Below are 55,977 nucleotides of genomic sequence, written 5' to 3' on the forward strand. Positions count from 1 at the left end.
CGACGAACTGATCGACCTGGCCAGCCCCAACATCCTCACCTATCACCCCGCCACCCCCGTCACCCGCGCCCACGGAATGCACGACCGGCTCGACTACCACTCCCCGCGCATCGACAACCGGAAGCCGTACATCTATTTCGAGGAAGCCTTCCCCGATGTCGTGTCCGTCCTGCTGACCGAGGACGACATCTGGCACATCCATCACGAGACCCAGCACCGCTGGGGCGGCGCCCGCAACGACGCCGCACCGGTCGCCGTCGAGGCCGGCTCATGACGGCAGTCGAGGACCCCGCACCGCCGCACGGAACGACCGTCCCGCGTCTTGCGCACAGGAACGAGGAGAAGCCGATGCCCGCTCCGTATCCGTCCTCCGGTCAGCCGTTGCAGCAGCGCTCGGGCATGCCCACGGAGCGGTACACCGCCTACCCGCCACTCGACCTCCCGGACCGCTCCTGGCCGGCCAAGACCCTCACCCGGGCCCCGCAGTGGTGCGCGGTGGACCTGCGGGACGGCAATCAGGCGCTCGCCGTCCCCATGGACCTCGCACGCAAACGAAAACTGTTCGAACTCCAGGTCCGGATGGGATTCAAGGAGATCGAGGTCGGTTTCCCGGCGGCCAGCAGGACCGACTTCGATTTCATCCGGCTGCTCATCGAAGAGGACCTGATACCGGACGACGTGGCCATCCAGGTCATCATGCCGGCCCGCGAGGAACACATCCGCCGCACCTTCGACTCCCTGGCCGGGGCGCGCCACGCCGTCGCCCACCTCTACCACTCCACCTCGTGCCTCCAGCGCGAGGTCGTGTTCGGCATGGACCAGGCACAGATCAAGGACCTGGCGGTCCGCAGCACCCGGCTGTGCAAGAAACTCGCCGAGGAGAGCGGTAATCCCGGCATCCGGTACGAGTACTCACCGGAATCCTTCACCGGCACCGAACTGGACTTCGCCCTGGAGATCAGCAACGCGGTCGCCGACGTGTGGGACCCGGACCCCGAGCACAAGATGATTCTCAACCTCCCTGCCACCGTCGAACTGTCGACGCCCAACATCTACGCGGACCAGATCGAGTGGATGCACCGCCACCTCGACCGCCGGGACTCCCTCATCCTCTCCATCCACCCGCACAACGACCGCGGCACCGCCGTCGCCGCCGCCGAACTCGCCTGCCTGGCCGGGGCGGAACGCATCGAGGGCTGCCTCTTCGGAAACGGCGAACGCACCGGCAACGTCGACCTCGTCACCCTCGGACTCAACCTCTTCACCCAGGGCGTCGACCCGATGATCGACTACTCGGACCTCCCCGGCATCGCCGCCACCGTCGCCCACTGCAACCGGCTGCCGGTGCACCCGCGCCACCCCTACGGCGGCGAACTCGTCCACACCGCCTTCTCGGGCTCCCACCAGGACGCCATCAAGAAGGGCTTCGAGGCCCTGGAACGCACGGCCGCCACCACCGGCACGCCGCTGTCCCAGCTCCCGTGGGCCGTGCCCTATCTGCCGATCGACCCCAAGGACATCGGCCGCGACTACGAAGCAGTGATCCGCGTCAACTCCCAGTCGGGAAAAGCGGGTTCGTCCTACCTCCTGAAAACCGAGTACCACCTGGACCTGCCCCGCCCGCTCCAGGCGGAATTCGCGGGGATCATCCAGGAACACACCGACGGCGCCGACGGGGAACTGACCGCCCGCGAGGTGTGGTCGGTCTTCCGCACCACCTACCTGGAAGCCACCCGGCCGCTCCACCTCGTCGACCACACCCCGCAGCCGACCGACGACGGCACCCGCCACGCCCTCACCTGCACCCTGCTGGCCGACGGCGCCACGGTGACCCTGCACGGCACCGGCACCGGCCTCGCCGACGCGCTGCTCGCCGGCCTCCCGTCGCTCCCACCCACCGACGGCTTCGACTACGCCGGCCTCACCGTGGGTGACGTCCACCAGCACCCCCTCCCCGCCGAGGACGGCCGGAGCCCCCAAGCCGTCGCCTACGTCCGGATCGACCACCACCAGCGCTCCACCTGGGGCGCCGCGATCCGCGCCGACTCCGGCACGGCAACCCTGCACGCCGTCCTCAGCGCGGTGAACCGGCTCCACGCCCACAACTCCGCCGACTGACCGCCGCCCGCCACCGATCGGGGCTTTCCGCCCGGGCCGGAAACCAGACCCTCCGGTTTCCGCCCCGGCGGTGCCCCCGGTCCGACTGCCGGTGCTCACCGGTGCCGGTCGGGGTCAGTCCAGCGTGAAGCCATGGGTGTGTACCCACTGCGTTGCCTGCTGGACGAAGGCGTGGGTGGCGGCGCTCTGGTAGGTGCTTTCGCGGCGTAGGAGGGTGACGGTGCGGGAGGGGAGTGGGGGAGTGAGGGGGACGGGGGTGAGATGGGCGTGGTCGCGGGTGATGGCGTCGGGCAGGACGGTGGCCAGTGGGGTGCGGGTGACGATTTCGGTGAGGGCGTTGATGGAGTTGGCCTCGACCGCGATCCGGGGCTGGACGTGATGGACGGCGAAGTGCTCGTCGATGTGCCGACGGGTGGCGAAGTCCCCACTCAGCAACGCGAGATGACGCTCGCGCAGTTCCGCGACCGGTAGTGGGCCCGCCTGACCGGCCCGGGGGTGGTGAGGGCCGACGACGAGGCTGAGGGTTTCGGTGAACATCGGGGTGGATTCGATGCCAGGCAGGTGCGTGGCGCTGAAGGCGAAGCCGAGGTCCAGGCGGTCGTCCAGGAGGTCTGCTTCGAGACGGTCCTGCGTCATTTCGCGGACGTCCAGGGTGATGCCGGGATGGCGGTCGTAGAAGCCGGCGACGAGCGGGCCGATGAGGTAGGCGGTGAAGGTGGGGGTGACGGCGAGGCGGAGGTGGCCCCGGGACAGGTCCTGGACGTCCACCACGGCCCGCTCCCCGGCCGCCAGGTCCCGTAGGGCGCGCCGGGCGTAGTGGACATAGGCCGCGCCGGCGTCGGTCAGGCGTACGGTACGGCCGGTGCGGTCCAGCAATTGCACGCCAAGGGCTCTCTCCAGCTGCCTGACCTGCTGGGAAAGGGTGGGCTGGGCGATCCGCAGTTCTTCGGCGGCGCGGGTGAAGTTGGCGTGCTCGGCGACCGCGAGCAGGTAGCGCAGATGACGCAGTTCCGGCTTCATGAAGGAAGACTATAGATGTCATCGATGGCAGCTAGAGATATTGCGTCTTGGACACTATAGGAGCAGGTCATGCACAGTGAATGACGTCGGGCCCCACCGACAGCCCCGAACGAAAGGGACACCCGGGTCATGCGTCATCTCGCCGAGGGGATCCACCGCTTCCAGCGCGAGGTCTTCCCCGACAAGTCCGGGCTCTTCGCCCAGCTGGCCACCACCCACCAGCCCGGCACGCTCTTCATCAGCTGCTCCGACGCCCGCGTCGTGCCCGAGCTGATCACGCAGGCCGATCCCGGCGACCTGTTCGTCATCCGCACCGCCGGCAACCTGATCCCTGCCTACGCCCCCGGCTCGGACGGCGTGGTCGCCGGCATCGAGTACGCGGTGGCCGTGCTGGGCGTGAAGGACGTCATCGTCTGCGGGCACTCCTCCTGCGGCGCCATGACCGCCCTCGCCGAGGGCCACGATCTGACCGGAGCGCCGGCCGTCGCCGACTGGCTGCGCCACGCGGACGCCTCCCGGGCCCGCATCGCGGCCGACACGACGGACGAGGAGAAGGTGCCGGCGCTGGTACGGGCGAACGTCGCCGCGCAGGTGGCGAACCTGGCCACCCACCCGTCGGTGGCCCGCGCCCTGGCCGAGGGCAACGTACGGCTGCACGGCTGGGTCTTCGACATACCCACCGGCACCGTCGAAGAAGTCGACGACGCCACGCGCCCGGCCCCCGCGGCCTGACCAACCCCTCCCCTTTTCCTCACCCGCCCGGGCCTTCCCTGGTCCGACTTTCCCTGGTCCGACCTGCCCTGCCCCGCCCTGCCCTGATCCGGTGCCCGGTCTCCCGGGGCCGTCACGACGTCCTGCCTCCCTCCCCCGGGGGCGGGCCATCCGAAAGGAAGCATTCCCATGGTGCACGCCCAGTTCGACAACAGCGCCCGTCAGCAGCTCGCGATCGCCGCGGTCGAGGCCAAGACCCGCCGCGACGTGTCCTGGCAGCAGCTCGCCGACGCCGCCGGCCTGTCCGTCGCCTTCGTCACCGCCGCCGTCCTCGGCCAGCACGCCCTGCCGCAGCAGTCCGCCCAGGCCGTCGCCGAGCTGCTCGGCCTGGACGACGACGCGGTGATGCTGCTGCAGACCATCCCCACCCGCGGTTCCCTCGACGGCAGCATTCCGACCGACCCGACCATCTACCGCTTCTACGAGATGCTCCAGGTCTACGGCACCACCCTCAAGGCCCTGGTCCACGAGCAGTTCGGTGACGGCATCATCTCCGCGATCAACTTCAAGCTCGACGTGAAGAAGGTGGCCGACCCCGAGGGCGGCGAGCGCGCCGTCATCACGCTCGACGGCAAGTACCTGCCCACCAAGCCCTTCTGAGGCACCCCGGCAGAAACAGCACAACGCTCCCGGGGCGGGGCCCTTCGCCAACGCGCTTCCGGCCCCGCCCCTCTCTTTTGCTGGAGGACCCCATGGATTTCGTACAGCGCACCATCGACCTCGCCCGGCAGAACGTCGCCGAGGGCGGCCGGCCGTTCGCCACCGTCATCGTCAAGGACGGCGAGATCCTCGCCGAGTCCCCGAACAAGGTCGCCCAGACCAACGACCCCACCGCCCACGCCGAGATCCTCGCCATCCGTGAGGCGTGCGTGAAGCTGGGCACCGAGCACCTGACCGGCACCACCATCTACGTGCTCGCCCACCCGTGCCCGATGTGCCTGGGCTCGCTCTACTACTGCTCGCCGGACGAGGTCGTCTTCCTCACCACCCGCGACGCCTACGAGCCCCACTATGTCGACGACCGCAAGTACTTCGAACTCGACTCCTTCTACGGCGAGTTCGCCAAGGACTACACCGAGCGCCGCCTGCCGATGCGCCACGAGCCGCGCGAGGACGCCATCGAGGTGTACAAGTTCTGGCAGGCGAACAACGGCGGCGAACGCCGCGTGGCCGGCGCTCCCACCCTCTGACAGCCAACCGAGGGCGACCACCGAGGGATGCCGTGGGCCCGCTCAGCGGCGGGTCACGGCCTCTTCGCTTACGTGCCGCAGCTCCACGCGTCGACCGTCGCGGCGGCCCAGGCCCTGACGCGTTCCGCGAACTCCGAGGAGGGGAACGACCCGTCCACGGCGACGTCATGAATCGTGACGGAGAAACGGGATCGCGGCGCGTCCCGGGGCGGCTGGGCCGGGTCCCGGACGTCGTGTGAAGACCTGCCCTTCACGCGATGGGAGTTGCCACGGCGAGCCTGACCGACGAGCTGGTTCACTTCGTCGAGGCCGCCTGCGAGGTATGCCTGCAGGAGCGCCCAGGCCATCGCGCCGTCGTCGGCGGGAAGCCGACTGGGGTGCTGGAGCAGGAAGCAGGAAACTGAGACGCCGTGCAGCGGCCCCCACGGTGCCTGCCGCGCATGGTCCAACGCGAGCAATGCGTCGAACAGCTCGTCACAGGACCGCGGGCCCATCGGCGCACCGCACTCCGTGCAGGATTCCATGCCCCCTCCTTGACCCTCGGCGTACAGCGTAGCCAGGGCTCCAGCCGTAGAGATGCTCGGCCGACCACGAGACGCACGTCACACTCGGTCATGTCACATCGTGCCGAGCCACTTCCGTCCTAGGTGTGTAGCCACCGAAAACGGTAGAGGAGCACCTCATGGATGCCCGTTTGAACATGTTCGGCAGCCCGATCGCAGGCAAGGTCTGGAAGCACATCATCGCGGCGAACAAGGAGCTCGCGGACTCGTCGCTGCCGGCCGCGACGCAGGAGCTGGTGAAGATCCGCGCGAGTCAGATCAACGGGTGCGGCTTCTGCCTCGACATGCACACCAAGGACGCCGCGGCGGCGGGTGAGAGCGCGGGGCGCCTCAATCTGGTCGCGGCGTGGCGGGAGGCCACGGTCTTCACCGACGCCGAGCGCGCGGCGCTGGAGGTGACGGAGCAGGGGACCCGCCTTGCCGACGCGGCCGGTGGTGTCACCGACGAAGCCTGGGCGAACGCCGCCAAGCACTACGACGAGGAGCAACTCGCCGCCCTGGTGTCCCTCATAGCCCTCATCAACGCCTTCAACCGCGGGAACGTCATCACCCAGCAGCCCGCCGGCGACTACCAGCCCGGCCAGTTCGGATAACGAGGAGTGCCTGGGCCGGGCACGAGGACGCCTGGCCCAGGGGTCTCTCCTGCCCACCGGTCGAGGGCGACGACGCGGACGGACGTGTCCATGAAGGCGAGTGCCGCCCGGACCGGCCTCGGCCCGGCGACGGTCAGCGGGCAGGGCCTTCTTCGGGGGGTGGGCCCAGCAGAGCAGCCACGAGGCGTGTGAGCTGCGGCCGTGAGTCGGGTGTGCCCGGCCAGCTGGTCATCAAGAGGTGATGGGCCGTGCCGACGACGGCGAGAGCCACGGTGCCCGGGGCGACGGTTTCCGCCACCCGGCCGAGCTTGCGTTCGGCCTCCAGGTAGCCGGCGATCGCCTCCTGGATCGCGGTGAAGCCGGGCGCCCCGCCTTCCAGGGCCTCGCGGACGCGCAGGGCGGATGCGGGGCGCGTCATCGCGACGCCCGCGATGACCGGGCCGCCGGAGTCGAGCAGCGCGAGAGCCACGGCGGCGACGTTCGCCGTTACCGAGCCCTCCCCGGCGAGATCGGCGAGTGCCTGTGCCTTGGTGGCCGTACGCGCGAACCGGTCGAGGCAGAGTTCGGCCACGAACTCGTCGAGCCCGGCGAAGTGCGCGTGCAGCAGCCCCTTGGCGCAGCCGGCCTCGGTGGTGATCGCCCGGCTGGTCAGCGCGCCGGGACCGTCCTTCTCCAGGACGCGTTCGGCGGCGGCGAACAGCCGCTCACGTACGTCCGGCGTCGCCACTCCGCGCGGTGACATGGGCCTCTCCCGTGCTGCTGCGGGTCGTTGTCGGGGCGGATCCCCTCGTGGATCTTAACGGTGATTGCCAGTATGGGCGTGTGCCCATACTATTTGGGCGCATGCCCATTCTCGCCGTAGTCACAAGGAGGCACCCGTGCCGAACGTCGTCAACACCGAGCAGGCGCAGGCATGGAACGGACCCGAAGGCACTCACTGGGCCCGCAATCAGGACCGGTGGAACGCCGTGAACGAAGGCTTCAACGAACCGCTGCTCGCTGCCGCCGGGATCACCGGGGCGCACCGGACCCTCGACATCGGGTGCGGCTCCGGCCACACCACGCGGCTCGCCGCGCACCGGGCGCCGGGAGGACGCGCGCTGGGACTCGATCTGTCCGGCCCGATGCTGGCCGAGGCACGCGCCCGCGCGGATCGAGAGGGCATCTCCAACGTCGCCTTCGAGCAGGGGGACGCCCAGGTGTACCCCTTCGCGGCGGGCACGTTCGACTCGGCGGTCAGCCGCTACGGGGTGATGTTCTTCGGCGACCCCGTCGCGGCGTTCGGCAACATCGGCCGGGCGCTGCGGCCCGGCGGGCGCCTGGCGTTCGTCTGCCCGGCCGATGCCGCGCTCAACGGCTGGGTGGATGCCATGGCGGTTCTGCGCGATCTGCTCCCGCTCGGCGACTTCGGGCGGCCCGGGCTACCCGGCATGTTCTCCCTGGCCGCCCCGGACCGTATCCGCGACGTCCTCACCGCGGCCGGATTCACCGGCATCACCGTCAAGCAGGCCCAGAAGTACGGGACGTGGGGGAGCGGGGCCGCGGACGCGGCGGAATTCTTGCTGGCCACGGGCCCCGGCCGGCACCTCATGGGGCAGGTCGGCGCAACGACGCGAGGCCGCGCCCGCCAGGCACTGGAGGCCCATCTGCGCGCCCACGAGACGGCGGACGGCACGGTGCGGCTGCGCAGCACGTCGTGGCTGGTCACGGCGGACCGCCCGGCCTGAGTGCACGGCGCCGCCGAGGCTGCCGGGCCGGCCCCGGTGGTAGCGGTCGAATAACTTCTGCGTCCAGCGGATGTACCAGGGCGGAGGGACCCGGGTAGGTTCAGCCCCCATGGCAGAGGACGTCGTGAACATCGACCGGCAGCAGCTGATGGCGGAGGCGCTCCAGGAATTCGCGGCGCGCAGCGATGAGCAGCTGGACTGGATCCTGGGGCATGTCCGGCATCGCCTCGGCAACGCTCGCCGGATGGGGGTGCCCGTCCCGGCTGACCTGGCCAGCAGGGTCTCGCGACTGTGCGAGAAGCGCAGTTGGCCCCTCGACGAGCCGGAAGAGCGGGCCTGACCTCGTTCTTCGCGGGACCGTCGAGACTGTGAGCGGCTCTCGTGCGCGGCACCGGCGTCCTCGCCCTCACCCCAGAGGCGCTGTGGTTGCGCCCGGCGCCCGGGGGCTTCCGGTATCCGGGGGTCATGACACACCGGTGGGTGTTCGTCCCTCCAGGCGCAGCCAGGTGTTGCCTGCGCGGAGCCAGAGGGATCCGTCGCGGCCTTGGCGGCATCGGCCGACGACGCGGCCGGGCACCCGAAGCCTGCGGCGGCTGGTCACTTTCCAGGTGGTGTCGTCGAGCTCGGCGCGTATGAGCTCGACGGACCGCTTGTTGTGGTGCCGGCGGGTGAGCAGTGCCCGGTTGTCGCGGACGGCGAATCCGTCCGGATCGGGGACAGGGCTGCGATAGCTGGTCACGTCGCCGGTGGACGGAGTGATCCGTGTCAGGTAGGTGCCGCCTCTGCTGCTCCCGGAGTACCAAACGAGCCATACGTGTTCGTTCTGGGTCGCGGTGGTGCAGCCTTCCAGGGGGTGGTCGGGCAGCCGCCCGTCGGGAGCCCAGGACGCCTGGCCCCGGGTGTTCCAGCCGGCGAGGCCCGCGCCGGATTCCGGGTGGCCTCCGTAGATGCCTTCGTCTCCGTAAGCCGTCCAGACGCCTCCGCCGACGTCGGTGACCAGGGCGGGGATGTCGTCGCCGACGTAGAACTCGCGTTCAGGTGCACCCGATGCGGAGAACACCACAGCGTTGGGCCTCCAGACGCCGTCGGTCTCGTTCCGGAACGTACGGCCGCTCACCAGCAGGAATCGGGAATCCGGCAGCAAGGCCAAGTGGCTGGGCCGAATCGGGATGTCCTGCACCAGGATGCGCCGCTCCTCCTGGCCCGTGACGGTGACCAACTCACCGGTGAACGGGACGTCCGGCCCCCATCCGATCCACCCCTTGACGTAGCGGGTGTGATCAAGGTGCCGCCGGTGAACCAACAGCACCGCAAGTTCCCCGGCAGGCCCGACACTCCACCAAAGGGCCCGGCGCCCCCGGACGACATCGGCAGCGGGAAGCCGCCACACGTGGTGCATCGCGGCATCAGAACGGGCAGGCACGGGGCGGAGATTCCTCGGCAGTCGCCTCTGGGACTCCGGGAGCCGAGCTGCCCGAAGAGCGCTACCCTACCGTTCCTCGCCCAGGCCGTGCGCAGTTCCTCCCGGCTGGCCGTACTCCAGGAGCCCTGGCCCGAGCCTGCGGTCATCACTCGTGTCTCCATGGCCCACCGCCCACCCGGAACGTAGGAGTCCGATTTTTCCTGCCACATCCGCCTTGTTGGCTTGATTTCGCCTAGGTAGCCTGTCCGATGATCAACACACCCCCTGCAGGAAGAGGAATCTCCTCATGCGCAACCACACTCGGGCCGGCGTCATACTCGCCACCTCCCTTCTCGCCGCCGCGGGCCTGGCGGCTCCGGCTTCGGCCGGCGAGCGGGCCGGTGCGGTCCGCAACGCGGGCCCCTCCTGCACCTCGCTGTCCAACGGTTCGTTCTGCGTGGGCATCATCGACGGCGGCCACACCGTGAACCTCGTGTACGGGAAGACCGGCGGTTCCGCGGTGACCGTGAAGTTCGGTTACCGGAAGGGCAACACGAAGCACTTCAGCAACGCGTACACCGTCAAGAAGGGCGACACGAAGACGTTCAAGTTCAAGAACCTGAACCTGGGCTGCAGCACCATCTACGGGGTCCTGGCGGTCGACGGCCAGGGCGACTTCGAGACGCCGGGTCTGCACAACACCGGCTGCTGACCGGCATCCTCCTCGCCGCCCGGTGCCCACGGCGCCGGGCGGCGCGCGTGTCTCTACGGCCTGTCGTGTTCCGCTGTGCACGGCAACCCGGAGACCGTTCAGGGACAGCCTCGGTAGGTGTCATTTCGGCCGTGCAGGTGCCACATCCTCAAACGTCGATGCCCCTTGGCGTGGGGCGTTACTCGGACTCCGGATGCATCTGGACCCATCGCCCGTTGAGGCGCTTCATCTCCACCCCGTAGTAGGGCGGGGGAGCGTCGGTGCGGCTGTTGGCACGCACGGTTGCTTGCGGCCTGGGGCCGGGGCGCTTTCCGCTTTGCCCCTTCGCTACCTGAGGCTTCTTCTTCGCGTCGCGCTGCCGTAACTCCTCAATACGCCTCAGGAGTTCGGTGCGGCTCATTTGTTTCGTGTTCCGGGCCCGGCCGGGTGGGGCGGCGGAAGCGGGCGGCTCGCCGCCGGCGGGTGGGCGACATGCGCGGTGCGCCGGCCGCCCACCCTTGATGATGACGAGCTTCTTCTTGCCCACCGGCTTACCGCACAGGGCGCAGTGCTTGGGCCTGGAAGCATCAGACACGATCCCCCCGATCGCAAAGCCTCGATGAGAGGGAACGATAGTCGGTCAGGGGCGATTTCGGCCCCGGTGGCGTGTAGTCGTCGCGGAGGATCGCCTACGGCTACGGCTACGGCTACGGCCCGGGCCTTGGACGCTTGCGCTCAGTCGGCGCCATCAGGTTTTGTCGACGTGGCTTGGGCGAGCAGCCCGTCGACGAACGCGCGGAGGCCCTGCGGGTAGATGTCCCGCGCGGCCAGCGCGGCCCATTGGTCGCCGAGGGCGGCCAGGTGGGGCACCCGGGACGCGTCGAACGTCTCGCGAAAGGTGGGGAGTTCGCGGTCGGCCCGCCGGTGCGGGGACCGGGAGCGGACGAGGATCTCGCCGACGGTGTAGTACCAGATGCTGCGGAAGACATCGACGGTCTGCGGGGGCGTGCATCCGTAGTCGTCGGCCGCGGCCACGATGGCTTCGACCATCCACAGTGACGATTCGTCGAGGAGGCCGACGAAACCGTCGGCCGTGAGGACCTCCGCGGCCCACGGCCAGGCCGCGAGGGCATCGTGCATCGCGGTGGCGGCCGCCACGATGCGGTCCCGTGGGTCGCTGGGAAGTCGGGGGCGTTCGATCTCGCCGATGTAATGGTTGAGCAGGAGGACCAGTAGGTCGTCCTTGCCCTGGATGTGGTGGTACAGGGTCGTCGCCCCGATGCCCATCTCGGCGGCCAGCCGGCGGATGGTCAGTTTCTCCCAGCCGTCCTCGTCGATGAGCCGGCGGGCCGCCGCCAGGATCTGCGCGCGGGAGGTCACGCGCGGCCGGCCGGTACGGCCGTGCGGGGCGGAAGAGAGTGGCGGCGGGGGCGAGGGAGCCATGGATCCATCATGCCGTCCCGCTGCCTCACGTCGCGAAGCCGGTGCGGTTTCGCCCCTTTGGTATTCGACAGCGGCTGGTCCCGTGCTACTTTCGGAACATGTTCGGAAAGTCGGAAGGCAACGCCGAGGACGGAGTCCGCGATGACGCATAGTTCGGATGCTCGACCGGGGCTCACGCTCGCCACGGTGGCCGTCGTGCAGTTCATGGTGTCGCTCGACCTGTCGGTCGTGAACGTCGGACTCCCGCAGATAGCCGCCGGTCTCGGCTTCAGCGCGGTGGGCCTGACCTGGGTGATCCACGCGTACGCCCTCGCTTTCGGAGGGCTGCTCCTGCTGGGCGGCAAAGCCGCCGACCGATACGGCCGGGGGAGGGTCCTGCTGTTCGGGCTCGGCCTGTTCGGTCTCGCCTCGCTCGCCGGCGGTCTCGCCCAGGGACCTGGCCAGTTGGTCGCCGCACGAGCCGCCCAGGGCGTCGGGGCCGCCGCGCTGGCTCCGGCCGCACTGGCGCTGCTGACCGCGACGTTCCCCTCGGGAAGGGCCCGCGTACGGGCCTTCGGAGTGTGGAGCGCGATGAACGCCGCCGGAGGCGCCTTCGGCGTCCTGGTCGGTGGCCTGCTCACCGAGTACGCCAGCTGGCGCTGGGTGATGTTCGTGAACGTGCCGATGGCCGCATGCGCGCTGGCCCTGGCCCGACGCGGCGTCGCCGCCGGCCGGCCGACCGCTCGCGGTGGCCGCCCGGACGTACTCGGTGCCCTCCTGGCCACCGCGGGCATGACGCTGCTGGTGTTCGGCGTCGTCCGCACCGACCGGTATGCGTGGAGTTCGCCGGTCACCCTGACGACGCTGGCGGTCGCCGTCGCGCTCCTTGCCGCGTTCCTCCACGTCGAGCGGACCACCGCCCGCGAACCCCTGATCCGGCTCGGCCTGTTCGCCCACCGCTCGGTCGCCGGCGCGAACGCTTTCAACCTCCTGGTCGGTGCGGCCATGGCCTCGGCCTTCTACTTCGTCTCCCTCTACCTCCAACGCGTCCTCGGGACCGGGCCGGCGCTGACCGGGGTCATGTTCCTGCCGTTCTCCCTCGCAGTGATTGCCGGCTCCGTGCTCGCCGTGAAGCTCGGCTACCGTCTCGCTCCCCGCACCCTTGTGGTCATCGGCGGACTCCTGACCGGGGCCGGGCTCGCCTGGTTCGGCCTGATCAGCCCCAACGGCTCCTTCACCACCGATGTCCTCGGGCCCTCGATCGTCGCCGGCGGCGGATTCGGGCTCTGCCTCGCACCGGTCGTCTCCCTCGCCACCGCCGGTGTCGCACCCCGCGAGACCGGCACCGCCTCCGGCCTGCTCAACAGCTCACGCCAGATCGGCGCCTCCCTCGGACTCGCCGTCCTCGGCACCGCGGCCCACCAGCACACCGGCCGGGTCACCACACCCGGAACCCTCAACGACGGATACGCGCTCGGCCTGACCCTCGGCGCCGCGCTCCTGCTCGTCGCCGTCCTCATCGCGCTCACCGTCCTGCGGCCGGCCGCCTCGCCGACGCGGACCGCGCAGACCGAGGACCGCGACCTGCTTCCCGCCCGCGACTGAACCGGAGGGAGGGGAGGGAAGGGGTGAGGTTCAACGAGGTGTTCCAAGGGCGCGTCACCGGACACCTGGAGCCGAACGCGGAGCGACCCCGCACCCGCACCCGCACCCCGCACCGGCGCCCCGGACGGACCGGGTCACGCGCCACCGCCGGTACCCGGCCGCGACGAGATCAACGAAACGGGAGGACGATGAACGCCACCGACCTTGCCCAGGCGAGGAAACAGCCCGCACCACCACCGGATGCCGACTCCGCAGCGGAACTGCCGCATACCGATTCCGCGGCGGGACAGAGCGTGGCAGGGCTGCTGCGCCCCTATCTCCGGAGTTTCGCCGCCCTTGTCGTCCTGCAGGTCATGGGCGCTGTCGCGGGCCTGGCACCGCTCCTCGCGGTCGTCGAACTGGGCCGGACGCTGTTGTCGCCCGACCCGGTCGATCACGGTCATGTCCGGATGGTCGTGATCGCGGGGGCGGTCGGTCTGTTCGTCCGGCTGCTGTTCACGGCCGCGTCGTCCGGGATCGGCCATCTCCTCGACAACCACGTGCAATTGACGTTTCGCCGGCAACTGGCCGCGCAGCTGGGGCGCGTACCGCTCGGCTGGCTCTCGCAGCGCCGGACCGGCGAGCTGGCCAAGGTGGTGGGGGAGGACGTGAGCGCGGTGCACCCGTTCATCGCCCACACCCCCGGCGAACTCGTCTCCGCCTTCGTGGTTCCGCTGGTGTCGCTGATCTACCTGTTCACCATCGACTGGCGGCTCACGCTGATCACGCTGATACCGGTGGTGCTGGCGGTGGCGCTGGTCCCTCTGATGATGACCCCGGCCCGGCTGCGCGAGCAGGAGGAGTTCGACGAGGCCATGGGACGGATTTCGAGCTCCGTCGTCGAGTTCGTGCAGGGCATCTCGGTGGTCAAGGCGTTCGGCCGGTCGGGGCGCGCCCACCGGAGGTTCCGCACGGCTACGGACGAGTTCGTCGGCATCTTTCGCCGGTGGGTGCACGGCCTCTCCAGGATCGCCGCGGGGATGCAGTTCGTGCTGTCGCCGCCGTTCGTCCTCCTCGTCGTGCTCATCGGCGGTGCGGCTCTGATCACAAGCGGCGGCCTGGCCCCGGCCGACCTGCTGCCCTTCCTGCTGCTCGGCCTGGGCCTGACCGCTCCGGTGGCGGCCCTCGGCCACGGCTTCGACGACATGCAGGCCGCCCGGCGCGCGGTCGGCCGGATCCGGGACGTGCTGGCGGTGCCCTCGCTCCCGGAGCCTGCGCGGCCCGTCGCACCACACGGCCACCGGGTGGAACTGCGGGACGTTCGATTCGGCTACGAAGCCGACCACGAGGTGCTGCGCGGGATCGACCTGGCGCTTGAGCCGGGGACGGTGACCGCGCTCGTCGGAGCGTCAGGAAGCGGCAAATCGACACTGGTTCAGCTGTTGCCGCGGTTCTTCGACCCGACCCACGGTTCGGTCACCCTGGGCGGCGTCGATCTGCGCGAGCTCGGAAGCCGGGAGCTCCACCGGATGGTCTCCTTCGTCTTCCAGGACGTCTCCCTGCTGCGCGCCTCGGTCGCGGAGAACATCGCGCTGGCGGCACCGCAGGCCGGCTTCCACGACGTGGTGCGCGCCGCCCGGCTGGCGAACATTCACGAGCGCATTCTCGAGCTGCCCCGCGGATACGAAACGGTGCTCGGTGCGGACGCCGGACTGTCGGGTGGCGAGGCCCAGCGGATCTCGATCGCACGCGCACTGCTCGCCGCCGCGCCCGTTCTGGTGCTCGACGAGGCGACCGCCTTCGCCGACCCGCAGACCGAACAGGCGGTGCGCCGCGCCCTGGCGACGCCGGAGGGCGACCGGACGATCCTGGTCATCGCCCATCGCCTGGAGACGATCGTCGGCGCCGACACCGTCGCCGTTCTGGAGAACGGGTTGATCGTCGAGCGCGGTGGGCCCGCCGAGTTGCTGAAGCGGAACGGAAAGTTCGCCGAGTTCTGGCGGTCCCACCAGGCGGCGAGCACCGACGAGATCGATCCGGACCGGTCGGCCGAACGAATACGGGCGCAGTCGGCAGACGCTCGGGCGAGGCCGGCAGACGCGCGGGCGCTGTCGGCAGGCGGGCGTGTGAGGAGGGAGGAGCGACGGTGATGACGCACAGCCTGGTCGATCCGACGGAGATGTATCTCCGGACCATTTTCGAGCTGGAGGAGGACGGGGTGGTGCCGCTTCGGGCCCGGATCGCCGAAAGACTTCGGCAGAGCGGGCCGACCGTCTCCGGGACCGTGGCGCGGATGCAGCGAGACGGCCTGGTGCGGGTGGCTGAAGACCGGCGTCTGGTGCTGACGGAACAGGGCCGTCGACAGGCCGTGCGGGTGATGCGCAAGCATCGCCTCGCCGAGTGCCTCCTGGTGGACGTGATCGGCCTTCGCTGGGAGGACGTTCACGTCGAGGCATCCCGATGGCAGCACGTGATCTCCGACGCGGTGGAGAGCCGATTGACGGAGGTGCTCGGACACCCCGCCACCTGCCCGCACGGCAGCCCCATTCCCCGAGGGGAGGAGAGCGGCGCCGGCCGTGCCCCCGTCCTCACCCTGACGCATGCGGCCACCGCCGCGGAGAGCACGGTGACCGTCGTCCGGATCGGCGAGCTGCTCCAGAACGATCCCTGGGTCCTGCTGCGCCTCAAGCGCGCCGGGATTCGGCCCGGTCACACGGTCGCGGTCGCGGCCACCGAGAGCGGGGTGACGGTGACCGGCGGCGAGCAGGCGACGTTCCCCCACGCACTCAGCGATCACATCTTTGTGGCAACCCACGGTGGCCCACTGCAAGGAGACGAGCCCCGATGATTCGCATGCTGCTGCGCGTGCTGGGACACGAGTACGCCCGGCCGACGCGCCGCACCGTGGCCCTGATGACGACGACCGCGATCGCCGAGGGGTTGTCCTACGCACTGCTCGTTCCGGTACTGCGGGCACTGTTCGGTGGCACGCCCGCGGCCGCCTGGCCCCGGCTGATCGCGTTCGGGGCCGCGGTCGCCGCCTACGGTGTGCTGCGCTACCTCAGCGACCTGTCGGGTTTCCGCGTCGGGACCGCGCTGTTGCGCGGCACGTACCGCCGGCTCGGCGACCATCTGGCCCGCTTGCCCCTCGGCTGGTACGGCGCCGGCCGCGTCGGGGAGGTGTCCGTCCTGGCCAGCCGCGGCGTTCTGCAGGCGATGAGCGTGATCGCGCACCTTCTGGCACCGTTCATCTCGGCCTGCGTGACCCCCCTGACGATCGTGGCCGTGATGCTCGCCTTCCATTGGAAGATGGGGCTGACCGCGTTGGCTGCCGCACCGGTCGTGGCGGCTATCCAGCTCCGGACGGGACGCGCGACGGCCGCCGGCGATGCGGAGCGCGCCGCACGCGACCAGGAGGCCGGCGGGCGGGTCATCGAATATCTCCGGGCCCAGCCGGTGCTGCGCGCCGGCGGACGGACCGCCGAACGCTTCCCCTTGCTCGACGAGTCGCTGCGGGAAGTCCAGCGCGTGTCCCGCCGTTCCACCCTGTCGGCACTGCCCGGCGCATGGGCATTGACGCTCACGGTGCAGGCGATGTTCACCGTGTTGTTGGTCCTCGGCGCCTCCCTCGCGCTCGGCGGGAGCATCGGCGCGGCAGAGGTGCTGACGATTCTGGTGCTGGCCGCCCGCTGCGCGGATCCGCTGCTGTCGCTGACGGACATCGGCGGCAAACTCCGCGGCGCGCGTTCCGTCCTAGCGGGACTCGACGCGGTACTGCGCACCGAGCCGCTGCCGGAGGCTCCCGAGCCGGTCCAGCCGCGCCGCCACGACCTGGACTTCGCGTCCGTCACCTTCCGCCACGGCGACCGCCCGGTGATCGACGACGTGTCGTTGTCCGTACCGGAGGGACAGCGGCTTGCCGTGGTCGGGCCGTCGGGTGCGGGCAAGAGCACCCTGCTCCAGCTGCTCGCACGGTTCCACGACGTGGATGCGGGCCAGGTGCGCGTAGGGGGCGTGGACGTGCGCGCCATCAGCACCGAGGTACTGATGGCGCAGTTCGCCATCGTCTTCCAGGACGTCTGTCTCTTCGACGGCACCATCGAGGAGAACGTGCGTCTCGGGCGTCCCGACGCCGACGCATCCGAGGTGCGGGCGGCAGCGACTGCGGCGCGGCTGGACGAGGTGATCGAGCGCCTGCCCGGGGGCTGGGAAACGCATGTCGGCGAGGGCGGCGCACTGCTGTCGGGGGGCGAGCGCCAGCGCGTCTCCATCGCCCGAGCCCTGCTCAAGAACGCGCCGATCGTCCTCCTCGACGAGGTGACCTCCGCACTGGACCCGGTGAACGAGGCCGCCGTCCACGAAGGCATCGAACGCCTGATGGCGGGCCGGACGGTGGTGACGGTCGCGCACCGGCTGCGGACCGTCCGCCGCGCGGATCGCGTCGTCTTCCTGGACCGCGGCCGGATCGTCGAAGAAGGCAGCCACGACGAGCTGCTGCGCCGAGGTGGCCGCTACGCCGATTTCTGGAATCTGTCCCTGACCGCGGCAGAGGGTGCATGAGCCGGCTGCCCTCCGGTCCCAACGGGGGGCTGGCCCTCACGTAGCCCTCGCGGTGCCCCTCATCACCCGACGGGATCACCCGACGGCTACCACCCGCCACGCACCGTGTTCCTGGCCGGTGGCAACCGTAGCGATGCGTGTGCGTTCCGTCGGCGCTGCGTGAATACGGTCCCGACTGTGACGGGGCCAACAGCAGGTTTGCGCCTTTTGTGAGCATGCTTCCCCGGGGGTCAGCGAGAGAGCGAGAACGCCGATGTCCATACCCCGCACATCCATGGCCTTGTCCGCCGGTCTGCTGGCCGTCACCACGTTGGTGGTGACGGCCTCCGGTGCCGGTGGTGCCGCAGCGTCCCCGTCCGGCGACGCCAAGGGCGGGAAGGCTTCCGTCCCGGTGCTGCCCGCGCGCTTCACGCAGCAGAAGGTCCAGTGGACGGCTTGCGGCGCGGACGTCACCCCGAAGGCCGTGCCCGGCGCGGAGTGCGGCTGGGTGAAGGTGCCTGTCGACTACGCCGCCCCGGACGGGCAGACCGTCAAGCTGCGGGTGTCGCGGGTGCAGGCCAAGGACCACAGCCATCGGCTCGGGTCGCTGCTCTTCAACCCCGGCGGGCCCGGCGCCGGCGGCGCGGCCGACGTGGCCGACGGAAACTGGCAGGCCGGTGCGCAGGCGCGGGCCCGCTACGACCTGGTCGGCTTCGACCCGCGAGGCACAGCCGGTTCCGGGCAGATCAAGTGCCCCGACGGCGTGGCGCAGGAACCCGAGAACCCGCCGCGCACCGAGGCGGAAGCCAAGAAGGCGTTCGACGACGGGGCCAGGCGGGCCCGGGCCTGCCAACGGGCGAGCGGCGCTGTTCTCGGGCACATGGACAGCGTGAGCGTCGCGCGCGACATGGATGTGCTGCGTACGGTCCTGGGCGACGCCAAGCTGAACTACACGGGCTACTCCTACGGCACCTTCATAGGCCAGCAGTACATGAAGCTGTTCCCCGGCAAGGTGGGCCGGATGGTGCTCGACAGTGTCGTCAACCCCGCCGCCGACATGCGGCACGTCGCCCGGCTCGACGTCAAGACCTCCGATGACGCGGTGCGGCGCTACGCCCAGAACCTCGTCGCGCGCGAGGACCACCGGCTGGGAGCCACGACCGAGGAGATCCTGCAGAGGCTCACCACGTTCGCCAAGAAGCTGGACCGGAAGCCGCTGCAAGGGGCCGACGGCCAGGAATTCACCAACGCCACCTTGTCCACGTACCTGGGAATGGCGGTGTCGGGCGAAGCGAGCTGGAAGCGACTGACCCCGGCGCTGGCGTCCGCGCTGCACGGCGACGTGACCGCCCTCGATCGTCTTGATGCCGGGGCGCCCGGCGAGAGCGGCGGTGGCAAGAAGCCGACGCCGCAGGAGGAGCAGGCCGAGGAGAACGAGTCCTTGAGCATGTCGGCAGTGCTGTGCCTGGACTCCCCGTCGGCGCCGAAGTCCCCGAAGGAGATGCTCGACACCGCCGACGCGTTCGCCAAGCAGTCGCCGCTCTTCGGCCGTACCTACGCCTGGCAGATGATCGACTGCGCGACCTGGCCGATCGCCCCCACCGGTGCGGCCGCGCCGGTCAAGGCATCAGGCGCGGCGCCGGTGCTGCTGGTGTCGTACACCGACGACCAGCTCACTCCGCTGGCGAACGCGCGGGCGGTACACCGGCAGTTGGACCACAGCTCGCTCCTCGTACGCAGGGGCCAGGGGCACGCGGCGTACGCCTCGGAGCATCCGTCCCCGTGCACCGACCGTGCCGTCGACAGGTATCTCGTCGGGGGAAAGCTGCCGGACAAGACCGTCAACTGCTCGCGTTGAGCAAGCACAGCAACGGCGGAAACCCCGCGCCGTCAGTGCGATAGCGGCGCCCGGGGCGCATCCCTTGCAGAGATCACCGATCCACCCGCGCCACCCGCAGAAGGACGGCATCCTGTCTTACGTCCTCGACACCAACAGCGGTACCGAGGGCAGCTCTTGGCGCAGGTGAGTCGACTCTGGAAGGCATCGACAGGATGACGCGTTTACCGGACGAGCCGTACGCGACGGCCGGCGGGTACTCCCGCCGTAAGCTCCTCAAGATCGGCATCGGCGTCGCCCTGGGGGCGGGGGCCGTCGGTTCGGGCACCGGCGTAGCGGTGGCCGGCGGGCCGGGCGACCCCTCCAGCCCGACGTTCGCGACCAAGGTGAGGAACCTGAGCGGCCCGGCCGAGACCGGGCCGTTCGCCTCGCCGTGGACCGACCTCGGCATCCCCGCGCTGTGCCCGGACGGCACCATGCTGTTCGTCGGCGGCGACACCTTCAACGGCGACCACGTACCGCGGCCGGGCGAGCCCGCCGATGACTGGCGGGCCCCGATCGGCCTGCGCTCCGGCAGCGCCGACCTGAACAACCTGCGCATCGACGGCAGCGTCGGCGGCGGCCACGCCAACAGCCTGGTCGACGAGCCGCACAACCCGGTCGGCGACAAGGCCACGACGGCGATCCCGTCCGATGTGTTCGTCGTCGACGGCGTGATGTACATGCACCTCATGCGCGGCGTCATCTACGACACCCATCACACGGACTTCTGGCGCTCCACCGACAACGGTGAGACCTGGGAGTACCTGTGCCAGTGGCCGGGAGACCTGCACGGTGGCCAGTTCCAGCAGAAGACCTACGCCGTGGCCGAGGGCGACTACTGCTACGTCCTCTCCACGGTCTTCAACCGCGACGTGGAATCGGGGATGCTGCTGCACCGCGTACGGAAGGACAGCCTCGGCAACGCGGACGCCTACGAGCCGTGGGGCTACGTCGACGGCGACTGGCGGTGGAACGCGCCTGCCCCGACGACCGTCTTCGGCATCCGCAAGTGGGGCGAGATCTGCTTCCGCGCCATGGACGGCAAGTACGTCCTGACGTGGCTGAACATGAACCCGCTGTCGATCCGGGCGATGGTCTTCCCGCTCCCGACCTCGGACCTGACCAGGACGCTGGAGCAGACGATGATCCTGCCGGGTACCCCGGGGCAGGAGGCGGCCAACTTCGTCGCCAGTCCGTACGGTGGATTCGTCATCCCCGGCTCGACCTTCGGCAACTTCCACATCGTCGTCAGCCAGTGGTACGACGCGACGAACTACCGGTTCATGCAGTACAAGGTCAACATGCTGTCCTGAGCGAGTGCCTCGCGCCCGGCGCCGCCGTCGGAACGGCGCCGGGTACGCGGATCGGCGAACCGGCAGACCAGGCCGGCGACGTGGAGCCGATGGCGCCCGGTGCGTCCGTTCCGGTCCTTGGACGGAGCACGCAGGTCAGTCGGCGCGGCCGGTGGCGGCGACGGTCACCCCGAGGCCGATCATGGCGAAGCCGCCCGCTCCGCCGATCATCGACAGCCGGCGTTCGGAGCGGGCGAACCAGGTGCGCGCCGCCGAAGCGCTCAGGCCCCACACCGTGTCGGTGATCAGGCCGATGCAGATCGGTACCAGGCCCAGGACGAGCATCTGGGTGGGCAGCCCACCCGCCGAGTGGTTCACGAACTGGGGGAGCACCGCGGCGAAGAAGACCAGGCCCTTCGGGTTGGTGACGCCCACCGTGACGCCGTCCGCGATCGTCCGCAGATCACCGCGCGCCCCCTTCCCGCTGCTCTGCCCGGCATCGGCACCCACCTTCATGTCCTTGCGGTGCCGGAACGCCTGTACGCCGAGGACAACGAGGTACGCCGCACCCGCCAGCTTCACCGCCGTGAACACCGCCGCGGACCGTTCGACCAGCGAGCCGAGACCGAAGGCCACGGCGGCCACCAGCAGGTATGAGCCGAGTACGTTGCCCAGCACCGTCGCCAGCGCGGTCCGCCGGCCGTGGGCCAGGGCCCGGCCGATCACGAACAGCACACTCGGCCCCGGGATCACGATCACCAGCAGGGACATCGCCGCGAACGCGAGCAGACGATCGACAGACACCATGACTCTCACCTCGGCGGCCATTGAACCACGCACCCGGACAAGCGGTTTCGACGTGCTCTGCGGCCGAAAACGGTTGCCCTGGTTGCCGTGTCCTGCCCGCTATCGGTGCGAACATGATCCTCACGTATGGGGCGATGCAGACCACAGGGGCCCAATGTGGTCACCAGAGGATCGGTCATCCGGGGAATTCGGGATGGGGGGCGTGGGCGTTTGCCGGGCGGTGAGAGCGGTTTCAGGTGGACGGCACGTGGCACGTGTGCGGTGCGCGCGGGCGGGGAGGGAGTGACCAGTGGGGGCGGCTGAGGAAGCGGCTGGGGTGGCGGCGCTGCTGAAGGAGTGGAAGGACCGCTCCGGGTACAGCTACGGGGTGCTCGCGAAGCGACTGCACATGAGCACGTCGACGCTGCACCGTTATTGCAACGGCGACGCGGTTCCGACGGAGTACGCACCGCTTGAGCGCCTGGCACGGCTGTGCCGGGCGACGCCGGACGAGCTGGTGGAGCTGCACCGGCGGTGGATCCTGGCGGATGAGGCACGTCGGCGGGAGCGGGATCGCAGGCAAGGGGGCGGGAACGCGCCGGTCGTTGAGCGGGGCGGGGAGGGGATAGTCGGGTCCGGGGCCAACTCCGAGGCCGAGGCCGGGAGCAAGTCCGGGCCCGGGTGCGGGTCCAAGAGCGAGACCGAGGCTGATGCGGCCGGGACTGAGCCCGAGGGCGTGCCGCCGACGGTGCCCGTCGCCGCGCTCGCCGGTTCCGCCTTCGCTTCCGGCTCCGGTCGGGTCACCTCGATCATTCCCGAGGGGCGGTCCGTGCGCCAGGCGGCGCACGCGGGCGGCCGGCAGCGTCTCGCGCTGGTCGCCGGGGCAGTGGTGGCCGCCGTGGCCGCGTCCGCCGCGCTGGTCGCCGGACTGGTCTCCGGTGGCGGCGACGGCCGTAGGGCGGAAGCCGGGGCGGCCACGAGGGCGGAGCGCGGCAGCGAGCCGACGCAGACCGGGGGCGGCCGGTCGGCGTCTGCGAAACCGCCCGGCGCGGGTGCCGCGAGTCCCTCCCCGTCCTCGTCCCCGTCCCCGTCGCGCACGTTCGAAGGCAAGGCGGGCGAAGCCGGCGACGGGGTGCCCGGCCCGGGCGCGGCCGATCGTGCCGGGCTCCCGGTGAGTGTGGATGTCCGTCCGTACAGCTGGGAGGACCCGTGCAGTCAGCGCTACTTGGTCGATCGGGACCCGGGCGAGATGCCCCCGCCGCCCACCGAACAGGACGCCCGGGGCTGGATCTCGGCGCTGGGCGCGGTCTCGGCGGACAGCCAGCGGGTCCAGGTGTCGGTGCAGGGTGCCGGTGACGCGACGGTGGTAGTGCATGCCCTGCGGGTGCGCGTGGTGGGAAGTTCGGCGCCACCCGCCTGGGACGCCTACAGCATGGGCGTGGGCTGTGGCGGTGGCATCACGCCCAAGTCGTTCGGGGTTGCCCTGGACGCGGCGCGGCCACAGATCACGCCGCAGAACGGACAGCGGGACTTCCCCTACAAGGCGAGCGAGCGGGACCCCGAGGTCTTCACGATCCTCGCGCGGGCCGGTGCCCGCGACGTGCGCTGGTACATGGAGCTGGAGTGGTCCAGCGGGAACCGGCACGGCACGCTCCGGATCGACGACAACGGGGAGCCGTTCCGCACCAGCGGGATGGCGGGCCGGCCCCAGTACGACTACCCGCTGGGGGGCAGCAACAAGTGGGTCCCCGCCCCGAAGGAGAACGGCTGACCCCGGTTCCGGCGCGCACGCCGGAACCGGGACCCGACCGAGATCGGTGACGTCCCTTCACCAGGTCAGCGCGTCCTGGGCGGAGGTCTGCCAGTAGGTGACCCACGCCGAACTGTCGGTGGTGATACCGCCCTTGGGCAGCGTGAACCGCACGGACGGGCCGGTGGAACCGTTCCCCGCCCGGTTGGCGAACAGTACGCGCAGGCTGCGCGCGGTGTAGCCACCGCTGCCGGAGCCGTCCGCGGACCGGTACATGATCCCCGCGTACGCCGACTGGCCCGGTGCGAGGGTGATCACGGCCTGCGGCTTGGACCTCTCCAGGAACGCGGTGGCGGCCTGGCCCTCGTCCCAGCGGAGGTACGGGGCGTTGTAGGCGTAGCAGGGCACGGAGCCGGTGTTGGTGGCGGTGAGGAGCATGTGGTTGACGGGGCGATTGACCTTGATCGCGGTGACCTTCACCCGCGCATTGGTGCAGGCGACGGTCGCCGAGTGGCTCCCGGAACCCTGGCCGGCGGCCTGACCGGAGCCGTTCGTTCCATGGGGTCCGCTGCCGCCGGTGGCGCCCGACCCGGCCTTCGACGAGTGACCGTCCTTGGCCCGGCCCTTCGCATCCGCCGAGGACGGGGCGCCCTGGCCGCCGGTCTCGGGCGCGGAGGACGCGGCCGGTGCCTGGCTGCCGGTGTCCTTGGTGCCGTTCTCGCAGGCGGTCAGTGAGAGGGCGGCCGCCAGCACGGTGGCGGAGGCGGCGAGGCGGGTGGTGTGCCGGGCGATGCGCATGGTGAGTGGGTGCTTTCTCTTGCGGTGGGTCCGGTCGGCGGACGTGACGTCAGAGACGGCTGACGACCAGGAGGATGACGGTCGCTGCCGATGTGGCGAGCACCGCCAGGGCCACCGCGTCAGTGAGGACGTCGGGACGACGGAACCGGTGAATCCGGATGAGCGTCCGCATGGCGTTTCCCTTCGGCATGACCTCGTCGATGCTTGCCGTCCCGAGCTTGCGACGCCGTCCGTCCCAGCCGCCCCGGGCACCGCGAAAACCGGGACGCCGGAACGCTCATACTGCATCTGACCTGCGAGAACGGACCCTCCCTGGAACGCCGTGCAGGGACACGCCGGGCCGTCCGCCGAGCAGCGGCTGGCGTCCGCCGCGGCGCCGCAGTGCCGTCCGGGTCAGGACGGCCGCGCCCAGGGCGGCACCGAGCAGGCCGCCCGCCACCGGGGCGGGGTGGCGGGCCAGCGTCGTCAGGGGAGAGCCGGCGGCAGAGTGCTCGTCGAAGATGCCGTGGGTGCCGTAGTCGTGGCCGTCCTTGCCGTCGGCGGGTTCCCAGAGGTTGCTGGGCCGGTCCGCCGGCGACTCGCACGCCGGCACCGGTACGAGATCCAGCTCGGCCCGCAGCACGGTGACGAGCGTGCCCTCGCTGCCCACCAGGGCGCGGGCGAGGTCGAAGCCGTTCTCCGGCAGCAGCGAGTCGAGGTTGTAGCCCGACACCCGCCGCGGGATCTTCGGGAAGCCCCGGCGGACGTCCCCCCCCGGTAGCGGTCGATGAGCTCCCGCGCCCCCTTGTACAGCTCCGCCCGGCGGCCACCGGCCGCCACGGCCCGCTCGTACTCCTCGTCCGAGGTGGGCCCGCCCCACATCCGGGCACCGTCGTAGGTGAGAATCTCCAGCCGCCGCACATTGTCGACGGTCTTGCCGTACGCCTGCGCCGACGCCCCACACGAGTTGTTGCCGATCATCCCGCCCAGCGAACAATGGCTGTGCGTAGACGGCTTCGGCCCGAACTGCAGCTTCTGGTCGGCGAGTTGGCGATTGAGCTCATCCAGGACGATGCCCGGCTCGACCACACAGGTGCGCCGCTCGGCATCCACCGACACCAAGCGGTTGCAGTACTTCGTCCAGTCGATGACGACGGCGGTATTGGTGCACTGCCCACCCAGGCTGGTCCCGCCGCCGCGGGAGAGCACCGGCGCCCCGAACTCCGCACACACCGCGACCGCGACCGCCCCGGCCTCGACGCTCCGGGGCACCACCACCGCGATCGGCACCTGCCGGTAGTTCGAACCGTCGGTCGAGTAGGCGCCCCGGCTCCCCGCGTCGAAACGCACCTCCCCGTCCACCCGCGCCCGCAGGGCCCGCCGCAGAGCCTTCGTACGCAGCCCGGGCACCGTGCCCTCCACGTCCCCTGCGCCGCGCTCCATCGCCACACCTCCCACCACTCCACCTGCGGCCGTCGTCAGCCGACCACAGGACACGGGTTCCCCCGGGGAAAGAGAAAACGCGCGGGTCAGCACGGATTGCGTCAGATGCGCCAGATGCGCCAGATGCCCCGGGTGGGGGAGGGAGGAGAGCAAGGCGGCCCCCGGGACTTGAGTCCTCGGCTATCTGTCCCGGAACAACGGGGTGCGCGAGATGCGGACCGCGGGAGGGCGGCTACGTGTGGAGGATCTGAACGGCCACCCGGGGCACCAGCCGTTCCGTCGCAACCGGACCCCGGCAGTCAGCCCCATCCCGCCGACCGCCGAACTCATCGAGGATGTCCGTGACCGGCCGTCACGTATCGGCATCCGCACCGGGTGTGACGGCAGACCAGGCCCGAAGCGCATCGGCGTGCTCCTGGATCAACGACATCCGGGCTTCCCATTCCGGCCCAGTCTGGTGATCAGGATGCGTAGTGATCTGACCTCCGTGTTTCCGGTACAGAAGGCCGGTCTCGCCGAGGAACCATCCGTCTGCCAGAGCATCGAGTCCGAGCAGGAGACCCGTGTCACCGGAAGCCGGCAGGGCCATCCAACCGCCGAGTAGCGCCAGGAGGGGGCGGCGGACACACAGTGTGGCGGGGTGGATCTGGGGGCGACGGTTTTCGGCCCAGAACCCGTAGGCGCTCCCTCGTGGAAGCTGACCGGGCTCCGGATCACCGAGTTCGAAGGAAACGGTGCTGCCGTCCTCAAGGAGGTCAATCGCTCGAGAGGTGGTCCACCCCACCGCTGGATGCCTTTCCAACACAGCGATGTCGCGCGCAAGAGTTCCGGGAGTGAGCTGGTCGTCAGCGTCCAGGTTCTTTACGTACACACCCGTTGACCGGGCGAAGGCCATGGTCCGTGCCACGTGCGGGCCGCCACGGCGGGACGCCGAGATTCGGATGCGCGGATCGTCCGTCGGGAGCTGGGCCGAAGCATGGACGTCGGCTCCGTCTTCCTGCACACACCACTCCCATGACCAGCCGTCAGGAAGCTCTTGGGCGCGTAGAGACGCGTACGCCTCCGGGAGGAAGTGCACCCCCTCGCCATGGACCGGGGTAACGATCGAGATGAGCGTGTTCATGAAAACCGTCCTGTAAAGCCCTGCGAGGGACTCCAACGCCAGCCGAGGCTGCGGATTGCCTGCATTGCGCTCCCTTTCCGGGGTATTAACTCCAACGCTCCAGCTGTGTGGTGTAGATCAGCTCGATGCGCTCTGCGGGAAGTGGAATCTCGGTGACCTCGACGGGTTTGTCTTCCGTCGAATAGCTGACCTTGCGGATTCTTATGAGCGGCACACTGGGCGGAATATCAAAATCCCGTATCTCTTCAGGTGTGGGCATGCCGGCCGTTACATGATCTACGACCCTGTCCAGTTCCACTCCAATGGTGTAGAGCTGGTGCATGGTGCCCCCTGGCCACGGCTCGCGGTGGGGATCCAGCAGGTCTGGGTTGCCGCGCACCAAGTCGTACGGGAGGTAGCTGATCGAGCGGCTGGCGCCCGCCTTTTGGGCATGGCGCCTGGTGTAGGTGCGGCGTAGAACCCGTGTTCCTGGGGGCAGCGCCAGGGCATCGCGAATCTCTGGCGGCGCCTCGATGACTGCGTAATCTGCACGATCCTCATGCAGGTCCTGCAGAGGGATTCCTGAGTCGGCCTCGGACGCCCCCACAGCCGAGCGCTCGGATTCCGGCAGTTGAACCGCTGATTTCTCCATGTGATAGCGGGTGTTCTGCCGCTTTTTGTGCGGAGGCGGTACGCGCACCCAGGTGTTTCCGCCCGCCAGTCCTGACAGGACGCCCGTTGCTTTCAGGCTCACGACAGCCTTGCTGGCGGTGTTTTTGTTGACGCCGTACTCCTCGGCCAGGGCGGCAATGGTAGGCATCTGGTCGCCAGGGCGCAGAGCTCCGCTCTCGATCTGCGTCAGGAGCGCGGTGACAACTTTCTGCGCGCTGCCGGCGGCGCCCCGCGTGGGCTTGGTCATGGCCACACTTTCGCAGAGTGATCACATCGAAGCAAAACCTTCCTAGGAAGGTGCTGACCGGGTGCGGCAAACCATCGCGACCGACTACGGGAAATAACTTCGCCGTCGGAACCTGGTCCCGGCATGATTCCCAGCGTGCAGGAGGACGAGGACCACCGCGGGCGAACGCGGTACACGCTGACCGAGACAGAGCACGGGCATGCCTGGGGCGTTTGCGCCGAGGCGGAAGGGCTGTTCGGAGAACCCCCACGCGGGACCTACGAGCTGTTCGGCTGGGTTCCACAAGCAGAAGTGGGCGGCTGGATCGGCAACCGAGTGTGGCTGGTGCCGGATGACGAGACGCTCGACCCCTGGTTGCTGGAGGACGCGGAGAGCCCGGCGCAGCCCCTTGGGACAGACAGTCTCGTGCTCACCGGCCTGGACGACTACGAAGGTCCGCCCGAGGGACACAGGGGCCGCGTTCGCGTGCATGACGGGCACCGATGGCTCGGCTCCTGCCGGGAATTCACCCGCGTCCTGCCGCACAAGCAGTCGGCGCCCCCGCTCGTCCTGCGGGGGCTCGACGAGGGGGATCAGCTACGGGCGGCACTGGCGAAGGGCACCCGGCGGGCGCTGGACCTGGAGCAGGCCGCCCTGGAGATACGAGACGATCAAGGTGAGCCGCTCACCGAACGCCTGCTCTGGGCGAGAGTCAGCGCTTGGCGCCCCTCCTCCTACGGGACGGATCTGATCGACCTGGAACTCGATGGAGAGCTCTTCAGGCCCGTCCCGGAACACGCCAGGCCCGTCTGGGAGCGGTGGCTCGTTGGGCCGCCTGACACGGCGGCCGCCTGGGCCGGCCTTGATACCCGACGCCGCTGGGCCTGGCGCGATCTCGTCCGAGAGCGAGCTGCCTACCGTGCCCTCTGTGACCGGCCGGCCGGACACGCCTACGAACTCGATGGTCGGCATGTCACCGACGAACCGGGCCTCTACCTGGCGCTCGGCGAGGCGGTGAACGGGCCGGGTGGTTACTTCGGCGGCTGCCTTGCCGCCCTCGACGACTGCCTGCGTGGCACCTTCGGCTACACCGCCCCCGCAACTCTGCTCTGGCGGAACGCTGCGACCGCACGCGAGCACCTGTCCCAGGCCCTGTCACCGGATGGCCAGCGCTACGACCTGTTCGGGGTGGTCCTCGATGCCTTGGCCGAGGGCGGCATGCACGTCACCCTGGCGTGAGCTACGAAGTGGAAGATCTTTAGCGTGCCCCATCCGCGGTGCGCACCGAGTTTTGGGACATGTTTTACGCGACGCATGCAACTGCAGCCCGTCCTCTCTCCGTCTGACAGGGAGTCGGGCCCGTCAGGGCCGAAGAGCGAGAGAGTGGGGCAGGTCGTGGGGCGGCGCAAGGGCGGCATAGGGATCGCACTCGTGACGGGTGCGATGCTGGTGGGCGCGAGTGCCTGTGGCGGGGGCGGCGGTGACAAGGCCGGTGGGGACGACGCGAAGGCACCGGGCAAGCCGAGTGCGAGCGCCTCGCCTTCACCGACGAAGCCCGCGGGCCCGCCGATGCTTCTGGACACCATCACCCCGCAGACGGGCACCACCGCCGGCGTGGCCATGCCGATCTCGGTGGTCTTCACGAACCCGGTGGAGGCCAAGGCACGGGCCACGGTGGAGAAGCACATGAAGGTGAGCGCCTCGCATCCGGTGGCCGGTGCCTGGCACTGGTTCGGCGACAAGCGCGCCGACTGGCGGCCGAAGACGTACTGGCCCGCCGGCACGAGCGTGAAGATCGACGCCGACCTGAAGGGCGTCAGCAACGGCAACGGACGCTACGGCGTGCGCAGCTACACGCACACCTTCAAGATCGGCGACGATGTGCGCGCGGATGTCTCGGTGACCGGCCACACCATGAAGGTGTCCCGGAACGGCAAGCCGGTGCGCACCCTGTCGATCAACGCGGGCAGCGCTCAATACCCGACCTGGAACGGCACGATGGCCGTCATCGACAAGCAGGAGAAGGTCCACATGACCTCCTGCAGCGTCGGCATCAGCTGCAACAAGGGCAGCTCCAACTACTACGACCTGACGCTGCCCTGGGATGTCCACCTGACCCAGTCCGGCACGTACGTGCATTACTCGACCGGGGATCCCAATCCGGGCAGCGGCAGCGCCCGCGGCTCGCACGGCTGCGTCCACCTCTCCCTGCCGGACGCCAAGTGGTTCTACGGCCAGGTCAAGCAGGGGGATCCCATCACCATCACCGGCTCGCCCCGTGCCAAGGCATCGGCCGACAACGGCTACGCCGCCTTCAACCTGGGATGGGGGCAGTGGCTCGCGGGCAGCGCGTCCGGGCAGCGGACGACCGCGACGCTGTGATGCGCTGCGGTGGAGGCGGCGGTCAGTAGTCGTCAGCGGCAGGCCAGTGAAGCGAAACACGATGCAGGAATGCCTCTGGCTAGCGCTCCCGTGCCCACGGCCGTAGCTTCTGCGGGTTGCGGACTGCCCAGATCCGGGTGACGCGCCCGTCGGAGATGTCGAACGAGGCTACGGTCGTGACGACGCCGGCACGCCGGGCCACCAGGCCCGGCCCGCCATTGACCGACCGTTCCAGGAGTTCGAGCCCCGGAGCCTTGTCGGCAATGGCGACCATGTACTGGGCGATGCGCGCGCCGCCCTCGACCGGGCGCAGGACGGTGCCGACCATGCCGCCGCCGTCGGCGGTCATCACGGCGGCCGCGTTGAGGAGACCGACGAGGGTTGCGATGTCCCTGGTCTCCCATGCCTCTTTGACGTGCCTGATCACGTCTGCCCGGTCGGTCGTCGTCACCGGGGCGGGGGCGCGCGCGACGCTCACCCGCCGCCGGGCGGAGGCGGCCAGCTGCTTGCAGGCCGCAGTGGTCCGGCCGAGAACGACGGCGATCTCGGCGAACGGGTACCGGAAGACGTCGTGCAGGACGAACGCCACCCGCTCGGCGGGCGTCATCGACTCCAGGACGACGAGGAAGGCCATGGACACCGACTCGTCCAGGACGATCTGGTCGGCGGGGTCTGCAGGGCCGGTGGAGTCGGCGCCGCCCGCGTGGCCCCACTCGGTGCGGTCGGGCAGCGGCTCGGGCAGCCACGCGCCGACATAGCGTTCACGGCGGGCCCGCGCCGAGCCGAGCAGGTCCAGGCAGATGCGGCTGGTCACCGTCGTCAGCCAGGCGCCGGGGGACACGATCTCCTCCTGCCGGCTCCGCGGCAGCCCGTACCAGCGGGTGTAGGCATCCTGGACGGCGTCCTCGGCCTCGGTCAGCGAACCGAGCAACCGGTAAGCGACGTTGATCAGTTGGCGTCGCTCGCCGGCTGTTCCGTCTGCGCTGGTCCCGACAGTCCCCATCTTCCGGCCGCCCCCTCGCCTTACCTTTCGCAGGCCCGCGTCGTCGGGTCGGTGAGACCTTATCGACCACTGCCCGAGGGCGGAAAAGGGGACTGTGACATGACCACTCAGGTGACGGCGACGGCGAACGCACCGCGCAGCTCCTCGTTCCTGCGGATCGCGATCGCCCTGCAGACCCTGACCCTCTTCCTTGAGGCGGTCTCCGCCGGACTGCTGCTGACCTCGTCCTACGGAGAGACGCTGCACAGCGTCGGGGCCCGTGTGATGTACGGGGCGTCGATGCTGTACGTGCTCGCGGCGGTGCTGGCGTGGAGGCCGGGCGGTGGCTCGCCCCGGCCCGTCCGGCACGCGTCGGGTTTCCTCGTCTTGGCCTCGGTCCAGGTCGTGCTCGGTATCGCTCACGTCCCGTCGGTCCATCTTCCCCTGGGTGTCTTGATGTTCGGTCTGAGCGTGCTGGCGCTGTCCCGGCGCAACCTGTGAACCTGCAACAACGGCTGGGTGACGGGGGGATCACCTGCGCGTCAGTCCGTGGAACGGTCCGTCTCGGTGCGGGACTTGGCGGATGCGGGGCGCCACGGGCGGGTCAGGGCCGTGAGGGTGAGCGCGGCGACTCCTGCCAGGCAGAGCCAGGCGAAGAGGTCGCCGATCCGGTCGTAGAGGGTGGTGGCGCCGTGCGTGGGCACGTACGCCACCATGGTCTGTTGACCGGTCGTGAAGTAGTCGGTGGTGGCGAGTACCCGGCCCTTGTTGTCGTAAGCCGTCGAGACGCCTTCCGCGTCCTGACGCACCAGCGCGTAGCCTCCCTCGATGGCGCGCAGGCTCGCCTTCATGGTGTGCGCGCCGCCGTATTCCTTCCAGTCGTGAGAGGGAACGAGCATGATGTCGGCCCTGGTCCGCATCATGGCGGGGAAGTCGGCGTCGTAGCAGATGACATCGGCGATCCGGCCGTACGGGGTGTCGGCGACGGGCACACGGCCGTCACCGGGGGTGAACTTCTCCGAGCCGGGGATGGGATGCGCCTTCTGGTAGGTCCACAGCACCTTTCCGTGGGGGTCGATGAGGATCGCCTCGTCCCGGCCGTAGGCGGGGGCGGTGGTGCTGTAGACGCGGAGACCGATCTCCAGATAGATGCCTGACCTGCGGGCCTGCTCCTGTGCCGCCGCGATGGCGTCGGACCTGTGGGCCTCCTGGGTCTTGACGGCCTCCTCCGGCCAGACCACGATCTTCGCTCCGGCGGCGGCCTCGCGTCGGGTGGCGGCGAGCAGGTCGTTCTCGACGGCGGTCATCGCGGGCCGCACCGTCGATGCGGGAGCGGCAGCGATGCCGGCCGCTCCGCCGGTGATCCGGCGGAGCGTGGTCGCGAGTTCATCGGTCACGGCCCGGCCAGGGCTCACCCCGGCGATCCGCACGGTCGTGCTCGGGGCCGGGCTGAAGGCGAGCCGGGCGCCGCCCGCGAGCACGACGGCCAGCAGGACCGCCCCGTAGACCAGGCCGCCGCGCCATGAAGGCCGTTCCCAGATCCGGTTGACGGTACTGGCGAAGTACGCGATCAGGAATCCGATCCCGTACGAACCGGTGACCGAAATGATCTGCAGGAGTGGCAGGTCACCGTACTGGGTGACGGCCAGCGAACCGTAGGCCGTACCGAACGGCGACAGCACGGTGATCAGGAACTCGCCGCCCGCGACAGCGGCCGGAAAGACGCAAGCCGCCACCGCGGGGCGCAGCCGGCCGACCAGCAGCCGGTCGGCCAGGAACGGCAGCGTCTGCACGGCGGCGAGGGCAGCCGCGCCCGCCGCGGTCACGGGGTTGAGGCCGATCGCCGAGTCCTGGATCCAGAAGACGGCGGCGGCGACGTGCGCCAGCAAGATCCACAGTGCCCCGGTCCCCACGCCGCTGAGGCGGGTGAAACGCAGCAGGAGCACGGGGAAGATCCACGCCGCTGCGGCGATGTCCCATCGGCCGCCCACCGCGAACAGCATCGTGCCGGTGCCGAGCAGCAGGAGGAGTATCCGCACGGCGGGCGCCGCCCCTCTGTGATGCCTGGGAGGGTTACTCGCGTTCTTCGCGCCACGCTGAGGCCGCGCCGTCGGACCGGTCTGCCCGACAGGGGGTGTTGACACCGGGATGTTCGTCATGGAAAAGACGCTAGGAGGGGGCAGGTGCGCAGCGCCTCGGTCGCTGTGGCGATCTCCGGGGAGGCCGCGCAACTATCGATGCGCCCCTGACGGATGATCCGCCGAGCCCTCGTCTTCCTCTAGCCTGACGAACTGAAATGATCACTACGATGTGTGCCGCGCCGCGAGCCGTGCGGCGATGGATGGCCGACCGGCCGCGTCTGACGGATGCGGCCCTGGGCGGTGGCATCACGCTGTTCGATGTGGTCACGGTGCTGGACCGCTCACCGGAGCCGGGCGCCTGGGGAGTGGCGCTGTGGGGCATGCAGACCGTTCCGCTGCTGTGCAGGCGGACGCGTCCCTGCACAGTCCTGGCGGCGATGACCGGCCTCTACGTGGTCTTCCAGATACTCAGCCCGATCCACGGCCGGATACCCGGCCCCTTCCTGCTGGTGATCGGCGTGTACGGCGTTGCCCGTTACGCGACGGCCTCGGCGAGCGTGCCGGGGACGGTGCTGTGCCTCGCGTCCACCTCCGCTGCCGACGCCCTCACCGGGCACTGGCAGAGCCCCCGGCTCGGATCGCTGGAGCCGATCAGCGCCACGACGTTCGTCGTCTTCTTCACCCTTGCCTGGACCCTGGGGTACGGCCGGCGCAGGATCGACGCCCATGCCGCACGCCTGCGGGACCTCAATCGGCGTCTGCGGGCCGAGCAGGAGCGCAACGCCCGGCAAGCGGTGGTCACCGAACGGGCCCGCATCGCCCGGGACCTGCACGATGTGGTCGCCCACCACGTGAGCGCGATCGCCGTTCTGGCGCGAGCCACCGAGGAAGGCTTGGTGAGCGGCGTCCCACCCACGGTGGAGGCTGCAGAAGGCGCGGAGGCCAGGAAGAGTGTCGGGCTCATCGCGCGGACAGCCGACACCGCGCTCATCGAGATGCGGCGCCTCCTCGGACTGCTGTCCTTCCGGGACCAAGGGCTCGCGCCCGAACCGTCCTTGTCCTCGGAACACCTTGAGCCACTCATCGGCGCCGCGACATCTGCCGGTTGCCGGGTGACGTACGTGTCGGACCTCCAGGCACGGACCGATCCGTCCGCCGGCCTGCTGATCTCCGGCTACCGGATCATCCAGGAAGCACTGACGAACGTGATCAAGCACGCCGGGCCCGTCAGCGTGCGGGTCACCGTACGCGGAGACGACTCCCACCTCACGATCGCGGTCGAGAACGACCCGGCACCACCGGGCCACCGGCCCGTCCCCGGCAGCGGCCGGGGACTCGTCGGCATGCGCGAACGTGTGGCGGCCTTCGACGGCGTGCTGCGGGCCGGGCCACGCGAGGACGGCGGCTGGCGGCTGTACGCCGTCCTGTCCGCGCAGGCATCTCAACCGGCGGAGGAGAACGAGAGCGTATGACCGTACGCGTACTCCTTGCCGACGACCAGGAGATGGTCCGCACCGCGCTCCGGCTGGTCATCGACCGCCGCGAGGACCTGTCCGTCGTCGGCGAGTCGTCCGACGGGGAGCAGGCTGTCTCACACGCGATCGAACTCCAGCCGGACGTCGTGCTGATGGACGTCCGTATGCCCGGCATGACCGGCGTCGAAGCCACGCGGCGCATCACCACCAGCTGGCCTGGACCGGGGCCGGCTCCGCGTGTCCTTGTTCTCACCACATTCGATCTGGACGAATACGTGCACGCCGCGCTGCGAGCCGGAGCCGCCGGCTTCCTGCTGAAGAACAGCCCTCCCGACCAGCTCACCCATGCCCTTCGCACGGCAGCAGGCGGGGAGCCCGTCCTCGCACCGAGCGTCACGCGCCGCCTCATCGACACCGTCACCGCGCTGCCTGCCGCCCTGCTGCCCAACGCCCCCGTTCCCCCCGACCCGGCACCGCGTGAGGGCAGACAGGAAGACGGGCTGGACCGGCTGGACACCCCGGGCACGCTGAGCGCGCTGACCGAACGCGAACTCCACGTCCTCGTCCTGGTCGCCCGAGGCATGTCCAACGCCCGGATCGCCGCGGCCCTCGGCCTCAGCGAGGGGAACGTGAAGAGTCGCGTCAACCGCATCCTCACCCGCCTCGGACTGGAGAACCGTGTACAGGCCGCACTCCTCGCCCACCAGGCGGGTCTCACAGGAAGCACCCGGATGACGACCACGCCCGGCCCTCGGCAAGCCACGGCAGACAGCACCGGTGATCCCTCGTCTTCCTCTTGACCGCCAACTTCCGGTGTGCGGTGCTGCCGTGGAAGGGCTCTCTGCGTGCGTGCACCATGGTGGCGTCCAGGTCCCGCGGGCGCGGGCACGACTCCTCCGTGCGCTTACCGCCGGGCACGTTCACGGTAGTCGCGGAGCGTGATGTTCTCCGCGGCCTTGCGGGCGATCTTGGAGGCCATGTTCTTGCCCGGCAGGTACGGCATGACCTTGTAATAGCGGTTGAGGAGCGTGGCCAGGGCGCGGTTGCCGGGGACCATCAGCCTGGCGACGCCGTCACCCATCTTCTGGCAGCCCACGGCGTACTCGCGCATCTCCTCCTCGTACCGCTCGAACGCGACGCGGTGGTCGCCGCGCGCGGCGGCCAGCTCGCCCGCCAGGACGTACGCGCCGACCAGAGCGAGACCCGACCCCATGCCCGACAGGGAGGACGGGCAGTAGGCGGCGTCGCCGATCAAGGCGACCCGGCCGCGGGACCAGGTGTCCATGTGGACCTGGCCGACCGAGTCGAAGTAGAAGTCCGGCGCGTACCGCATGTCCTGGAGCAGCCGGTCGCTCTCCCAACCGTTGCCGGCGAAGGTCTCGGCGAGGAGGGCCTGTTGCCGCGCCACGTCACGGCGGTCCACATCCAGTTGCGGCGCGGCGAAGTAGAAGACGGCCCTGGCTTCGGCGTTGTGGCGGGCGCTGTGCAGCGCGACGAGCTTGCCCGCGGTGCGGTAGGCGTGCCCGGTGTGGTCGAGCCCGAGGTGGTTGGCGGTGGTGAAGATCGCGCAGTGCACGCCCAGGTGCTTCACGAACTCTTCCTCCGGACCGAACGCCAGGCGGCGGGTGGTGGAGTGCAGCCCGTCCGCGCCGATCACCAGGTCGAACCGGCGCGGCGCGCCGTGCTCGAAGGACACCGTCACGCCCTGGGCGTCCTCGGTGAGTGAGGTGATGGAGTCGCCGAAGACGTACTCGGTGTGCTGTCTGGTGGCGTCGTACAGGATCCGGGCCAGATCGCCCCGGAGGATCTCGATGTCCCCGGCGAACAGGTCCGCGGGCAGCTCGGCCTGCGGCTTGCCCGCGCTGTTGACGTAGGACATCGAGCCCGTGCCCGTCCGGACGCGCTCGAGGTCGGCCAGGATGCCCATGCGGCGCAGGACCGTCAGGTGGGCCTCGCCGCGGAAGTCGACGGCGTAGCCGCCGTCGCGGAGCGCGGGGGCGCGCTCCACGATGGTGGCCTGGAAGCCGTGCCGGTGGAGCCAGTAGGCGAGCGCGGGGCCGGCGACGGAGGCGCCGGAGATCAGTACCTTGAGGTTCGTCATGCCTCAGACCTTCTACGGGAGCGCTCACCGCGGGCTCACCGTGCGCTCACCGCGGAGGAGCGACCGCGGCTCACCGGTCCGCGGCCACCGCCTCAAGGACGGACTCCACGGCCCTCTCGGACAACCCCAGCATGCGCAGCACCTCCGGGGCGTGTGCCCCGACCGTGTCGGCGACCTCGGCGGCCTGCCGGTAGTACGTGCGCGCCTCCGTGTGGTGGCTCCGGGCCGCGGCGACGCGGCCGAGGCCGATGAGCGTACGCACCCGGGGCCCCAGACTCTTGATCCAGTGCGGATCGTTCCGCTCCAGCGCCTCGCTGTACAGCCGTTCCGCCTCCGCCAGGTCGCCCTCCTCCAGGGCGATGTCGCCGAGCCCGCGCAGCGCAGCCGCCAGGTAGGTGGAGCTGCCGGCGCGGCGGGCGAGCGCGGCGGCGTTCGCATAGGCGTTACGGGCACCCGCCGGGTCGTCCCCGGCCAGGTGATCGCCCCGGTTGACCAGCAGGTCGGCGCTGTCCTCCAGGGCGCCGAGCCGTTCGGTGAGCACCAGGGCCTCGTCGGTCAGCGCGACCGCACGCGTCCGGTCACCGCGCGCACCGGCCACGCCGGCCAGCGTGTCCAGGACCAGCGCGATGCCCCAGCGGTCGCCGAGCGAACGGAATTCCTCCAGGGCCTGACCGAAGGCGTCCTCGGCCGCCGCGGGATCCCGCCGGCCGAGGTGCCCGAACCCCGACACGTAGTGGGCGGCGGCCCGCGCCCACGGCTCGGGACAGTCGCGCTGGGACGAGACGAGCGCGAAGGCACTCTGCGGGTCCGGTCCGCCCGCGTTCCGCATCATCCACAGCAGCAGGACGACCGGGTAGCGGCCCGACCGGTCGCCGGGCCACGCGGCCGCCAGCGCCTTGCCGGCCGTCGCACGGTGCCGCTGCCACACCTGCTCCCCGGCTTCGCCAGTGGCCGACGCCGCGCCGGCGAGCAGCACGCACGTCGCGTACTCCTCGCCGAGCCCGTCGGGGGCCGCCTCGCCCACCGATGCGAGCAGCGCGATCGCCAGAGGCGCGACTGACGCGGACGCGCCCCGGATCCACAGGTAGTTGAACGCCGCGGCGAGCAGCTCGAAGGCCGTCTCCACCGCCGGCTCCTCGACTGCCCAGCGCAGCGCCGCCAGGAGGTCACCGTGCTCGGCGGCAACCACGGGCAGCCACTCCAGCTGCTCGGCCCGCCGCAGATGCGGGTCGGCCGTGCGCAGGAGCTCCAGCAGACGCTGGGCGTGGGCGCGCCGCACGGACTCGCGTTCGCCCGCCGCGTCGAGCCGTTCGGCACCGTACGCGCGGATCGTCTCCAGCATCCGGTAGCGGCCGCCCGCGACCTCCAGCAGCGACTTGTCGGCCAGCGCCTCCAGCGTCTCACCGTCGGTGCCGCACACCCGAAGCGCGGACCGGGCCGTCGCGCCCCCGGCGAAGACCGTGAACCGGCGCGCGGCCCGCTGCTCGGGCTCGGAGAGCAGGTCCCAGCTCCAGGCGACCACCGAGCGCAGCGTGCGGTGCCGCTCGTCCGCCGTGCGGTTGCCGCGGGCGCCGACGGCGAGCAGATCGTCCAGCCGCCCCGCCAGGTCGTCGATGTCCAGGGTGCGCGACCGCGCCGCCGCGAGCTCGATGGCCAGCGGCAGGTCGTCGAGCGCCGCGCAGATCCGCCGCACGACCTCGGGGTCGGCGGTGAAGCCGCGCCGCACGGCACCGGCCCGCTCGGTGAACAGCCGTACGGCCGCGTCCTCGTCGAGCGGCCGCACGGGGAAGAGGTGCTCGCCGATGATGCCGAGCGGCTCCCGGCTCGTCGCCAGCACCCGCAGCCGCGGGCAGGTCGCCAGCAGCCGCGCCGCCAGCCTGGCGACCTCGTCGACAAGGTGCTCGCAGTTGTCCAGGACGAGCAGCAGCACTTGGTCGGACAGCGCCGCGATCAGACGATCGACCGGTGCCTTCGCGCCGCCGTCCATCTGGAGCCCGTTCTCGCGCAGGCCGAGCGCGCCCAGCAGGGCATGCGGCAGGCCGGCGCCGTCGCGCAACGGTGCCAGCTCCACAAAGCACACCTGGTCCGGGGTGCCCCCGACGCCCGCGACCTCGACCGACAGCCGGGTCTTGCCGACGCCGCCGGGCCCGAGGAGGGTGACCAACCGGGCCACCCGCAACGTCTCGGCGACCTCGGTCACCTCATCGGCGCGACCCACGAAGCTCGTCAGCTGGGCGGGCGGCGCGGCGGGCGACGGCGTCGGATCGGTGCTCAGCAACTCCCGGTGCAGCGCCGTCAGTTCGGCCGAGGGGTCGGCGCCCAGCTCGTCGGCCAGGTGCCGCCGGGTCTCCTCGAACACCACCAGCGCCTCGGCCTGCCCGCCCTCGGCGAACAGCGCCCGCATCAGCAGCCCCGCCAGCCGTTCCCGTAGTGGATGGCGGCCGACCAATTCGCGCAGCTCAGGTACGACCGCCCGGTGCTCGCCGAGCCGCAGCCCCGCTTCGATACGGTCTTCGAGTGCCCCGAGCCGGCGCTCTTCCAGCCGCACGGCGGCGGCCCGGGCCGTCTCGCTCTCGGGCAGGTCGGCCAGTGCCGGTCCCCGCCACAGCTCCAGCGCCTCGCGCAACAGTACGACCGCCCGACCGGCGTCGCCGTCGGCGAGCGCCGCACGGCCCTCCCCGGCCAAGCGCTCGAACCGGGAGGTGTCCACGGCGTCCGGATCGACCACGATCCGGTACCCCGCGCCGGCCCGTTCGATCGCGGCCCCGGCGCCCAGTGAGGTACGGAGCCTGGACACCTGGGACTGCAGCGAATGTGCCGAGAGCGCCCCGGCGGGGTCGATCTCGTCGGCCAGCCGGTCCGTCGAGACGACTTCGCCGGGGCGCACCAGCAGCAGGGCCAGCAGTGCCCGCCGGGCCGGTCCGCCCAACGGGACCTCGTTGCCGTCGCCGTGCCATGCTCGGGTCTCGCCGAGGATTCCGAACTGCATGCCGGCGATTATTCATCGGCGCGAAGGATCATGGGGCAATCGGGCCGAGGAAGGTCCCGCCCGAGACGTCGACGGTCTGACCGGTCACCCAGCGGCCCTGCGGGCCGGCCAGGAACGCGACGACGTCCGCGACGTCCTCGGGCACGCCCAGCCGCCCCAGCGCGGTGATCGACTCCAGCCCGGCCACCACCTCGGGGATGGAGGTGTAGCCCGCGGTCATGTCGGTCCGCACGGCACCTGGCGCGACCGTGTTCACCGTGATGCCGCGGCGGCCGAGCTCGTTGGCGAGCGACGGCGCCATCGACTCCAGCGCCGCCTTGCTGATCGTGTAGCCGATCTGGGTGGAGACCGCGAACCGGCTGGCCGTGGAGCCCATGTTGATGATGCGTCCGCCGTCGTTCAGCAGCGCCATCGCGCGCTGGATCACGAAGAACGGGGTGGCGACGTTGATCGCCATCAGCCTGCCGAACTCCTCTTCGGTGACCTGCGAGATCGGGTTGCCCGAGCTGATGCCCGCATTGTTGACGAGGATGTCCAGCCCGGCCCCCGCCAGCCCCCCGGTCAGCTCCTTGAACAGCCGCTCCACCGCGCCGTCCGCGCCGAACCGGGCCCGGATCGCGAACGCCCGGCCGCCCGCTTCCTCGATCCGCCCCACCGTCTCCTCGGCCGCCTGGTCGTTGCCGCCGTAGTGGACGGCGACCAGCGCGCCCTCGGCCGCCAGCCGCAGCGCGACCGCCCGGCCGATTCCCCGCGAGCCGCCGGTCACCAGTGCCGTCTTGCCGGTCAGAACGTTCATCGTCGCTCCCTGTTGGGTGGCCGGTCCGCGGCGGATCCGGCGATGAGCCAACAGTCGCGGCGAGGGCTCACCGGGAGCTCACCGCGGGCTCACCGGGGCACGTCGGCGCCGGCAGCCGCAGAGAGCCGGGCATACGCCGAGGCGGACGCCCCACACGAGCCGTAGCCTGCCCCCACCCGCCCAAACCCGTGCGCCCACAGCCCTACATCCGAACGACCTCCGAACTACCTTCGAACTTCCTCCGAACTACCTCCGACTGCCGATCATCGACATCAGCAACTCGTGGGTCTCGGCGTCAGCGGCCACCACAAGTCCGCGGCCTGCCTGACCGATCGGGCCGCCGTCAATCCCGGTGACGACGCAGCCGGCGGCCCGGCACACAGCGATGCCAGCGGCGAAATGCACACTCTCGGACAGGCCCACGCCATCGGTGACGTACGCGGCACGCTTGCCGGCCGCGACCCAGGCCAACGCCAACGTCGTGGACACAACCCGCGGTCGGAACCGCTCGACGAACCTGGGGTGGGCGAGCAAGTCCACGGCCCGGAATCCGGGCGCGCTCGGAAACGGCGGATCCAGGTTGACGTCCACCAGCCGGGTGGCAGGCGTGGGCGCCAGCTCTGCATCAACCCCTCGGTGCCGCACCCAGGCGGCCTCACCATCGGTGCAGAAGACTTCGCCGCTGAACGGGTCGGCCACCGCAGCCGCCCCGTTGCGCAGCGCCACGTTGACGGCCACCAGCATGTTTCCGACGGCGTAGTTCAGCGTGCCGCACAAGGGATCCACCAACCACTGGCGCACAGCGGCGACCGCGCCCTGCTGCCCGCCTTCCTCGCCGAGCACCGCATCATGAGGCCGAGCAGCACGGATGACTCCGAGGATCGTCCTCTCGGCCTCCACATCGGCGGCGGTGGCGAAGTCCCCGGCACCCTTGTCGATGCGGGAGAGCTGCTGGCCGTACATGTTGCGCACCACCGCCGCGCCGGCATGTGCCGCAGCTATCGCAACCTCGGCATCGTCTGTGCTCGCGTACGAGTTGATCACGCCATGCAGGATATCGAGCCGCCCCGGCGTACCTGTACGGTCACCATTTCAGTGCGGTGCGCCCGTGGTCCGACGGCTATGGGCGCGCGCATCGAATTCCTGCTCGTGACCAGCCGTCGCCACCGTAGCCTGGCCTGTTCTGCCCGTACGCGTAAGGGAGTTGTGGAACATGAGCGAGGCCAGAGCTCCGTGGCGGCCGACGGAGCATGGCGCCAACATCGGCCGCTCGTCTGCCTTGGCGGCGCACCGGAAGGTGGCCCTCGACCTGCATCGGATGCTCAACGAGGGCGACCAGGATCGCGCGCTCATCGATGCCCCTACACGATCCCCGAAAGCCGGACGATGTGCTCTCTGAGAAGTACAACCATCGTTTCGACTGGGAACGGGACGGCGATGAACGCCGCCCCGTGTACATCGCCGGACCGTACGGAGTCGACCTCATCGCCGCGGAGGAAGCCGCCTTCCGTCTCGTCTGCGACGCATATGAGGCCCTGCGTCTCGACGAGGGCAATCCTGCCGCGCGGCTGGACGTACGAAGTCCAGCGGGGCACGCCACGGGGCTGAGCGGGGGCCTGGCCACCCACGTCCTGTGAGCCAGGGCGCACGGCCAAGCAGAATCAGCCCGGGCTGAAGATCGCGGTCAGGGCTAATGGATCTTCTGCTGCTGCAGCCTCTGTGATGCTCGGTCGTACGTGAGGGGCGGCCCTGGGGGTGAGGTGGACCCCCGAGCAGTCCCTGCCGATACCTGATGCCTCGTCAGGGATTTCGGCGTTCGGTCGGCGTGGGTCCGGTAACACCTTGGAACAGCTGACCGAACATGCGAAGCGTTGTAGTCTCCGAAGACCGCCCTTGACCTGCAGAAAGCAGGCAGGGAGCAGACAAACCGGGAGCTTCTTCATGCTGCGCACCATGTTCAAGTCCAAGATCCACCGGGCCACGGTGACCGAGGCCGATCTGCACTACGTGGGGTCGGTCACCATCGACGCCGCGCTGATGGAGGCCGCCGACCTGCTGCCCGGTGAGCTGGTCCATATCGTCGACATCGACAACGGGGCCCGTCTGGAGACGTATGTCATCGAGGGCGAGCGGGACTCGGGTGTCATCGGTATCAACGGGGCGGCGGCGCATCTGGTGCACCCGGGGGATCTGGTCATCCTGATCAGCTATGCCCAGGTGGACGACGCGGAGGCCCGTGCGCTGCGTCCGCAGGTCGTGCATGTCGACGCGGACAACCGGATCGTCGCCCTGGGCGCCGACGCCTCCGAGCCGGTGCCTGGCAGCGACACCTCACGCAGCCCGAGGGCGTCGAAGGTCTGAGGGCCTCGTCCCTGCTTGGTCTCCGCAAGATGCAGCTGACCCCGCCCGCTGAAGCCACCGCGCCCCCTCGACCAACGCCGGCACCGGCGAACGCCCCGGTGACCGGATCGGGGTCGAGGTGGTCCAGGTGTCCGGGTGCGTTCAGCGGGAGTACGTCGACGGTGCGATCCGGGCGGTCAAGGGCGGGGCGGGTGGGGAGCTCGCCGAGGGGTGGATCGCCTCGGCCGCCGAGGCGCTCAAGGGACAGGGGGCGCAGGTGGTCATCGCGGCCTGTACGGAGATTCCGCTGGTCAGCAGGGCGGCGGCGCGAGTGCTGCCGCTCGTGGACTCCACCGAGGCGCTGGTGGACGCGACCCTGTCCCGGTTGTCGGGGCCCGAGCCGGAAGACTTCGTTCCGGGGGACGGAGACGGTCGCCTATCCTCGTCCGCACGTACGAACCTCGCAGGCTGTGAGGGTCCTAACCTGCGGAGATGATCAGGCACATGTCGGCCGACCCCGCCAGAGGCTTGAGTCGGGTGCTCGAGGACTTCGGCCCCACACTCCTGGACCTGGTCCACGGTGACCCCGGTGCGGCGGGAGAGCTCGGCGGCGTCGGCATTCACGATCCGCACGATGAGCAGCACTACCCGCGGCACGCCGTCGTGCTCGGCGTCGGTGTCCATGGAGCCGGGGAGATCGCCCGGCTCCTGCGGAAACTCTCCGCCTACGGCGCCGCCGCTCTCGTGGTCCGCGGGCCCGTCGGCGACAGCGAGGAACTCGCCTCGGTCGTGGCCGAGACCGGAGTGGCCCTGCTCGCCCTGACCCGGGGGGCCTCCTGGGCCCAGCTGGCGGCGATGCTGCGCACCCTGCTCTCCGAGGGGGACATCGGCGAGGCCGGCGGGCAGACCCTGGGCGGGGTGCCGTCCGGGGACCTGTTCGCGCTGGCCAACGCGATCGCCACGCTGATGGACGCGCCGATCACCATCGAGGACCGTCGCTCCCGGATCCTGGCCTTCTCCGGCCGGCAGGACGAGGCGGACGCTCCGCGGGTGGCGAGCATCCTGGCCCGGCAGGTGCCCGAGCGCTATGTGCGTATCCACGAGGAGCACGGAGTCTTCCGCGAGCTGTACCGCAGCGAGGGCCCCGTGCACATTCCGCCGCCCACCGTCGACGGCGAGGTCGCGCTGCCGAGGGTCGCGATCGCGGTGCGTGCCGGTGACGAGATCCTGGGTTCGGTGTGGGCGGCCCTGCGGAAGCCCCTCACCCCGGAGCGGGAGCGGGCGTTCCAGGAGGCGGCGAAGCTCGTCGCGCTGCACATGCTGCGGTTCCGGGCGGGCGCCGACGCCGAGCACCGGCTCCGCACCGATCTCGTCACGACCGCGCTGGAAGGCGGCGTGGGGGCGGTCGAGGCGCTCGGCCGGCTGGGGCTGGTGAACCAACCCACGCTGGTCGTCGCCATGGGACTGCAAGCCGATCAGGGCGTGGACCACGCCCACGTCACCGCGGAGCGCCAGCGCCTCGCGAGCGCGCTGGCCGTGCATCTCACCGCGGTCCAGCCGCGGTCCGCGGTGGCGCTGCTCGGCGACGTGGCCTACGGGCTCTTCCCGGTGCCGGGCGACTCCGCCCACGCGCGGGAGCGCGCACTGCAGGTCGCGTCGAACTTTCTGCAGCGCACCGGAGACCGGGCGGGCCTCGTCATCGGCATCGGCTCGGTCGCCGAGGAGCCCTCCGCCCTCGCCCGCTCCCGCGCCAACGCGGACCGTGCGCTGCGCGTGCTGTTCAGCGGCCGGGCGGCCCAGCGCGTCGCCTCGATCGCCGATGTGTATGTCGACGCGCTCTTGATCGAAATGCGGGACCTCGCCGTCGCCAACCGCGACGAGCTCTCCGGCCCGCTCGCCCGGCTGGTGGCCTACGACGCCAAGCACAACGCCCACCTCGTGGAGACCCTGCGGGCGTGGCTGGACGCCTTCGGAGACGTGATCACCGCCTCCGCGAGCGTGTTCGTCCACCCCAACACCTTCCGCTACCGGATCCGCCGGGTGGCCGAGGTGGGGGAGTTCGACCTGCGGGATCCATCCGCACGGTTCGCTGCGATGGTGCAGCTGCGGCTGATGGGCATGGACGACGACGGCGACGGCGGGGCCGGGGCGCGTTCCGCGGGGACCGGTCCCACCGCCACCTCGTCCGGCTGACGGTCGGCGGACCCGGCAGGTCAGGCCCGCGGGATCAGCAGATACGAGCAACTCCCGGTCAGGGCAAGTGAGTTCATGGCGACGTACCGCCCCACCCCACCCCACCCTGATCCACCACGCGGTGCTCCTTGTTTGAAGACGGACCCCAGCGGAAATCCCAGGAGATTTCCTGCCCATGCGCCACTTCAGTGACGTGAGAGTGCAACCTTTTCGCGGTGCGAATCCTCATATATGAGGCGTAGGTGTGCGCATGCACGCATGTCTGCATGTGCACTCACGCGCACCACGAGACACGCACGGCCTGAACATGACGAACGTCAACCTGTGCCGTCCAGGCGGCACTTGGGATACGAAAGGTCTGCTGGATGAAGATTCGCCGCGCCCTGACGGCCGCCGCAGCGGCTGCCGTGATAGCGCCCGCCGCCGTACTGGCCGCGCCCGCCGCCGCGTTCGCAACGGCGCCGGTGTCCGAGGCCGGTCCCCGCATGCCCGCCTCTCCCGACTTACCCGATGCCGCAACACCGGCGGAGCGGTCAGCGGATTCCGCCACGAGCGGCGGCGGAGCGGGTAACCCGCACGAGCCGCGGCGCCCGGGCGAAGCCGCTGCCGGTGGCTCGGCATCCCAGGACCGCGACGGGGCCGCCCGTCCCGCCCCGGGGAAGCAGCCGAAAGCCGCCGGGACCGCCGAACAGACCACTGAGGGCGCCACCGGCGCGGGTGGTGCCACCGGGGGAGGCGAGGCCGCCGGTGATGCCGACGGTGCGGGTCAGTCCTGCGCGTTCGAGTCCGACCAGTTGCACGCAGCCGTCCACGGGCTGCCGCACCAGCTGGCTGCGGGCGGCGCCTGGACCCCCTTCTCCATGACGCTCACCAACACCACCGGCAAGCCCCTGGAGGAGGTCCAGCCCTTCCTGTTCGTGTCCTCCGCCGAAGATGTCGACCGGCCGTACTGGGAGCTGGAGACCGAGTACCGCGACGCCAAGACGGGGCGGTGGAAGACCTTCCACGACGCGGAGCCCGACGACCTGTTCGGCTTCTTTGCCGTCGGTCCGCGCAGCACCCTCACGCTCCAACTGCGCACCCGCGTGGTCAAGGACGCCAAACCCGACGCCGGGTACGCGCTCGCCGCCGGCGACTACCGCAACCGCGACGGTTCCTGCGGTTCGGCCAAGGAAGCCTGGTACGACTTCACCATCCTCCCCGCGGGCGCGAAGCCGACGCAGCCCCCGACCGCCAAGCCGAGCGAGCCGGGCAAGCCGGGTGCCACGGCCGAGCCCGGCCAGAGCGCCGCGGCCGGCGGTGGTACGGGTGGTTCCGATTCCACCGGTGGCCTCAGCCCGCAGGGCGGGGCCCACCTCGCCGCGACCGGCTCCTCGTCCGCGCTCCCGGCGATCGCTCTCGCCGGCGGAGCCGCGATGGTGGTCGGCGCGGGGGCGGTCATCGGCGTGCGCCGCCGCCAGGGCGTGGCCGGTCCGGGCGCCACGGACGTCACCGCGTAAGCCCAACCACTTCTCCAAGAACCTGACAACCCAAGAATCCACGGCCTTGGAACTCAATGGCACTAATGGCACTGGAAACAAAGGTTCCAAGGGTCCGAAGAACCGGGAAATGAGATCCTCATGAAACTGCGCCGCGCCCTGTCGGCCACGGCCGCGACGGCCGCCCTGCTCCCCGTGGCGATGGCCGCCGCGCCCGCCTCCCAAGCGGCCCCTGCCGCGGACCTCCCGACATGCTCCGACGTCGGGCAGCCCCACAACAACACCTTCGTGGGCCGCTCGTTCGGCATACCCAAGTCGATCACTCTCGGCACGCACTGGACGACCTACACCGCCACGCTCACCAACGCCTCGGCGAAGGAGCTGAAGTCGTTCGAACTCAGCGCCAAGTTAGGCAGTTATGTCTATAACGAGGGCGAGCGCGACCTGAGCCCGTACGGCGATCTGCAGTACTGGGACACCTCGCAGCGCGCCTGGAAGACGCTGCGCCAAGGTGGAAACGCCCGCGGCGCCATCCCCGGCCCGAAGACGCTGAGGCCCCGCGAGTCCGTCCACGTGCAGCTGCGATTCAGGGTGGGCAAGGACCTGCCCATGGACCAGACGTACGACGCGTTCACCGGCCTCACCGGCACCTTCGTGGACAGCTACCACGACACGGCCTGCACGTCCCACGGCGACGCCGTCGGCAGTTTCTACCCCCGCAAGGGCTGAAACCTGAGGGGAGGGCTGCCGACTTCGCGCCCCGACGGCGGCAGCCCCTCCTGAGGACCCCACCGGCAGCCGGCTGACGGCCCCCGGCATCGAGGCCCTGCGGGAGATGGAACGCCTCGGCATCCTCTTCGACGAACTTCGTACCGGACTTCCTCACCGACGACCAGGCGAAGGTGAGCGTCGACCGGGTCGTCGACCACATCGAGCACATCGTTTCGGTCGCCGGAATCGACCATGTCGGCCTCGGATCGGACTTCGTCCGCGAGGTCATGGTCGATGTCACGCCACCCTGCTGCGAATCGCCGGACGACGAGGACCGCTGTTCGACTTCCCCGAACTGGCGGGCCCGGCAGGCATGCCCCTGGTCACCGACGCACTGGTCCGCCGGGGCCGGACCGAAGCGGAGATCCTCAAGATCCTCGGCGGGAACACCAGGCGGCTGATGAGCGCACACATGGGCTGACGCCAGCTGCCCCGGACAGGTGCCCGGCCGGTCGGACGCCAGGCCGGGCACCGCGGCGGGTGCGGTTTGGGACCGCCGTACGAATCGGCCGCTCACGTTGTGACGCAGCCACCAACCCGGCCCCGTCCACCCTGCCTAGCGTGGCGGTCATCCCACGTCGTCCCAGGTCATCCCCCGATGGAGGACTCACCCGTGCCGGTTGACCACGAAAGCCAATCCACGCGAGCGCACCACCCGTACGACCTCGACGCCATGCTCGCCGACCTCGAAGAACTCGTCACGTGCGAGTCGTACTCCGCCGACCACGCGGCCGTCGCCCGCAGCGCGCAGGTCGTCGCCGCACAGGGGGAGCGACTGCTCGGCGCCGCGCCCCGGACGCTGGTGATCGACGGCGTCACCCACCTCCGGTGGAGCTTCGGCACCCCGCGCATCCTGCTCCTGGGGCACCACGACACCGTCTGGCCGATCGGCTCCCTCACCACGCACCCCTGGTCCGTGAAACAGGGCATCGCCCGCGGCCCCGGCGTCTTCGACATGAAAGCCGGACTGGTTCAGATGTTCCACGCCCTGGCCTCCCTGCCCTCCCTCGACGGCATCTGCGTCCTGGTCACGGGCGACGAGGAGGTCGGCTCGGCCACCTCCCGCCCGCTCATCGAGGAGACCGCGCGTCAGTGCGCGGCGACCTTCGTCCTGGAGCCCTCCGCGGCAGGCGGAGCGCTGAAGACCAGCCGCAAGGGCGTCTCCGCCTACGACCTCACCGTGCACGGCCGCGCCGCCCACTCCGGACTGGAACCCGAGAAGGGCATCAACGCGGCGACCGAACTCGCCCACCAGATCCTCGCCCTCCAGCAGCTGGCCGACACCGTCACCACACGCACCGGGCCCGGCACCACGATCACCCCCACCGTGATGTCGGCCGGCACCGCGAACAACACCGTGCCCGCCCGGGCCGAACTGAGCGTGGACGTCCGCGTCCCCAACGCGGCGGCCCAGCAGACGGTCGACGCCCTCATCAGGAACCTCCCGCCGCAGCTCCCCGGTGCCCGCCTGGAGATCGGGGGCGGCCCCAACCGCCCGCCCCTGGACCCCGACGCGTCCCGCGAACTGTTCGCCCTGGCCACCGAAGCGGCCGCACACCTCGGCCTCGACGCCCCGCGGCAGGCGGCCGTCGGCGGAGCCTCCGACGGCAACTACACCGCCGGAGTGGGCTGCCCCACCCTCGACGGCCTCGGCGCGGTCGGCGACGGCGCCCACGCCGACCACGAACACGTCGTCACCGCCACCATGCCGATCCGCGCCCGGCTGCTGGCCCACCTCGTCGGAGCGATGCAATGAGCGGGCCGGCAAGCGGACTGGAACTCCGCGAACTCCACGGCATGGCGGAGTTCGACAGCGCCAGCCTGCTCTACGCCGAGATCTGGGGCACCGGCCCGGCCGGCGCACCCGTCTCCGCCGAGGTCATGCGGGCCCTGGCCCACGCCGGAAACTACGTGGCCGGAGCGTATGAGGACGGCCGGCTGGTGGGCGCGTCCGTCGCCTTCTTCGGCACACCCACGGGCACCACCCTGCACTCCCACATCACCGGCGCCGCCAAGGGCCGAGGCATCGGGCTGGCTCTCAAGCTCCACCAGCGGCAGTGGGCGCTCACCCGCGGACTGAAGCGCATCACCTGGACATACGACCCCCTCATCCGCCGCAACGCCTACTTCAACCTCGTCAAACTCGGCGCCCGCCCCGAGGAGTACCTGCGGTCCTTCTACGGGACCATGGACGACGCCATCAACGGCGGCGACGAAACCGACCGGGTCCTGGCCGCCTGGGACCTCTCCGCCTCCCCGACGACGCCCGAGACCCCGGACGTCGACGTGCCGGCGAATGCCGCGCACGGCGTCCGCGATCACTGCGGCCTGCCCCAACTCGGCGCCACCGACGCGGAGGTCGTACTCATCGACCTCCCCGACGACATCGAAAGCCTCCGCCGCGCGGACGCCGGCGCCGCCCGTGCCTGGCGGCTGGCCGTCCGGCAGACCCTGGGCGGCCTGCTCTCCGACGGAGCCCGAGTCGTCGGCTTCCACAACCGCCGCAGCTACGTGGTCCACCGCGCCACCCCCTCCCTCACCCACCCGGCACACCGCACCAGGAGCCACCCGTAATGAAGCTGAAGATCTCCGGCATCGAACTGCGCCGGATCGCGATGCCCCTCGTCGCCCCGTTCCGCACCTCCTTCGGCGTGGAGACCAGCCGCGACGTGCTGCTCGTCCGCGTCGTCACCTCCGAAGGAGAGGGCTGGGCCGAATGCGCGGCCATGTCCGAGCCCCGCTACTGCTCGGAGTACGTGGACGGCGCACAGGACGTCCTGCGCAAGTTCCTCATACCCGCCCTGCCGAAGGACGGCGTCGACGCCGCGACGGTGGGCCGGGCCCTGGAACCCTTCACCGGCCACCACATGGCGAAGTCCGCTCTGGAGACGGCGGTCCTCGACGCCCAACTCCGTGTCACCGGCGAGTCCTTCGGCTCCTACCTCGGCGCCGCCCGCGACCGCGTCCCCTGCGGCGTCTCGGTCGGCATCATGGACACCGTCCCCGAACTCCTCGACGCCGTCGAGCGCTATGTCGCCGAGGGCTACGTCCGGATCAAGCTGAAGATCGAACCCGGCTGGGATCTCGAACCCGTCCGCGCGGTCCGCGAACGCTTCGGCGACGACCTGCTCCTCCAGGTCGACGCCAACGCGGCGTACACCCTCGTCGACGCCCAACACCTGGCCAAACTGGACGCGTTCGACCTCCTCCTGATCGAACAACCCCTCGCCAACGACGACCTGGTGCAGCACGCCCAGCTCGCGAAGCTCCTGCGCACCCCGATCTGCCTCGACGAGTCCATCGAGTCGGCCGCCCACGCCGCGGCGGCCATCTCCCTCGGCGCCTGCTCCGTCATCAACGTCAAGCCGGCGCGAGTCGGCGGCTACCTCGAAGCCCGCCGCATCCACGACCTGGCCCGCGCCCACGGCATCCCCGTCTGGTGCGGCGGCATGCTCGAAACCGGCATCGGGCGCGCCGCCAACGTAGCCCTCGCCGCCCTCCCCGGCTTCACCCTCCCCGGCGACACCTCCGGCTCCCACCGCTACTTCGCCACCGACATCACACCGCCGTTCGTCCTCGCCGACGGTCACCTCGAAGTCCCCACCGGCCCGGGAATCGGCACCGAGCCACTCGCCGACGTCCTCGACGAGGTCACCACCGCCAGCGAGTGGATCGCGTTTTAACCGCGTTCCCGGCAGCATCTGCCCCGGGCTCCCCGAACCACAGCGCGACCGGGGAGCCCGGCCGCATACGCGCCGGGCCCACCTCCCGGGTTCAGCGTGAGGGCAGGACCAACGGCCTGCGGGCCGATCCCCGGTCGGGCAAACCCGAAAGGCCGGGCCCACCGGTACGTCCGCTCGGTCATCAGGCGCGGCAGCGCAGCATCTCCATAGGCGGGTTGGCGAGGTAGTCCGCCCAGAAGTCCGCACCGAACTTGCGCACGCCGGCGTCGGACACCTTCAGTGGGACCCAGGCCACGTCACTGAATCCGGCCGCCTGCAGACACTTCTCGTAGACCTCGCGGCGCGGGCGGGTGGTGACGAACTCGATCGGCGGGTCGAGCAGCGCCGTGACCCGGACTCGCGGTCCGGTCTCGGCCTCCTCGCCGGTCGGCTCGCAGAGAAAGCCGTACTTGCCCAGGGACGGCCCGTCGAAGCGGTAGTCGGGCGATTGGTTGAGAATGAAGAACTCGCCGCCTGGCACCAGACTTTGGTGCACGTTGCGGCACATCTGCTCCATGACGGCGACGTCCTCCGCGTAGTTGAGCAGCTGGACCCCCGTGGCGATATCGAAGCCTCGCCCGAGGGGCCGCAGCGCGGACACATCGCCCACCTCGTAGCGCACACCCAGCGGATCGTGCTTCTCCAACTTCTCCGCAACGGCGATCATCTCGCCGGAGATATCGATTCCGAGCACCTCCGTGGCGCCGCGCCGCTTGAACTCCCTGCTGTAGAAGCCGGTGCCGGAGGCCAGATCGAGGACCGACCTGCCGCGCACCTCCCCGACCATGGCCAGGAAGCCCGGCACCAACGCGTAGTGCTCCAACGGCAGGGACTTGAAGCCCTCGTACGCCTCACCGATCTCGTCATACTGCTGCGCGCTCACCGCACTGTCCTCCCCGCTTCGTCATGTCCTCGGCCTCGGCTTCCCGCACTCGGGGCACGCCGCGGCCTCTGGCGGGCAGTCTCTCCGCATCCCGGCAGCCGGTCGTACCGGCAGAAGCCACAAAGATGCAGACGTCGTCCCGGCCACTTGTACGGGCGGGGGCACGGGTGTGCCGTCGTCGGGGAAGTGAGCAAACCCAGGCTAGGTTGCGTCTCTCCGCCGGCGGTCGGAGCCGGATGAGAGCTGCGGCAGCGGTGACGGTGCCCGAGGTGCCGTAGCCGTCAAGCGCATGGCCCACGAGTGAGTCTCCGACGTCGCGGAAGGCGTGGCACGCCTTCAGCTCCGGGAGGCTCGCCCTTCTCGCCGGACTCCCGGGCTGCGAAGTTCTCTTCCCCGCGGCGGCGCGGATGGCTTCCACGGCCGGCGGAGCCAAGGCGTCCAGGAGATGTGGGTCGAGCGAGGGCGAGAAGGGGAGCATCCGTTCGGGGCTTGTCGATGCTTGTCGGGCTTGTCAGGGCTTGGCGGTGCTTGAGCGGCTCACCGGGTCTGGTCGTGTCCGGTGAACATGTCGACCAGGCGCTGGGGTGCGTCCTCGCTGAGCAGGGCCTCCAGGAGCTCGGCACCCTCGGCGGCGGTTTCGGCGGTGCGAGGGAACATGGCCCGCTCGTACTCGGTGAGGGCGGCCTCGATGTCATCAGGGTGCGCGGCGAGGGAGTCGCCGAGTTCGGCGCCGTCGAGCATGGCCAGGTTGGCTCCTTCGCCGTTCGGGGCCGTGAGGTGGGCGGCGTCGCCGACCAGGGTCACCCCCGGCACCCGGTCCCACCGGTGCCCGTTCGGCAGCGCGTAGTGGTGGCGCAGAACCGGCGCGGTGTCGCCGTCGGTGATCAGCGAGGTGAGTTCCGGTGCCCAGTCGCCGAACTCCTGCGCGATCAGCGCCCTGGCTGCGGCGGCATTGGTGAAATCGATGGCGGCGAACCAGTCCAGCGGCCTGGCAAGCCCCACGTAGGTGTGCAGGGTGTCGCCGGTCTCCCGGTGAGCGAAGATTTCCTTGCCCTGGGCGGGCACCATCAGCGCCCCGCCGCCGACCGTCTTCGCGGCGGCCGGGTGCCGGGTGTCGGCCTCGAACAGGTAGGTCTCGACGACTGAGTGGCCGGTGTACTCGGGAGTCGCGCTGGAGAGCAGCGGCCGGACCCGTGACCACGCGCCGTCCGCACCGACCAGCAGGCTCGTGACGACGGTGCTGCCGTCGGCGAACGTCACCTCGTGGCGGCCGTCGCCGAGGGCACGGGTATCACTGACCTTGTGGCCCCACCGGACGGTGCCGGCCGGGAGCGAGTCGAGCAGGATCTGTCGCAGTTCGCCGCGTTGCACCTCGGGGCGTCCCCCCGTGCCGTCGTCGGCTTTGTCGAACAGGACGGTTCCGTCCGAGTCGAGGACCCGCATGGCCTGGCGGCCCTCCAGGATGAGGCCGCGGAACTCTTCCATCAAGTCCGCAGCTTTGAGGGCGAGTTGACCGTTGTAGTCGTGGATGTCGAGCATGCCGCCCTGCGAACGCGCCGTCGGCGAAGGCTCCGCCTCGTAGACGGTGGCCGGTATCCCGTGGACGTGCAGGACGCGGGCGAGGGTGAGGCCGCCGAGTCCGGCGCCGATGATCGTGACGTGAGTGGTCATGGCGATTCCTTATGTGTGGCACGCCTGCCGGGTAGGGCACCCGGCAGGTTCACTGGAAACGTGCCAGCCCCCGCCGACAAGCCGCCGACATCGGACCGAGAGCCCCGACAGGTGATCGACAACCGACTCACTCAGATGTGGCAGCTTGGACGGTGGTCAGGAAGTCGCCCAGGGCGGTGGCGACCGTTTCGGGAGCTTCCAGAGGCAGCAGGTGCCCGACGCCGGGAACGGTGGTCATGGTCGCGTGCGGAACGTAGGGCAGCAAGCACTCGCGCAGCACGGTGGGCGGCTCGACCTTGTCGTGCTCGCCGGCGAGCACAGCCACAGGGGTTTCGATGCGACGGGCTTCCTTGGTGATGTCCTGGGCGATTCCCCGCAACGGCCACTCCGTACGGGCGTCGCCCGAGGTGGCAAGGCTGTCTCGGACGACTGCGTCCCGTACTGCTTGCGGCATGGCGACAGCAGTCAGGACATGGTCCAGGGCATGGTCTACGGACGCGGGCGAGTCGTAGGCGTGGGACAAGTCCTGCCGGTACTGCTCCGTCACGGCCGCGGCCGGCAGGGCGGGAGCGGGCGCGAGGAGGACCGCGCCGAGCAGTCCGGCGGGACGCCGGGCCGCGACCAGTTGGCTGACCTTGCCGCCCATCGAGTGACCGACGAGAACGAAGGGTCCCGCGACGCATTCCTCGACCACTCGCAGGAGGTCGTCGGCGAGTTGGTCGAGGTGATACGGCCCCGGTAGCTCACGCGAGGTGCTCCAGCCGCGCTGATCGAAACGGACCGTCGCCTGCTCGGGCGGCAGGCGCCGGACGACCTCGTCCCACGTACGGGCGGAGCCGCCCCAGTAGTGCGCGAACACCAGCGTGTGCCCGCCGCGTTCGCCCTCGATCCGGGCCTCCAGGGACCCGCCCGCCACGGCCACGGTCTTTGTAGTATTCGACACCTCTACGCCTCTCCTCAACGTCACAGCAGGCAGCAAACCGGTGGAACCACTCGCCCCTCCGTGCTGTCCATCTGCCTCAGATACGGGAATGACGCTATGCCGGTGAAGCCCTTCTCCTTGGTGAAAAGAGACCGACCCCTTGTGGAAAACGGACACCTTGCCGTGCGGCAGCTGCGGTACCTGCCCGCCGTCGGAGCCCCCTACGGCGTGGAGGTCCTCAGCTTCGCCGCGCTGCGCGAGACAGACACGGAGCGGCGTCGCACACGACTGCAACGCCCCGACTTCCACGTGCTCGCCCTGGTCACCAAGGGCAGCGGTGCCCATGAAGCGGACTTCCAGCCCTACCAACTGCACGAGGGCAGCGTCGTGTGGATCAGGCCCGGTGTGGTGCATCGATGGAGCGACGTCGATGGTCTCGACGGCCCCCTGATCCTCTTCCAGCCCTGCTTCCTGCCCGATCCCGGCCTCGAAACCATGGACGCCACCGCGCCCGCCTGCTGGCGCCTGCCGTCCCAGGCCCTTCCGCTCGCAGTGCTGGCCGCCGAGCACCTCGATCGCGAGCACCGTGCGGCAGTGCAATCGCCACGTCTGGCGTCCTCCGCGCTGCTCTCCCACCTGCTGGCGGCACTGGTGTTGCGCGTACGGCCCGGGACATCCACACCGCCTGCCCGCGGCGCGACCGGGAGCGGGCAGCTTGAGATCTTCCACGCCTACCGCACCGCGATGGAGGAACACTTCACCCACTGGCACCGCGTGGCCGACTACGCGCAGGCACTCGGCTACGACGTACGGACACTCACCCGTGCGACCCGCACCGCCACAGGAACCGGCGCCAAGGCATTCCTCGACCAGCGCATCTTGCTCGAAGCAAAACGGCTGCTCGCCCACACCGACCTACCGGTCGGCAGCTGTGCACACCGCCTCGGATTCCGCGACACCGGCAACTTCACCACCTTCTTCCGACGCCAGACCGGCCTGGCCCCCACCTCATGGACGGCCACCCTCCGTCCCGATCGGTAACCGGAGTACGCACGGGTTCCGGTCTGATGGGGGAGGGGCTTGACCTTGACCGTGCGTCAGGGTTGGAGCCTCGTCGCATGACGAACAACAGCACTTCCCCGGACCGGCTCGCTCCGCCGGTCGGAGGGTTTCAGGAGATCGACGGCCGCCGTGTTTTCGTGCACCGGTCGGGCAGCGGCGGACCGGCCGTCGTGTTCCTGCCGGGCGCCAGCGCGGTCGGCCTGGACTACTTCGGTGTCCAGCAAGGGGTTTCGCAGTTCACCACCGCCGTGGTGTACGACCGCGGCGGCACGGGCTACAGCGATCACCTTCCACTCCCGCGCACCGCCGCCGCGGTCGCCACGGAACTGCACGACCTGCTGCACGCCCAGGGCATTCCCGCCCCGTACGTTCTGGTGGCGCACTCTCTCGGCGGCCTCTATGCGCACCGGTTCGCGCAGCTGTACCCGCAGGAGGTGGCCGGGCTGGTCTGGTTGGACGCCTTCCACCGCGACTGGGACGCCTTCATGCCTCCCGAAGCCAGTCTGGTCGCGGTCGAGCAGATGGCACCTGATCTGGAACAGCTGGAACAGATGCGCCCGGTCTTGCGCGAGATGTTTGCCG

The 55,977-nt window shown here is 70.3% G+C and carries 52 protein-coding genes and 1 pseudogene (2 of these 53 running past the window's edge); 32 read left to right on the forward strand and 21 right to left on the reverse strand.

Annotation, left to right across the window (positions count from 1 at the left end):
• Both OO62_RS00725 and leuA read left to right on the forward strand, forming a co-directional pair.
• Positions 1 to 274, forward strand: the 3' end of a protein-coding gene (locus OO62_RS00725) for a B12-binding domain-containing radical SAM protein (protein WP_206738458.1). It extends 1,661 nt beyond the left edge of the window; only the last 274 of its 1,935 coding nucleotides appear in the window; the start codon falls outside the window, past its left edge; the stop codon is at positions 272 to 274.
• Positions 271 to 2,118: a 2-isopropylmalate synthase gene (leuA, locus tag OO62_RS00730; protein WP_206738457.1), complete on the forward strand. Its 1,848-nt coding sequence runs from the start codon at positions 271 to 273 to the stop codon at positions 2,116 to 2,118. Before OO62_RS00725 ends, leuA begins: the two co-directional genes overlap by 4 nt.
• A 114-nt stretch (positions 2,119 to 2,232) precedes the next feature.
• Here leuA and cynR read toward each other — a convergent pair whose 3' ends face one another.
• Entirely contained in the window at positions 2,233 to 3,138 is a 906-nt protein-coding gene (cynR, locus tag OO62_RS00735; RefSeq protein ID WP_033265099.1) for a transcriptional regulator CynR, read from the reverse strand.
• 129 nt (positions 3,139 to 3,267) lie between these two features.
• On the opposite strand from cynR, the gene OO62_RS00740 reads away from it, so the two are divergent.
• The 3 genes from OO62_RS00740 to OO62_RS00750 all read left to right on the forward strand — a co-directional run bounded on the left by OO62_RS00740 (position 3,268) and on the right by OO62_RS00750 (position 5,099).
• A complete protein-coding gene (locus OO62_RS00740; protein WP_033265100.1) occupies positions 3,268 to 3,870 on the forward strand; it encodes a carbonic anhydrase in 603 nt (200 codons plus the stop codon).
• Between the two features lie 168 nt (positions 3,871 to 4,038).
• Positions 4,039 to 4,509: a cyanase gene (gene cynS, locus OO62_RS00745; RefSeq protein WP_033265101.1), complete on the forward strand. Its 471-nt coding sequence runs from the start codon at positions 4,039 to 4,041 to the stop codon at positions 4,507 to 4,509.
• A gap of 92 nt (positions 4,510 to 4,601) precedes the next feature.
• The gene (locus tag OO62_RS00750; protein WP_033265102.1) at positions 4,602 to 5,099 is read left to right on the forward strand and encodes a nucleoside deaminase; all 498 of its coding nucleotides are present in this window, start codon (positions 4,602 to 4,604) and stop codon (positions 5,097 to 5,099) included.
• Positions 5,100 to 5,167: 68 nt separating this feature from the next.
• On the opposite strand, the gene OO62_RS00755 is transcribed toward OO62_RS00750, so the two are convergent.
• The gene (locus OO62_RS00755) at positions 5,168 to 5,623 is read right to left on the reverse strand and encodes a DUF5946 family protein (RefSeq protein WP_033265103.1); all 456 of its coding nucleotides are present in this window, start codon (positions 5,621 to 5,623) and stop codon (positions 5,168 to 5,170) included.
• 158 nt (positions 5,624 to 5,781) lie between these two features.
• On the opposite strand from OO62_RS00755, the gene OO62_RS00760 reads away from it, so the two are divergent.
• The gene (locus OO62_RS00760; protein WP_033265104.1) at positions 5,782 to 6,255 is read left to right on the forward strand and encodes a carboxymuconolactone decarboxylase family protein; all 474 of its coding nucleotides are present in this window, start codon (positions 5,782 to 5,784) and stop codon (positions 6,253 to 6,255) included.
• A 133-nt stretch (positions 6,256 to 6,388) separates the two neighbouring features.
• Here the strand turns inward: OO62_RS00760 and OO62_RS00765 are convergent, their stop codons facing one another.
• Positions 6,389 to 6,997: a TetR family transcriptional regulator gene (locus OO62_RS00765; protein ID WP_033265105.1), complete on the reverse strand. Its 609-nt coding sequence runs from the start codon at positions 6,995 to 6,997 to the stop codon at positions 6,389 to 6,391.
• A gap of 136 nt (positions 6,998 to 7,133) precedes the next feature.
• On the opposite strand from OO62_RS00765, the gene OO62_RS00770 reads away from it, so the two are divergent.
• Positions 7,134 to 7,982 (forward strand): class I SAM-dependent methyltransferase, encoded by an 849-nt coding sequence (locus OO62_RS00770; RefSeq protein WP_033265106.1) that lies wholly within the window; start codon positions 7,134 to 7,136, stop codon positions 7,980 to 7,982.
• A gap of 109 nt (positions 7,983 to 8,091) precedes the next feature.
• Complete coding sequence (locus tag OO62_RS00775; RefSeq protein ID WP_033265107.1) at positions 8,092 to 8,322, forward strand: hypothetical protein; 231 nt, start codon at positions 8,092 to 8,094, stop codon at positions 8,320 to 8,322.
• A 123-nt stretch (positions 8,323 to 8,445) separates the two neighbouring features.
• Here the strand turns inward: OO62_RS00775 and OO62_RS00780 are convergent, their stop codons facing one another.
• A complete protein-coding gene (locus tag OO62_RS00780; RefSeq protein WP_241691863.1) occupies positions 8,446 to 9,291 on the reverse strand; it encodes a hypothetical protein in 846 nt (281 codons plus the stop codon).
• A gap of 400 nt (positions 9,292 to 9,691) precedes the next feature.
• Between OO62_RS00780 and OO62_RS00785 the strand changes: the two genes are divergently transcribed.
• Entirely contained in the window at positions 9,692 to 10,096 is a 405-nt protein-coding gene (locus OO62_RS00785; RefSeq protein WP_033265108.1) for a hypothetical protein, read from the forward strand.
• Positions 10,097 to 10,274: 178 nt separating this feature from the next.
• Here OO62_RS00785 and OO62_RS39400 read toward each other — a convergent pair whose 3' ends face one another.
• Together OO62_RS39400 and OO62_RS00790 are read right to left on the reverse strand one after the other, a co-directional pair.
• Entirely contained in the window at positions 10,275 to 10,622 is a 348-nt protein-coding gene (locus OO62_RS39400) for a hypothetical protein (RefSeq protein WP_129322934.1), read from the reverse strand.
• A gap of 188 nt (positions 10,623 to 10,810) precedes the next feature.
• Positions 10,811 to 11,518, reverse strand: a complete 708-nt coding sequence (locus OO62_RS00790) for a TetR/AcrR family transcriptional regulator (RefSeq protein ID WP_164993246.1) — start codon at positions 11,516 to 11,518, stop codon at positions 10,811 to 10,813.
• Positions 11,519 to 11,659: 141 nt separating this feature from the next.
• Here OO62_RS00790 and OO62_RS00795 point away from each other — a divergent pair, with 141 nt between their 5' ends.
• The 6 genes from OO62_RS00795 (at position 11,660) to OO62_RS00820 (ending at position 20,812) form a co-directional block, all read left to right on the forward strand.
• Positions 11,660 to 13,102, forward strand: a complete 1,443-nt coding sequence (locus OO62_RS00795) for an MFS transporter (protein ID WP_033265109.1) — start codon at positions 11,660 to 11,662, stop codon at positions 13,100 to 13,102.
• A 353-nt stretch (positions 13,103 to 13,455) separates the two neighbouring features.
• Positions 13,456 to 15,231 carry an ABC transporter ATP-binding protein gene (locus OO62_RS00800; RefSeq protein ID WP_398742071.1) on the forward strand — a complete coding sequence of 592 codons (1,776 nt, stop codon included), beginning with the start codon at positions 13,456 to 13,458 and terminating at the stop codon, positions 15,229 to 15,231.
• Positions 15,231 to 15,929, forward strand: a complete 699-nt coding sequence (locus tag OO62_RS00805; RefSeq protein ID WP_033265264.1) for an iron-dependent transcriptional repressor DtxR — start codon at positions 15,231 to 15,233, stop codon at positions 15,927 to 15,929. Before OO62_RS00800 ends, OO62_RS00805 begins: the two co-directional genes overlap by 1 nt.
• Entirely contained in the window at positions 15,926 to 17,641 is a 1,716-nt protein-coding gene (locus OO62_RS00810) for an ABC transporter ATP-binding protein (RefSeq protein ID WP_033265110.1), read from the forward strand. The genes OO62_RS00805 and OO62_RS00810 overlap by 4 nt, the downstream gene beginning before the upstream one ends.
• A gap of 274 nt (positions 17,642 to 17,915) precedes the next feature.
• Complete coding sequence (locus OO62_RS00815) at positions 17,916 to 19,478, forward strand: alpha/beta hydrolase (protein ID WP_051732444.1); 1,563 nt, start codon at positions 17,916 to 17,918, stop codon at positions 19,476 to 19,478.
• A gap of 194 nt (positions 19,479 to 19,672) precedes the next feature.
• Positions 19,673 to 20,812, forward strand: a complete 1,140-nt coding sequence (locus OO62_RS00820) for a DUF4185 domain-containing protein (protein ID WP_033265111.1) — start codon at positions 19,673 to 19,675, stop codon at positions 20,810 to 20,812.
• Positions 20,813 to 20,947: 135 nt separating this feature from the next.
• On the opposite strand, the gene OO62_RS00825 is transcribed toward OO62_RS00820, so the two are convergent.
• A complete protein-coding gene (locus OO62_RS00825; RefSeq protein WP_033265112.1) occupies positions 20,948 to 21,598 on the reverse strand; it encodes a LysE family translocator in 651 nt (216 codons plus the stop codon).
• Between the two features lie 316 nt (positions 21,599 to 21,914).
• On the opposite strand from OO62_RS00825, the gene OO62_RS00830 reads away from it, so the two are divergent.
• Positions 21,915 to 23,348, forward strand: a complete 1,434-nt coding sequence (locus OO62_RS00830; protein ID WP_033265113.1) for a transcriptional regulator — start codon at positions 21,915 to 21,917, stop codon at positions 23,346 to 23,348.
• Positions 23,349 to 23,405: 57 nt separating this feature from the next.
• On the opposite strand, the gene OO62_RS00835 is transcribed toward OO62_RS00830, so the two are convergent.
• The 5 genes and pseudogenes from OO62_RS00835 to OO62_RS00855 all read right to left on the reverse strand — a co-directional run bounded on the left by OO62_RS00835 (position 23,406) and on the right by OO62_RS00855 (position 27,568).
• Positions 23,406 to 24,125, reverse strand: coding sequence for a DUF4232 domain-containing protein (locus OO62_RS00835; protein ID WP_033265114.1), 720 nt, complete (start codon positions 24,123 to 24,125; stop codon positions 23,406 to 23,408).
• 49 nt (positions 24,126 to 24,174) lie between these two features.
• Entirely contained in the window at positions 24,175 to 24,297 is a 123-nt protein-coding gene (locus OO62_RS41245) for a hypothetical protein (protein WP_266105120.1), read from the reverse strand.
• A gap of 402 nt (positions 24,298 to 24,699) precedes the next feature.
• Positions 24,700 to 25,547 (reverse strand): annotated as a pseudogene (locus OO62_RS37525) (FAD-binding oxidoreductase); the annotation flags it as partial.
• Between the two features lie 352 nt (positions 25,548 to 25,899).
• Complete coding sequence (locus tag OO62_RS00850) at positions 25,900 to 26,670, reverse strand: glycosyltransferase (protein ID WP_051732491.1); 771 nt, start codon at positions 26,668 to 26,670, stop codon at positions 25,900 to 25,902.
• Between the two features lie 85 nt (positions 26,671 to 26,755).
• On the reverse strand, positions 26,756 to 27,568 hold the full coding sequence (locus OO62_RS00855) for a GntR family transcriptional regulator (RefSeq protein WP_033265267.1): 813 nt from the start codon (positions 27,566 to 27,568) through the stop codon (positions 26,756 to 26,758).
• Between the two features lie 123 nt (positions 27,569 to 27,691).
• Here OO62_RS00855 and OO62_RS00860 point away from each other — a divergent pair, with 123 nt between their 5' ends.
• Together OO62_RS00860 and OO62_RS00865 are read left to right on the forward strand one after the other, a co-directional pair.
• On the forward strand, positions 27,692 to 28,786 hold the full coding sequence (locus OO62_RS00860; RefSeq protein ID WP_033265117.1) for a barstar family protein: 1,095 nt from the start codon (positions 27,692 to 27,694) through the stop codon (positions 28,784 to 28,786).
• A 144-nt stretch (positions 28,787 to 28,930) separates the two neighbouring features.
• A complete protein-coding gene (locus OO62_RS00865) occupies positions 28,931 to 29,929 on the forward strand; it encodes a L,D-transpeptidase (RefSeq protein ID WP_033265118.1) in 999 nt (332 codons plus the stop codon).
• A gap of 79 nt (positions 29,930 to 30,008) precedes the next feature.
• Here the strand turns inward: OO62_RS00865 and sigJ are convergent, their stop codons facing one another.
• The gene (gene sigJ, locus OO62_RS00870; protein WP_033265119.1) at positions 30,009 to 30,932 is read right to left on the reverse strand and encodes an RNA polymerase sigma factor SigJ; all 924 of its coding nucleotides are present in this window, start codon (positions 30,930 to 30,932) and stop codon (positions 30,009 to 30,011) included.
• A gap of 99 nt (positions 30,933 to 31,031) precedes the next feature.
• Here sigJ and OO62_RS00875 point away from each other — a divergent pair, with 99 nt between their 5' ends.
• Complete coding sequence (locus OO62_RS00875) at positions 31,032 to 31,412, forward strand: hypothetical protein (RefSeq protein ID WP_033265120.1); 381 nt, start codon at positions 31,032 to 31,034, stop codon at positions 31,410 to 31,412.
• Between the two features lie 41 nt (positions 31,413 to 31,453).
• On the opposite strand, the gene OO62_RS00880 is transcribed toward OO62_RS00875, so the two are convergent.
• Positions 31,454 to 32,950: a nitrilase-related carbon-nitrogen hydrolase gene (locus OO62_RS00880; RefSeq protein ID WP_051732451.1), complete on the reverse strand. Its 1,497-nt coding sequence runs from the start codon at positions 32,948 to 32,950 to the stop codon at positions 31,454 to 31,456.
• A 269-nt stretch (positions 32,951 to 33,219) separates the two neighbouring features.
• On the opposite strand from OO62_RS00880, the gene OO62_RS00885 reads away from it, so the two are divergent.
• Positions 33,220 to 34,464, forward strand: coding sequence for a sensor histidine kinase (locus tag OO62_RS00885; RefSeq protein WP_248782269.1), 1,245 nt, complete (start codon positions 33,220 to 33,222; stop codon positions 34,462 to 34,464).
• Positions 34,461 to 35,267, forward strand: a complete 807-nt coding sequence (locus tag OO62_RS00890) for a response regulator (RefSeq protein ID WP_078616952.1) — start codon at positions 34,461 to 34,463, stop codon at positions 35,265 to 35,267. Before OO62_RS00885 ends, OO62_RS00890 begins: the two co-directional genes overlap by 4 nt.
• Positions 35,268 to 35,371: 104 nt before the next feature.
• Here the strand turns inward: OO62_RS00890 and OO62_RS00895 are convergent, their stop codons facing one another.
• The 4 genes from OO62_RS00895 to OO62_RS00910 all read right to left on the reverse strand — a co-directional run bounded on the left by OO62_RS00895 (position 35,372) and on the right by OO62_RS00910 (position 41,397).
• Entirely contained in the window at positions 35,372 to 36,568 is a 1,197-nt protein-coding gene (locus OO62_RS00895) for an FAD-dependent monooxygenase (RefSeq protein WP_033265122.1), read from the reverse strand.
• A gap of 70 nt (positions 36,569 to 36,638) precedes the next feature.
• Positions 36,639 to 39,557: an ATP-binding protein gene (locus tag OO62_RS00900; protein WP_033265123.1), complete on the reverse strand. Its 2,919-nt coding sequence runs from the start codon at positions 39,555 to 39,557 to the stop codon at positions 36,639 to 36,641.
• A 28-nt stretch (positions 39,558 to 39,585) separates the two neighbouring features.
• Positions 39,586 to 40,353, reverse strand: a complete 768-nt coding sequence (locus OO62_RS00905) for an SDR family oxidoreductase (RefSeq protein WP_033265124.1) — start codon at positions 40,351 to 40,353, stop codon at positions 39,586 to 39,588.
• A gap of 246 nt (positions 40,354 to 40,599) precedes the next feature.
• Positions 40,600 to 41,397, reverse strand: a complete 798-nt coding sequence (locus OO62_RS00910; protein WP_033265125.1) for an inositol monophosphatase family protein — start codon at positions 41,395 to 41,397, stop codon at positions 40,600 to 40,602.
• Positions 41,398 to 41,741: 344 nt separating this feature from the next.
• On the opposite strand from OO62_RS00910, the gene OO62_RS40370 reads away from it, so the two are divergent.
• The 9 genes from OO62_RS40370 (at position 41,742) to menC (ending at position 50,818) form a co-directional block, all read left to right on the forward strand.
• On the forward strand, positions 41,742 to 41,990 hold the full coding sequence (locus tag OO62_RS40370) for a hypothetical protein (RefSeq protein ID WP_228332368.1): 249 nt from the start codon (positions 41,742 to 41,744) through the stop codon (positions 41,988 to 41,990).
• A 304-nt stretch (positions 41,991 to 42,294) separates the two neighbouring features.
• On the forward strand, positions 42,295 to 42,714 hold the full coding sequence (gene panD / locus OO62_RS00920; protein WP_033265127.1) for an aspartate 1-decarboxylase: 420 nt from the start codon (positions 42,295 to 42,297) through the stop codon (positions 42,712 to 42,714).
• Positions 42,715 to 42,832: 118 nt separating this feature from the next.
• Positions 42,833 to 43,189, forward strand: coding sequence for an aspartate/glutamate racemase family protein (locus OO62_RS00925; RefSeq protein ID WP_051732453.1), 357 nt, complete (start codon positions 42,833 to 42,835; stop codon positions 43,187 to 43,189).
• Positions 43,190 to 43,197: 8 nt separating this feature from the next.
• The gene (locus OO62_RS00930; RefSeq protein WP_180290298.1) at positions 43,198 to 44,886 is read left to right on the forward strand and encodes a PucR family transcriptional regulator; all 1,689 of its coding nucleotides are present in this window, start codon (positions 43,198 to 43,200) and stop codon (positions 44,884 to 44,886) included.
• Between the two features lie 365 nt (positions 44,887 to 45,251).
• Positions 45,252 to 46,385: a hypothetical protein gene (locus tag OO62_RS00935; protein WP_033265128.1), complete on the forward strand. Its 1,134-nt coding sequence runs from the start codon at positions 45,252 to 45,254 to the stop codon at positions 46,383 to 46,385.
• Between the two features lie 120 nt (positions 46,386 to 46,505).
• Complete coding sequence (locus OO62_RS00940; protein WP_033265129.1) at positions 46,506 to 47,093, forward strand: hypothetical protein; 588 nt, start codon at positions 46,506 to 46,508, stop codon at positions 47,091 to 47,093.
• A gap of 715 nt (positions 47,094 to 47,808) precedes the next feature.
• Complete coding sequence (locus OO62_RS00950; protein WP_033265272.1) at positions 47,809 to 48,891, forward strand: M20 family metallopeptidase; 1,083 nt, start codon at positions 47,809 to 47,811, stop codon at positions 48,889 to 48,891.
• The gene (locus OO62_RS00955) at positions 48,888 to 49,709 is read left to right on the forward strand and encodes a hypothetical protein (protein WP_033265130.1); all 822 of its coding nucleotides are present in this window, start codon (positions 48,888 to 48,890) and stop codon (positions 49,707 to 49,709) included. The genes OO62_RS00950 and OO62_RS00955 overlap by 4 nt, the downstream gene beginning before the upstream one ends.
• Positions 49,709 to 50,818: an o-succinylbenzoate synthase gene (menC, locus tag OO62_RS00960; protein WP_033265131.1), complete on the forward strand. Its 1,110-nt coding sequence runs from the start codon at positions 49,709 to 49,711 to the stop codon at positions 50,816 to 50,818. Before OO62_RS00955 ends, menC begins: the two co-directional genes overlap by 1 nt.
• A gap of 181 nt (positions 50,819 to 50,999) precedes the next feature.
• Here the strand turns inward: menC and OO62_RS00965 are convergent, their stop codons facing one another.
• The 3 genes from OO62_RS00965 to OO62_RS00975 form a co-directional block, all read right to left on the reverse strand.
• Complete coding sequence (locus tag OO62_RS00965) at positions 51,000 to 51,740, reverse strand: class I SAM-dependent methyltransferase (protein ID WP_033265132.1); 741 nt, start codon at positions 51,738 to 51,740, stop codon at positions 51,000 to 51,002.
• Positions 51,741 to 52,277: 537 nt separating this feature from the next.
• Positions 52,278 to 53,411, reverse strand: coding sequence for an FAD-dependent oxidoreductase (locus OO62_RS00970; RefSeq protein WP_033265133.1), 1,134 nt, complete (start codon positions 53,409 to 53,411; stop codon positions 52,278 to 52,280).
• Positions 53,412 to 53,538: 127 nt separating this feature from the next.
• Complete coding sequence (locus OO62_RS00975) at positions 53,539 to 54,333, reverse strand: alpha/beta fold hydrolase (protein WP_051732454.1); 795 nt, start codon at positions 54,331 to 54,333, stop codon at positions 53,539 to 53,541.
• A 183-nt stretch (positions 54,334 to 54,516) separates the two neighbouring features.
• Here OO62_RS00975 and OO62_RS00980 point away from each other — a divergent pair, with 183 nt between their 5' ends.
• Together OO62_RS00980 and OO62_RS00985 are read left to right on the forward strand one after the other, a co-directional pair.
• Positions 54,517 to 55,374 carry a helix-turn-helix domain-containing protein gene (locus OO62_RS00980; RefSeq protein ID WP_323135796.1) on the forward strand — a complete coding sequence of 286 codons (858 nt, stop codon included), beginning with the start codon at positions 54,517 to 54,519 and terminating at the stop codon, positions 55,372 to 55,374.
• A gap of 77 nt (positions 55,375 to 55,451) precedes the next feature.
• On the forward strand, positions 55,452 to 55,977 hold the 5' portion of the coding sequence (locus tag OO62_RS00985) for an alpha/beta hydrolase (protein ID WP_033265275.1). 389 nt of this gene lie beyond the right edge of the window; 526 of the gene's 915 nt are visible here — the first part of the coding sequence; it begins with the start codon at positions 55,452 to 55,454; its stop codon lies off the right edge, out of view.

Origin of the sequence: Streptomyces lydicus (assembly GCF_000717345.1) — a bacterium.
Taxonomy (GTDB): Bacteria; Actinomycetota; Actinomycetes; order Streptomycetales; family Streptomycetaceae; genus Streptomyces; species Streptomyces lydicus.

What these genes read in the sequence shown, in the direction of transcription:
- OO62_RS00955 (WP_033265130.1), top strand. Translation starts at nt 48,888, where the DNA reads ATGAGCGGGCCGGCAAGCGGACTGGAACTCCGCGAACTCCACGGCATG.
- OO62_RS00890 (WP_078616952.1), top strand. Translation starts at nt 34,461, where the DNA reads ATGACCGTACGCGTACTCCTTGCCGACGACCAGGAGATGGTCCGCACC.
- cynR (WP_033265099.1), bottom strand. Translation starts at nt 3,138, where the DNA reads ATGAAGCCGGAACTGCGTCATCTGCGCTACCTGCTCGCGGTCGCCGAG.
- OO62_RS00860 (WP_033265117.1), top strand. Translation starts at nt 27,692, where the DNA reads ATGATTCCCAGCGTGCAGGAGGACGAGGACCACCGCGGGCGAACGCGG.
- sigJ (WP_033265119.1), bottom strand. Translation starts at nt 30,932, where the DNA reads ATGGGGACTGTCGGGACCAGCGCAGACGGAACAGCCGGCGAGCGACGC.
- OO62_RS00940 (WP_033265129.1), top strand. Translation starts at nt 46,506, where the DNA reads ATGAAACTGCGCCGCGCCCTGTCGGCCACGGCCGCGACGGCCGCCCTG.
- OO62_RS00815 (WP_051732444.1), top strand. Translation starts at nt 17,916, where the DNA reads ATGGCCTTGTCCGCCGGTCTGCTGGCCGTCACCACGTTGGTGGTGACG.
- OO62_RS00905 (WP_033265124.1), bottom strand. Translation starts at nt 40,353, where the DNA reads ATGAACGTTCTGACCGGCAAGACGGCACTGGTGACCGGCGGCTCGCGG.
- OO62_RS00930 (WP_180290298.1), top strand. Translation starts at nt 43,198, where the DNA reads ATGTCGGCCGACCCCGCCAGAGGCTTGAGTCGGGTGCTCGAGGACTTC.
- OO62_RS00950 (WP_033265272.1), top strand. Translation starts at nt 47,809, where the DNA reads ATGCTCGCCGACCTCGAAGAACTCGTCACGTGCGAGTCGTACTCCGCC.
- OO62_RS00885 (WP_248782269.1), top strand. Translation starts at nt 33,220, where the DNA reads ATGTGTGCCGCGCCGCGAGCCGTGCGGCGATGGATGGCCGACCGGCCG.
- OO62_RS00755 (WP_033265103.1), bottom strand. Translation starts at nt 5,623, where the DNA reads ATGGAATCCTGCACGGAGTGCGGTGCGCCGATGGGCCCGCGGTCCTGT.
- OO62_RS00805 (WP_033265264.1), top strand. Translation starts at nt 15,231, where the DNA reads ATGACGCACAGCCTGGTCGATCCGACGGAGATGTATCTCCGGACCATT.
- OO62_RS00835 (WP_033265114.1), bottom strand. Translation starts at nt 24,125, where the DNA reads ATGCGCATCGCCCGGCACACCACCCGCCTCGCCGCCTCCGCCACCGTG.
- OO62_RS00875 (WP_033265120.1), top strand. Translation starts at nt 31,032, where the DNA reads ATGACCACTCAGGTGACGGCGACGGCGAACGCACCGCGCAGCTCCTCG.
- OO62_RS00790 (WP_164993246.1), bottom strand. Translation starts at nt 11,518, where the DNA reads ATGGCTCCCTCGCCCCCGCCGCCACTCTCTTCCGCCCCGCACGGCCGT.
- OO62_RS00825 (WP_033265112.1), bottom strand. Translation starts at nt 21,598, where the DNA reads ATGGTGTCTGTCGATCGTCTGCTCGCGTTCGCGGCGATGTCCCTGCTG.
- OO62_RS00800 (WP_398742071.1), top strand. Translation starts at nt 13,456, where the DNA reads ATGGGCGCTGTCGCGGGCCTGGCACCGCTCCTCGCGGTCGTCGAACTG.
- OO62_RS00810 (WP_033265110.1), top strand. Translation starts at nt 15,926, where the DNA reads ATGATTCGCATGCTGCTGCGCGTGCTGGGACACGAGTACGCCCGGCCG.
- cynS (WP_033265101.1), top strand. Translation starts at nt 4,039, where the DNA reads ATGGTGCACGCCCAGTTCGACAACAGCGCCCGTCAGCAGCTCGCGATC.
- menC (WP_033265131.1), top strand. Translation starts at nt 49,709, where the DNA reads ATGAAGCTGAAGATCTCCGGCATCGAACTGCGCCGGATCGCGATGCCC.
- OO62_RS00935 (WP_033265128.1), top strand. Translation starts at nt 45,252, where the DNA reads ATGAAGATTCGCCGCGCCCTGACGGCCGCCGCAGCGGCTGCCGTGATA.
- OO62_RS00900 (WP_033265123.1), bottom strand. Translation starts at nt 39,557, where the DNA reads ATGCAGTTCGGAATCCTCGGCGAGACCCGAGCATGGCACGGCGACGGC.
- OO62_RS00970 (WP_033265133.1), bottom strand. Translation starts at nt 53,411, where the DNA reads ATGACCACTCACGTCACGATCATCGGCGCCGGACTCGGCGGCCTCACC.
- OO62_RS00895 (WP_033265122.1), bottom strand. Translation starts at nt 36,568, where the DNA reads ATGACGAACCTCAAGGTACTGATCTCCGGCGCCTCCGTCGCCGGCCCC.
- OO62_RS00775 (WP_033265107.1), top strand. Translation starts at nt 8,092, where the DNA reads ATGGCAGAGGACGTCGTGAACATCGACCGGCAGCAGCTGATGGCGGAG.
- OO62_RS00750 (WP_033265102.1), top strand. Translation starts at nt 4,602, where the DNA reads ATGGATTTCGTACAGCGCACCATCGACCTCGCCCGGCAGAACGTCGCC.
- OO62_RS00795 (WP_033265109.1), top strand. Translation starts at nt 11,660, where the DNA reads ATGACGCATAGTTCGGATGCTCGACCGGGGCTCACGCTCGCCACGGTG.
- OO62_RS00850 (WP_051732491.1), bottom strand. Translation starts at nt 26,670, where the DNA reads ATGAACACGCTCATCTCGATCGTTACCCCGGTCCATGGCGAGGGGGTG.
- panD (WP_033265127.1), top strand. Translation starts at nt 42,295, where the DNA reads ATGCTGCGCACCATGTTCAAGTCCAAGATCCACCGGGCCACGGTGACC.
- OO62_RS00760 (WP_033265104.1), top strand. Translation starts at nt 5,782, where the DNA reads ATGGATGCCCGTTTGAACATGTTCGGCAGCCCGATCGCAGGCAAGGTC.
- OO62_RS41245 (WP_266105120.1), bottom strand. Translation starts at nt 24,297, where the DNA reads ATGCGGACGCTCATCCGGATTCACCGGTTCCGTCGTCCCGACGTCCTC.
- OO62_RS00785 (WP_033265108.1), top strand. Translation starts at nt 9,692, where the DNA reads ATGCGCAACCACACTCGGGCCGGCGTCATACTCGCCACCTCCCTTCTC.
- OO62_RS00765 (WP_033265105.1), bottom strand. Translation starts at nt 6,997, where the DNA reads ATGTCACCGCGCGGAGTGGCGACGCCGGACGTACGTGAGCGGCTGTTC.
- OO62_RS00855 (WP_033265267.1), bottom strand. Translation starts at nt 27,568, where the DNA reads ATGACCAAGCCCACGCGGGGCGCCGCCGGCAGCGCGCAGAAAGTTGTC.
- OO62_RS00740 (WP_033265100.1), top strand. Translation starts at nt 3,268, where the DNA reads ATGCGTCATCTCGCCGAGGGGATCCACCGCTTCCAGCGCGAGGTCTTC.
- OO62_RS00820 (WP_033265111.1), top strand. Translation starts at nt 19,673, where the DNA reads ATGACGCGTTTACCGGACGAGCCGTACGCGACGGCCGGCGGGTACTCC.
- leuA (WP_206738457.1), top strand. Translation starts at nt 271, where the DNA reads ATGACGGCAGTCGAGGACCCCGCACCGCCGCACGGAACGACCGTCCCG.